41 protein-coding genes are annotated in these 44,327 nt (G+C 54.6%); 17 read left to right on the top strand and 24 right to left on the bottom strand.

Annotated elements, in window-relative coordinates; genetic code table 11:
• Window positions 1-151: 151 nt before the first annotated feature.
• From DBR37_RS13265 to DBR37_RS13190, 16 genes are all read right to left on the bottom strand, one after another.
• Window positions 152-1,345, bottom strand: coding sequence for a fatty acid desaturase (locus tag DBR37_RS13265; protein ID WP_124574958.1), 1,194 nt, complete (start codon window positions 1,343-1,345; stop codon window positions 152-154).
• A gap of 105 nt (window positions 1,346-1,450) precedes the next feature.
• A complete protein-coding gene (locus tag DBR37_RS13260; RefSeq protein ID WP_124574957.1) occupies window positions 1,451-2,815 on the bottom strand; it encodes a mechanosensitive ion channel family protein in 1,365 nt (454 codons plus the stop codon).
• On the bottom strand, window positions 2,816-4,072 hold the full coding sequence (locus tag DBR37_RS13255; protein WP_124574956.1) for an RsmB/NOP family class I SAM-dependent RNA methyltransferase: 1,257 nt from the start codon (window positions 4,070-4,072) through the stop codon (window positions 2,816-2,818).
• 95 nt (window positions 4,073-4,167) lie between these two features.
• Window positions 4,168-4,779: a phosphoribosylglycinamide formyltransferase gene (gene purN, locus DBR37_RS13250; RefSeq protein WP_124574955.1), complete on the bottom strand. Its 612-nt coding sequence runs from the start codon at window positions 4,777-4,779 to the stop codon at window positions 4,168-4,170.
• A gap of 178 nt (window positions 4,780-4,957) precedes the next feature.
• Window positions 4,958-5,356, bottom strand: a complete 399-nt coding sequence (locus DBR37_RS13245) for a barstar family protein (protein WP_124574954.1) — start codon at window positions 5,354-5,356, stop codon at window positions 4,958-4,960.
• A gap of 44 nt (window positions 5,357-5,400) precedes the next feature.
• The gene (locus tag DBR37_RS13240) at window positions 5,401-5,775 is read right to left on the bottom strand and encodes a ribonuclease domain-containing protein (RefSeq protein WP_124574953.1); all 375 of its coding nucleotides are present in this window, start codon (window positions 5,773-5,775) and stop codon (window positions 5,401-5,403) included.
• A 149-nt stretch (window positions 5,776-5,924) separates the two neighbouring features.
• Entirely contained in the window at window positions 5,925-7,127 is a 1,203-nt protein-coding gene (locus DBR37_RS13235) for a patatin-like phospholipase family protein (protein WP_124574952.1), read from the bottom strand.
• Between the two features lie 44 nt (window positions 7,128-7,171).
• Window positions 7,172-8,950, bottom strand: coding sequence for a gamma-glutamyltransferase (ggt, locus tag DBR37_RS13230; protein WP_124574951.1), 1,779 nt, complete (start codon window positions 8,948-8,950; stop codon window positions 7,172-7,174).
• A gap of 199 nt (window positions 8,951-9,149) precedes the next feature.
• On the bottom strand, window positions 9,150-11,297 hold the full coding sequence (locus tag DBR37_RS13225; protein ID WP_124574950.1) for a sodium-translocating pyrophosphatase: 2,148 nt from the start codon (window positions 11,295-11,297) through the stop codon (window positions 9,150-9,152).
• A 262-nt stretch (window positions 11,298-11,559) separates the two neighbouring features.
• Complete coding sequence (gene adk / locus DBR37_RS13220) at window positions 11,560-12,216, bottom strand: adenylate kinase (RefSeq protein WP_124574949.1); 657 nt, start codon at window positions 12,214-12,216, stop codon at window positions 11,560-11,562.
• Between the two features lie 166 nt (window positions 12,217-12,382).
• Window positions 12,383-13,135: a 3-deoxy-manno-octulosonate cytidylyltransferase gene (kdsB, locus tag DBR37_RS13215; protein ID WP_124574948.1), complete on the bottom strand. Its 753-nt coding sequence runs from the start codon at window positions 13,133-13,135 to the stop codon at window positions 12,383-12,385.
• Window positions 13,136-13,144: 9 nt separating this feature from the next.
• Window positions 13,145-13,327, bottom strand: coding sequence for a Trm112 family protein (locus DBR37_RS13210; RefSeq protein WP_124574947.1), 183 nt, complete (start codon window positions 13,325-13,327; stop codon window positions 13,145-13,147).
• Window positions 13,308-14,351: a tetraacyldisaccharide 4'-kinase gene (gene lpxK, locus DBR37_RS13205; protein WP_124574946.1), complete on the bottom strand. Its 1,044-nt coding sequence runs from the start codon at window positions 14,349-14,351 to the stop codon at window positions 13,308-13,310. The genes DBR37_RS13210 and lpxK overlap by 20 nt, the downstream gene beginning before the upstream one ends.
• Before the next feature lie 63 nt (window positions 14,352-14,414).
• Window positions 14,415-14,849, bottom strand: coding sequence for a biopolymer transporter ExbD (locus tag DBR37_RS13200; protein WP_124574945.1), 435 nt, complete (start codon window positions 14,847-14,849; stop codon window positions 14,415-14,417).
• A 21-nt stretch (window positions 14,850-14,870) separates the two neighbouring features.
• Complete coding sequence (locus DBR37_RS13195) at window positions 14,871-15,482, bottom strand: MotA/TolQ/ExbB proton channel family protein (RefSeq protein ID WP_124574944.1); 612 nt, start codon at window positions 15,480-15,482, stop codon at window positions 14,871-14,873.
• Window positions 15,483-15,761: 279 nt separating this feature from the next.
• Window positions 15,762-17,426, bottom strand: coding sequence for a sigma-54-dependent Fis family transcriptional regulator (locus DBR37_RS13190; protein ID WP_233588377.1), 1,665 nt, complete (start codon window positions 17,424-17,426; stop codon window positions 15,762-15,764).
• Window positions 17,427-18,003: 577 nt separating this feature from the next.
• Here DBR37_RS13190 and DBR37_RS13185 point away from each other — a divergent pair.
• The 4 genes from DBR37_RS13185 to DBR37_RS13170 all read left to right on the top strand — a co-directional run bounded on the left by DBR37_RS13185 (window position 18,004) and on the right by DBR37_RS13170 (window position 22,450).
• Window positions 18,004-18,798, top strand: a complete 795-nt coding sequence (locus tag DBR37_RS13185; protein WP_233588382.1) for an ABC transporter ATP-binding protein — start codon at window positions 18,004-18,006, stop codon at window positions 18,796-18,798.
• Window positions 18,795-19,580: an ABC transporter permease gene (locus DBR37_RS13180; RefSeq protein ID WP_124574942.1), complete on the top strand. Its 786-nt coding sequence runs from the start codon at window positions 18,795-18,797 to the stop codon at window positions 19,578-19,580. The genes DBR37_RS13185 and DBR37_RS13180 overlap by 4 nt, the downstream gene beginning before the upstream one ends.
• A gap of 26 nt (window positions 19,581-19,606) precedes the next feature.
• Complete coding sequence (locus DBR37_RS13175) at window positions 19,607-20,590, top strand: ABC transporter substrate-binding protein (RefSeq protein ID WP_124574941.1); 984 nt, start codon at window positions 19,607-19,609, stop codon at window positions 20,588-20,590.
• A 156-nt stretch (window positions 20,591-20,746) separates the two neighbouring features.
• Window positions 20,747-22,450 carry a carbon-nitrogen hydrolase family protein gene (locus DBR37_RS13170; protein WP_124574940.1) on the top strand — a complete coding sequence of 568 codons (1,704 nt, stop codon included), beginning with the start codon at window positions 20,747-20,749 and terminating at the stop codon, window positions 22,448-22,450.
• A 70-nt stretch (window positions 22,451-22,520) separates the two neighbouring features.
• On the opposite strand, the gene DBR37_RS13165 is transcribed toward DBR37_RS13170, so the two are convergent.
• Complete coding sequence (locus DBR37_RS13165) at window positions 22,521-24,146, bottom strand: ATP-binding protein (RefSeq protein WP_124574939.1); 1,626 nt, start codon at window positions 24,144-24,146, stop codon at window positions 22,521-22,523.
• A gap of 505 nt (window positions 24,147-24,651) precedes the next feature.
• On the opposite strand from DBR37_RS13165, the gene rarD reads away from it, so the two are divergent.
• Complete coding sequence (rarD, locus tag DBR37_RS13160; protein ID WP_124574938.1) at window positions 24,652-25,539, top strand: EamA family transporter RarD; 888 nt, start codon at window positions 24,652-24,654, stop codon at window positions 25,537-25,539.
• Window positions 25,540-25,569: 30 nt separating this feature from the next.
• Here the strand turns inward: rarD and DBR37_RS13155 are convergent, their stop codons facing one another.
• Window positions 25,570-27,300, bottom strand: coding sequence for a methyl-accepting chemotaxis protein (locus tag DBR37_RS13155; protein ID WP_124574937.1), 1,731 nt, complete (start codon window positions 27,298-27,300; stop codon window positions 25,570-25,572).
• A 223-nt stretch (window positions 27,301-27,523) separates the two neighbouring features.
• Here DBR37_RS13155 and xseA point away from each other — a divergent pair, with 223 nt between their 5' ends.
• From xseA to DBR37_RS13125, 6 genes are all read left to right on the top strand, one after another.
• Window positions 27,524-28,885 carry an exodeoxyribonuclease VII large subunit gene (gene xseA / locus DBR37_RS13150; protein ID WP_124574936.1) on the top strand — a complete coding sequence of 454 codons (1,362 nt, stop codon included), beginning with the start codon at window positions 27,524-27,526 and terminating at the stop codon, window positions 28,883-28,885.
• 368 nt (window positions 28,886-29,253) lie between these two features.
• Window positions 29,254-29,832, top strand: a complete 579-nt coding sequence (sodB, locus tag DBR37_RS13145) for a superoxide dismutase [Fe] (RefSeq protein WP_124574935.1) — start codon at window positions 29,254-29,256, stop codon at window positions 29,830-29,832.
• A 453-nt stretch (window positions 29,833-30,285) separates the two neighbouring features.
• Complete coding sequence (cysP, locus tag DBR37_RS13140) at window positions 30,286-31,296, top strand: thiosulfate ABC transporter substrate-binding protein CysP (protein WP_124574934.1); 1,011 nt, start codon at window positions 30,286-30,288, stop codon at window positions 31,294-31,296.
• Between the two features lie 169 nt (window positions 31,297-31,465).
• On the top strand, window positions 31,466-32,302 hold the full coding sequence (gene cysT, locus DBR37_RS13135) for a sulfate ABC transporter permease subunit CysT (protein ID WP_124574933.1): 837 nt from the start codon (window positions 31,466-31,468) through the stop codon (window positions 32,300-32,302).
• Between the two features lie 10 nt (window positions 32,303-32,312).
• Window positions 32,313-33,164 carry a sulfate ABC transporter permease subunit CysW gene (cysW, locus tag DBR37_RS13130; RefSeq protein ID WP_199739114.1) on the top strand — a complete coding sequence of 284 codons (852 nt, stop codon included), beginning with the start codon at window positions 32,313-32,315 and terminating at the stop codon, window positions 33,162-33,164.
• Between the two features lie 435 nt (window positions 33,165-33,599).
• On the top strand, window positions 33,600-33,794 hold the full coding sequence (locus DBR37_RS13125) for a hypothetical protein (protein ID WP_124574932.1): 195 nt from the start codon (window positions 33,600-33,602) through the stop codon (window positions 33,792-33,794).
• Window positions 33,795-33,875: 81 nt separating this feature from the next.
• Here the strand turns inward: DBR37_RS13125 and DBR37_RS17165 are convergent, their stop codons facing one another.
• Window positions 33,876-34,040, bottom strand: coding sequence for a hypothetical protein (locus DBR37_RS17165; protein WP_158610251.1), 165 nt, complete (start codon window positions 34,038-34,040; stop codon window positions 33,876-33,878).
• Between DBR37_RS17165 and DBR37_RS13120 the strand changes: the two genes are divergently transcribed.
• Window positions 34,039-35,307 (top strand): FAD-dependent oxidoreductase, encoded by a 1,269-nt coding sequence (locus DBR37_RS13120; RefSeq protein ID WP_124574931.1) that lies wholly within the window; start codon window positions 34,039-34,041, stop codon window positions 35,305-35,307. The genes DBR37_RS17165 and DBR37_RS13120 overlap by 2 nt on opposite strands.
• 6 nt (window positions 35,308-35,313) lie before the next feature.
• On the opposite strand, the gene nhaR is transcribed toward DBR37_RS13120, so the two are convergent.
• Entirely contained in the window at window positions 35,314-36,213 is a 900-nt protein-coding gene (nhaR, locus tag DBR37_RS13115) for a transcriptional activator NhaR (RefSeq protein WP_124574930.1), read from the bottom strand.
• 124 nt (window positions 36,214-36,337) lie between these two features.
• Between nhaR and DBR37_RS13110 the strand changes: the two genes are divergently transcribed.
• Complete coding sequence (locus DBR37_RS13110) at window positions 36,338-36,619, top strand: zf-TFIIB domain-containing protein (protein ID WP_124574929.1); 282 nt, start codon at window positions 36,338-36,340, stop codon at window positions 36,617-36,619.
• Window positions 36,620-36,927: 308 nt separating this feature from the next.
• On the top strand, window positions 36,928-37,566 hold the full coding sequence (locus DBR37_RS13105) for a carbonic anhydrase (RefSeq protein WP_124574928.1): 639 nt from the start codon (window positions 36,928-36,930) through the stop codon (window positions 37,564-37,566).
• Window positions 37,567-37,619: 53 nt separating this feature from the next.
• Here the strand turns inward: DBR37_RS13105 and DBR37_RS13100 are convergent, their stop codons facing one another.
• Complete coding sequence (locus DBR37_RS13100) at window positions 37,620-38,708, bottom strand: lipid A deacylase LpxR family protein (RefSeq protein ID WP_124574927.1); 1,089 nt, start codon at window positions 38,706-38,708, stop codon at window positions 37,620-37,622.
• A gap of 206 nt (window positions 38,709-38,914) precedes the next feature.
• Between DBR37_RS13100 and DBR37_RS13095 the strand changes: the two genes are divergently transcribed.
• Complete coding sequence (locus DBR37_RS13095; protein WP_124574926.1) at window positions 38,915-39,649, top strand: YbaY family lipoprotein; 735 nt, start codon at window positions 38,915-38,917, stop codon at window positions 39,647-39,649.
• A gap of 9 nt (window positions 39,650-39,658) precedes the next feature.
• On the opposite strand, the gene DBR37_RS13090 is transcribed toward DBR37_RS13095, so the two are convergent.
• Both DBR37_RS13090 and DBR37_RS13085 read right to left on the bottom strand, forming a co-directional pair.
• Entirely contained in the window at window positions 39,659-40,252 is a 594-nt protein-coding gene (locus DBR37_RS13090) for a DUF938 domain-containing protein (RefSeq protein ID WP_124574925.1), read from the bottom strand.
• A gap of 19 nt (window positions 40,253-40,271) precedes the next feature.
• Window positions 40,272-40,571, bottom strand: coding sequence for a GIY-YIG nuclease family protein (locus DBR37_RS13085; protein ID WP_124574924.1), 300 nt, complete (start codon window positions 40,569-40,571; stop codon window positions 40,272-40,274).
• A gap of 84 nt (window positions 40,572-40,655) precedes the next feature.
• On the opposite strand from DBR37_RS13085, the gene DBR37_RS13080 reads away from it, so the two are divergent.
• Complete coding sequence (locus tag DBR37_RS13080; protein ID WP_124574923.1) at window positions 40,656-41,471, top strand: cytochrome c family protein; 816 nt, start codon at window positions 40,656-40,658, stop codon at window positions 41,469-41,471.
• A gap of 5 nt (window positions 41,472-41,476) precedes the next feature.
• On the opposite strand, the gene DBR37_RS13075 is transcribed toward DBR37_RS13080, so the two are convergent.
• Entirely contained in the window at window positions 41,477-42,319 is an 843-nt protein-coding gene (locus DBR37_RS13075) for an SAM-dependent methyltransferase (RefSeq protein ID WP_124574922.1), read from the bottom strand.
• Between the two features lie 238 nt (window positions 42,320-42,557).
• Between DBR37_RS13075 and DBR37_RS13070 the strand changes: the two genes are divergently transcribed.
• Window positions 42,558-44,321 (top strand): autotransporter assembly complex family protein, encoded by a 1,764-nt coding sequence (locus tag DBR37_RS13070; RefSeq protein WP_233588375.1) that lies wholly within the window; start codon window positions 42,558-42,560, stop codon window positions 44,319-44,321.
• Window positions 44,322-44,327 lie beyond the last annotated feature (6 nt).

Genomic DNA, 44,327 nt, shown 5'->3' with positions numbered 1-44,327 from the left:
AAGCAAAGAAAGTGAGTGGCCGCCGGGCCACTCCCGGCAACGCACCTCTCCACGAAGAAAGAACAGCATCAACACCCGCAAACTGTAAACCAAACAAACAATAAAAAAGCCCGCATCAGCGGGCTTTTTCAATCAACAAATTCAAACAAACTTAAGCGTAGCTACGCAAACGCAAAGAGAAGTCACGCAAGGCAGTAATACCCGACGCTTCAGCACGTGCACACCAATCCTGCAACTGCTGCAGCAACTGATCACGACTCGCGTGTGAACGCTCCCAGATCGCGCCCAGTTCAACGCGCATTTCATGCATTGTCTTGAGCGGCTTGCTATGTGCGAACAAGGTCGTCAATTGTTCTTTATGCGGTGCTTCCAGTTTGTTAGGTTCACGATGCAAGAGCTTCTTCGCCGAACGCAGGAAGCCGGATTCCAGCTGTGCTTTTTCTTTCAGGTGCTCAACTTCATCGTGCCAGGTTTGCTTCAGCGACTTCGCATATTTTGCAGTCACGTCATAACGGTTAGCGATGACGGATTGCAGCGTATCGAAATCGAGGTGCAGTTTGCTGGTGTCGAATTTAGGCTGCGGTGCGACCTTCTTGACCTTGGCCAGGCCGACCGTTTCCATCATACGGATGTACATCCAGCCGATGTCGAATTCATACCACTTGGCCGACAGCTTGGCCGACGTACCAAAGGTGTGGTGATTGTTGTGCAGCTCTTCACCACCGATCAGGATACCGATAGGGAAGATGTTGGTTGCTGCATCATTGCATTCGTAGTTGCGGTAACCCCAGTAGTGGCCGATACCGTTGATGATGCCGGCAGCGGTGATAGGAATCCATGCCATTTGCAAGGCCCATACCGAAACACCGACCACGCCGAACAAGGCAACGTTGATGAACAACATCAGGACGATACCCATCGCGCTATGACGCGTGTAAACATTGCGTTCGATCCAGTCGTCCGGCGTACCGTAACCGTACTTTTCCATGGTTTCCATGTTTTTCGACTCTGCGCGATACAACTCAGCACCTTCGAAAAACACTTTCTTGATGCCGCGTGTAACCGGGCTGTGCGGATCTTCTTCAGTTTCGCATTTGGCATGGTGCTTGCGATGGATCGCTACCCATTCTTTAGTGACCATACCAGTGGTCAGCCACAGCCAGAAGCGGAAGAAATGACTAGGAATCGGATGCAGGTCCAGGCCACGATGGGTGGCGCTGCGATGCAAATAGATGGTGACCGCCGCAATCGTGATGTGTGTCACGGCGAGCGCGTAGAAAAACACTTCCCAACCGCTGGCGCGGGTCAGGCCGTTCGATAGGAAATCAAGTACTGCGTCGATCATTGTGGCTCCAATATGAATGCCATGGATAATGGTATCCCCTAGATGGTATCGCTAAATCGAATTGCTAGGGTTGCTGGCAAATTTTCGAGACGAATTGTACCCTTTTTAAGGGCCTATATCCGATTTTGCAGGGTTTTTCGCGGTATTTAAACGTTCTTTTACCGGCTGATATTGCTCGTCAATCAATCTTATTTCACGTTGCGGGAACGGAACATTGATCTGATTCGCCTGAAATGAGCGCCATATTGCACGATTGACATCAGACAACACCGTACCGCGTCCATCCAGTTCATTGACCCAAAAACCCAGTTGCAGGTCGATACCATCCGCGCCAAAAGCCACCATGGTAGCCGCTGGTACGCGATCCGGCCCCTTGCGTACTTTATCTACACCAAGTGCGGCCTCTTCCAGCAATCGCAATGCCAAATCGATATCAGTCCGGTAATCGACCGAAACACGTGTTGTCATTTGCATCACAGTATCGCTGAGGGATAAATTCTGTACGGAATTCGCGACGAAGACTTCATTCGGCACGATAGTGTCGCTGCCGTCGCCATTGCGCAACACGGTGTAGCGGGTATTGATCTGCGCCACGCGCCCGGTGAATTTATCTATCGTGACCGTATCGCCTATGGTCATGCTGCGCTCGAGCAGGATGATGAAGCCGGAAACATAGCTGCTGGCAATCTTTTGCAAGCCCAGGCCCAGGCCTACACCCAGCGCACCACCAAATACCGACAGCACGGTCAGGTCGATACCGACCATGGACAGGCTAACCAGCAAGGCAATCAGGATCAGGACGGCACGACTCATGCGTGACAGCACGGCGCGCATCGATGAATGCATGCCGTCGAGTCGCATCAGGCGCTCTTCGATCAGGGCCGATCCCCACAGCGCAAATATAAGCGTCACCCCCACCGAGACGACCGCTTGCAGCATCGTCATGATGGAGACTTTATGTTTGCCTAGGGGGACAAAGGTGTCGTCGAGGAATTCGATGAGTTCCGGCAAGACGCCTGTGATGTGCAGCGCCACCACGATCCAGACCAGTGACGCAAAGCTGCGCTCAAACAGCAGGACGAAAGCACTGACCTTGCCGCCACGTGCGAACACGCGTCGCATTACGTAGAAGGCCAGGCGTATCAGCGCAAACGAGGCGACCAGCGGCATCACGACGCGCAGGACATCCACACCGTCCACACGCTCCCAGCGCTCGAGGATGGTTTTGGCGATCGCCAGCAACAACCAGGTCAGCAATGGCCACAAAACCCGCGTAAAACTCTCCACTCCCAGACGTCGTAAAGCATTTTGCTGTGGCTCTTTCGTCGCCAGCAGGCCGCGCACCACACGTGCGATACCCCAACCCAATGCAAAACACAGTACTACAGCAAAAATTTGCCAGCGCAGACCGGGTATGCCCAGGTCCGTCCACAAATCAGCCCAGAGAGTCGATAGCAGGTTTTGTTTCATTTATTTTTTACGTTCGAGTACCGCCGCGAAAAATCCATCGGTGTGATGCAAGGCTGGCGACAGCTTCAGATAGTCACCCATCTTCAGATCTATCTTTTGTTCGGCCAGCACTTCACTCATCGGAATCAAAACAAAGTCATCGCGTGATGCCAGGAAGCTGGCGACGATGGCTTCGTTTTCTTCATCCAGAATACTGCAGGTTGCATAGACCAGACGACCGCCCGCTTTGACCAGACGCGCCGCGCCCGCCAGGATGGAAGCCTGCTTTTCGTTCAACTCTACCAGCGATTGCGGTGTCTGACGCCACTTCACGTCCGGATTGCGACGCAAGGTGCCGAGGCCGCTGCATGGCGCATCGACCAGCACGCGATCTATCTTGCCTGCCAGGCGTTTTACCTTCGCATCGTTTTCATGTGCGATGAGAACCGGATGCACATTCGACAGTCCGCTACGCGCCAGGCGTGGCTTCAGTTTGGCCAGGCGTTTGTCGGATATATCGAAAGCATACAGACGTCCGGTGTTGCGCATCGCCGCGCCCAGCGACAAAGTCTTGCCGCCTGCACCGGCGCAGAAATCGACCACCATTTCGCCGCGCTTGGCGCCGACGACTTGCGACAGCAATTGGCTACCTTCATCCTGCACTTCGATAGAACCATTCTTGAACAAAGGCAGGTTTTGCAATGCGGGTTTCTTGATGATGCGTATACCTAAAGGTGCATACGGCGTCGGCTCACACAAGATAGGCGCTTCTGCCAGCGACGTGGTCACCTCTTCGCGCGTTGCCTTCAGTGCGTTGACGCGCAAGTCCAGCGGCGCCGGCTGATTCATCGCATGCGCCAGTTCTAGTGCAGTTGCTTCGCCATCACGTGCTACCAATTTCTCAAACAGCCATTCCGGCAGATTCGAACGCAAGAGCGATGGCAACAAGGTGCGATCGATTTGCATCACGTGCTGCAGCCATTCGGTTTCTTCTTCGGTCAGACCACCCAGCGACTCGACGCCGACTGCATCAGCCAGACCGAGCAAAGTCATGCGACGCATGGTCGGGCCATTACCGGATTCGGCAAAGCTGGTGTAGACCGCTTTGTTGCGCAGCAAGCCATACACTGCTTCGGCCACGACACCGCGCTCACGCGAACCGAGCTTCGGATGTTCGCGGAAGTAACGCGATAAGGTACCGTCAGCCGGACCCGTGAAACGCAGGATCTCGCGCAATACTTCTTCGGTGTTATTAATGATCGCGGGAGGCAATCTCATGCATATTCCTTCATAAAATATTCTTGTCTGTCAGTCGCCGGGCAGGCAGGTTCGAGTAGCGAACCGCTGCTTCAGTTTCATCAGGACTCTGGACTTTAAGCTTCTTGACTAATACGTACCATGCCGTCCTGCACGGACAAACGTCCGTCTACGAACCAGCGTATAGCGCGTGGATAAATAATGTGTTCCTGTTCCAGCACACGGGCGGCCAGGGTTGCTTCCGTGTCGTCGGCCTCTACCGGCACAGCTGCCTGCGCCACGATAGGACCATGATCCAGCTCGGCAGTGACAAAATGCACGGTTGCCCCATGTAATTTGACGCCCGCTGCCAAAGCCTGTCTGTGCGTTGCCAAACCAACAAAACTTGGCAATAGCGATGGATGGATATTGAGCATGCGTCCGGCGTAATGTGCGACGAAAGGTGTCGTCAACACACGCATAAAACCCGCCAAAACCACCAAATCCGGCACAAAAGAGTCGATCTTGCTCTGCAAGGCGGCATCGAAGGCTTCCCGGCTCGGATAATCCTTGTTAGCCACAACCAGTGCCGGAATACCGTGCTCTGCTGCGTAAGCCAGACCGGATGCGTCGGCCTTATTACTAATGACAGCCGCAATCTGTGCCGGCCATTCTTCATTTTGCGCAGCGCGGATGATGGCCCGCATATTACTACCGCGCCCGGAAATCAAAATGACGATTCTTCTCATGGCGCGCATTGTACCGTACCGCGGGCCGATCAGCCCGACGGCGACAGGCCGGACAGCAACTATCTATGCAGCACAGAGCACGCAAACAGCAGGCAGCAGCGATGGAAAAACGAGGAAATTGGCCCGAATTCAGGCGAGATAGCGAGCCGCGATACGGCAGCGGCTGCGTCGAAACAACTTACTGGAAGGAGTAAAACACCCGGAATGCGATTTTCTTGTCAGCCCAGAAATCTGCGGCATCGCGGAATACGTCGAGCAGGGTTTCCCGTGCTTCCTTATCGAATTTCGGCGTATTCGGCAATTGCTCCAGCACCACGAGGAAACCGGGTTGTGGACCAGCCTTATGCGCCAGGCTGGTCAGGCAGTCGGACAAGGCATCGAAATTCTTGCCAAAATGCTTAGGGAACTGAAATGCCTCCGCAATTACGGCCAATACCTGCTGCTTGGTAGTCGCATGGGCGCAATGTGCGTACAGGAAGTGTTGCCCAAGATGCGCGGCTTCCGCCTGCAAATCGGCAACACGGAACGCGCGGATCGACTGCACTACATTGAGCGGCACGGTTTTAAACAAACTCATTTCTCCCTCATCTCCAGCTATTTATTATCAACATGACACCCCGTTCACTCTATGACTCTTTTGAAGCTTCTGTAGTGATCGGCGGTGTAATAATATTCGCGCGGCCTGGTTTTCTCGCCGCCGGTAATGATCCGCTTCGCACCGCGATTGCGGGCGCGCGGTGTCTTTACAGTGTATTCGCGGTAATACCCGCGCTTTTGCTGGGGCAAAACCTTTTCATAATTACCAAATACCGAACCATCCTTGTCATAAGGGAAAGGTCCGCCCTGGCGTATTAAGGCGATGGTCTCCTGCGCTTCACGCGGCAATTCATTAACTGAAACAACTCCAAGCGCGCCGGAATCGAAAGCAAAAGCGTTGAACGAAAGTAAAAATGTAGCGAAAAGCAGGAAAAAGCGCGTGATAAATTTAACCTTCACCGAAATCCCTTTTCTTAATAATGGGTGCCACCTATCAACGCACCCTATCAACGCAGCCTATTGAATTAACGAGTCCAATACCCGAGAGTAACGTGTTGTGTTGTCCGAATCAACACTAATTGCTTGACAAGCGAGGGATAGGCTGCTGCTTAGATGTCCGCGTTTTCGGCCACACCGGTGTCCTGTGTGGAGAAAAATGACAGGATTTCATTCTTGTGCGCCAGCGCATCCTTGCGCCCCAGATTGATGAGTTCGCAGGTGTAGCTTTTTTCAAACAACAGGTAGGACGCCAGCGCTGCACCACGCACTTCAGCGGCACCTATGCCCGACAACAACATGCGAACCGGAAGTGGCAGGCTGCTGATATGACGACTTGCAATAGTGTCAAGTCGCTCCGAAGGTGCGATGGTCAGCATTTCTATCGGCCGCAGCGGGGTCTTGCTTCTTTGCTCATCGGTCAGTACCGACAAGGTTTGATTGATGCGATTCAGGCGTTCGATATCGCTGGCGATGCTATCAAGGAAGATACTCGACAAGGCATGACCGGCAATTTGTGCCAGGCTCGGATACTGCGCGTTGACGGACTGGTCGATCGCAGGTTCCATCAACCGCCCCGCTCCTATCACCAGTACCTTGTCCGCCCCCAGATGGATGGCTGGCGAAATCGGCGCCACCTGCCGCATCGAACCATCACCAAAATACTCGCGTCGTCCTTCGCAAAAAATCGGCGTAGCCGGGAAAATCAGCGGAATCGCCGCCGACGCCAGCAAATGCTCAACGCCGATCTGACTGCGTACGGCGATACGCTGGGTCCTGACCCAGGGATCGATGTCGGCTTCGCTTTGATAAAAAGTAATGTGCTTGCCGGCCGTATAGGACGAAGCAGTCACTGCCAGCGCGTGCAACTTGCCGTCTGCCAGCGCAGCATCCAGACGCGGCAGATTCAGCATACGGTTCAGCAGACTGACCAAAGGTGTATTGTCGAGCAGGGAGTTCGGCGGGTTGGTTTTCCAGGTGCGCAGCAGCCAGCCAAACGACAGCAAAGACAGCCACTTCGCACCGGAACGCAACACGCCCAGCGAATCAGCGCGGTAGACCTGTTCAGCGGTGAAGTTTTCCCACACATGCACGATACGTTGCAGACCGGGACAGAAATCATCGACATGACAAGCCAGCGCAGTGGCATTGATCGCACCGGCTGAGGTGCCGCAGATGATGTCGTAAGGATTCTTCTCGGGCGCCCAGCCCGCCTCGCACAGGATGGTCGATACCGCTTCGAGCACGCCGACCTGATACGCCGCGCGCGCTCCGCCTCCTGTCAGCACCAGGCCGATTTTCTTTTTATCTTGCATGGACACCAATTATTCAGGCCTTTCGGATTTCAGACAAGCAGGAATCAATCCCCTTTGGCGATACCTTCACGGCGTGGATCGGCACCGCCAAACCAGACTTCCTCGCCATGGACATTCAAACGCATAATGCCTTGCAAGCCTGATGTCTGCTCGACCACTTGCACGTCGTGTTTGCGTTCCGTCAGCGCCTTGACCAACGCTTGCGGTGTGCGACCGCGCTCCAGCTCAGTCGGGCCGTTACGGCTGCCGACATTCGGCAAGTCTATCGCCTGCTGCACCGTCAATCCCCAGTCCATCATGCCAACCAACACCTTGCCGACGTAATTGATGATGTAAGGACCACCGGGTGAACCGACTGACAGCACCAGCTTTTTTGTGCCCTTCTCAAATACAAAGGTCGGCGCCATCGAACTACGCGGGCGCTTGCCCGGCTGCACGCGGTTCGCGATGAAGCCATTTACGTCACTCGGATCAAATGAAAAATCGGTCAGCTCATTGTTCAGCAAAAAACCATCGACCATTTGCCGCGAACCGAAACCGTTCTCAATGGTAGTGGTCATGGACACCGCATTGCCGCTCGCATCCACAACCGAGATGTGCGAAGTCGAAGGCAACTCAGGTGAGGTGCTGCTGGCCCAGGCCAGGCGTGTATTGAAAGGATCGCCGGGCTGCGCCTTGCCCATGGACTCGTAATCGATCAGCGCTGCACGTCGTGCCAGGTATTTCTTGTCCAGCAAGGGTTGCACACTCCCGCCCGGCAGCGGCGCGAAATCCGGGTCGGCGATATAACGATCACGATCCGCATACGCGAGACGCCCGGCTTCCGCGAACAGATGCACAGCCTGCGCATCCCATGCGCCGTTCACGGGTGGATAGGCCGCGATGTTTTTCTTTTCCAGTATGCCCAGGATTTGCGCTATCGCGACACCACCCGAAGAAGGTGGTGGCATGCCGCACACGGTCCATACCTTGTAATCGCTGCAGACCGGTTCACGCACCTTCGCCTTGTAACTGGCTATATCGTGCAATCCCATTTCGCCGGGATTGGTAGGATGTTGCGCAACCTTGGCTGCAATATCGTGCGCGATCTGGCCGCGGTAAAACGCATTCGCACCATCGCGCGCTATCGCTTTCATGGTTTCAGCCAGCGCGGGGTTTTTCAGGATGTAGCCGACAGGTCTGGGCTTGCCTTGCGCATCGTAAAAGTAGGCGGCGGCGACCGGGTCCTGCTTCAGATAAGTTTCATGCTGCAACAATATGGCGAGGCGCGGACTGACGGCGAAACCTTCAGTCGCCAGTTTGATCGCCGGATTGAATAAGGTCGCCCACGGCAATTTGCCGTTTTGCTTGTGCGCCAGCTCCAGCATGCGCAAGACACCCGGCACACCGACTGCACGACCACCAACTACCGCTTCGTGGAAAGGCATGGCCTTGCCTTCAGCGTTCTGGAACAATTTCCCGGTGACATTGCGCGGTGCTGTTTCGCGGCCATCGTAAGCCAGCACACGCGCCCCATCGAAATGCAACATGAACGCACCGCCACCAAGCCCGGAAGATTGCGGCTCCACCAGACCCAGCACCATTTGCGTCGCGATCGCTGCATCAACTGCAGAACCACCCGCCTTCAACATTTGGTATCCGGCATCGACCGCCAGCGGATTGGCGGCTGCCACCATGAATTTCTTTGCGACCCAACCACTCTTTTCGGTATAACCGCTGCTGCCTTCCGGCTCTATCGGGATGTATGGTTTGACTACCGGCGGGCTGCTGCACCCGGTAAGCAAGGCTGATAATACGGCGACAAAAACAGTCGTTTTAATCATGCAAAATCCCGGAGGTGCGTGAAAAGAGGCAAGGAGAGGACAAAAACTGCGCCCCCAGTGTAAACCGCTTGCGTGCGGCTGTCAGTTTCTTAGGACGCAGTTTTTTCATTTGAGTTCGCGGCATGAACGCGCATGCCGGCAAGCGATAAAAGAAAAGGCAGCCTGCGCTGCCTTTTCTTTTATACATCCATCATCACCTTCAAGGCCGTGTCGGATTGACCGGAGCCGAATCCACCGGCACCACAATGGTCTGTACCGGCGTCACGATAGTGACATTGGTGACGGTATCCACCACTTGCAAACCTGCGGCTGGTAACAAAGGTACGATCAGCAAGGCCACGATGTTGATGATTTTGATCAAGGGATTGACCGCAGGACCAGCGGTGTCCTTGTACGGATCGCCGACCGTATCACCGGTCACCGCCGCTTTATGCGCATCCGAGCCTTTACCGCCGTGATTTCCATCCTCGATGTATTTCTTCGCGTTATCCCAGGCACCACCACCAGTGGTCATCGAAATCGCAACAAAGATACCGGTCACGATCGCTCCCATCAGCAAACCGCCGAGCGCAGCCGGACCAAGAATCAGGCCGACCAGGATAGGAATCACCACCGGCAGCAACGACGGGACGATCATTTCCTTGATGGCGGCAGTGGTCAGCATATCGACCGCCTTGTCATATTCAGGTTTGCCGCTGCCATCCATGATGCCCTTGATCTCGCTGAACTGACGGCGCACTTCGACCACTACTGCACCAGCAGCGCGCCCCACTGCTTCCATCGCCATCGCGCCGAACAGATAAGGAATCAGGCCACCGATAAAGAGGCCGACGATCACCATCGGATTAGACAAGTCGAAGGTCGTGCTCTTGCCGACCGAATCCAGTGCATGCGTGTAATCGGCAAACAACACCAGCGCAGCAAGCCCCGCAGAACCAATTGCATAGCCCTTGGTAACAGCCTTGGTTGTATTGCCGACGGCATCGAGCGGATCGGTAATCGCGCGTACCGACTCCGGCATGCCGGACATTTCGGCAATACCGCCAGCATTGTCGGTAATCGGACCATACGCATCAAGTGCAACGATAATGCCCGCCATCGACAACATCGACGTCGCCGCAATCGCGATGCCGTACAAACCGCCTAACCAATACGAAGCCAGAATAGCGAAACACACGGATACCACTGGCCATGCGGTCGAGCGCATCGAGACACCAAGACCTGCGATGATGTTGGTACCGTGACCAGTAGTCGAGGCCTGCGCCACATGTTGTACCGGTTTGAAATCCGTGCCCGTGTAGTACTCGGTGATGTAGACCATGAGGCCGGTCAAAATGATGCCGACTACCGCAGAGCCCATCATCGCGACGTACAACTCAGGCGGAATGACGAGCCAGGTCACGACCGCAAAACCGATCAGCGACAAACCGGCAGCCCACCACAAACCGGTGTACAACGCCGACATGATTTTCTTGCCCTCTTTCGCTTTGACCATCGAGCAACCGACTATCGAAGCAAGGATAGATACGCCACCCAACAGTAGCGGATAGATTGCCGCCTGCACTTCCAGCCCGCGCATCACGAGAGTACCGAGCAGCATGGTCGCGATCAGGGTCACGACATACGTTTCAAACAAGTCGGCCGCCATACCGGCGCAGTCTCCTACGTTGTCACCGACGTTATCTGCAATCACCGCCGGATTGCGCGGATCATCTTCCGGAATACCCGCTTCCACCTTACCCACCAGGTCAGCGCCGACGTCCGCACCTTTGGTGAAGATGCCGCCGCCGAGTCGGGCAAAAATCGAAATGAGCGATGCACCAAAGGCCAGGCCGATCAGCGGCGTAATAATGTCGTGCAAGGTGACGTGATACACGCCGCCGTCGCGCGCCATGCTGGTCAGGATCAGGAAGAAAATGGCCACGCCGAGCAAACCGAGGCCGACCACCAGCATGCCGGTAATCGCACCGCCCTTGAAGGCCACATCGAGCGCTTCATTCATACCCTTGGTCGCCGCCTGCGCCGTACGCACATTGGCACGCACCGACACATTCATGCCGATGAAGCCGCAAGCGCCCGACAACACTGCACCGGCGAGAAAACCGATCGCAGTCATCAGCCCGAGTCCGGGCACCAATGCAATGATGATGAAGAGGACGACGCCGACGATGGCGATGGTGCGGTACTGGCGCGCCAGATAGGCGGCCGCACCTTGCTGAATCGCCGCAGCAATGTCCTGCATGCGTTCATTACCTGCGTCTTGTTTGAGTATCCAGCTACGTGAGATCAGGCCATAGATGACGGCAACAATGCCGCACGCAATGGCGAACCATAGACTTGATGCCATATCGACTCCTCCTGTTTTTTCACGACTAAGTTGACCACTACGACAATGCAACAGACATAAACATGTTCCGTGCTGACTGCGTACTGCAAAACTTTCTGTCGCCCTTTTTATTCAGGGGCTGGCTGAGTCTGTTACCTAAGTCTGTTGCGGGGTTGCTTCCCCCTGATTCTGTTATGACTGCATCAATACAATACCGATGCTATAGCGATAAGGCAATTTGAGCAAATAAGAAAAAAGCGGACATGGTGTCCGCTTTTTTTGTTTAACCTTCTAACGCGGCAAACGCGCTGTCACGTATCTGATCGACCGGGCCGACGCCCGCGATCTTGCGATACTTGGGTGCACCTGGCTGACCGGATGCTGCCCATTGGTTGTAGTAACCAACCAACACTTCGGTTTGTTCGTGGTACACGGACAAACGCTTCTTGACGGTTTCTTCCTTGTCGTCATCACGCTGGATCAACTCTTCACCAGTCAGGTCATCCTTGCCTGCCACTTTAGGTGGATTGAATTTAACGTGATAAGTGCGGCCCGATGCAGGATGCACACGACGACCGCTCATGCGCTCAACGATCGCTTCGTCAGGCACATCGATTTCCAGGACGTAGTCAATCGCAACGCCCGCTTCTTTCATCGCGTCAGCTTGCGGAATGGTACGTGGGAAACCGTCAAACAAATAACCTTTGGCGCAGTCCGCTTCTTTCAAACGATCCTTGACCAGACCGATGATGATGTCGTCCGACACCAGACCACCTTCGTCCATGATTTTTTTCGCGGCGATACCGAGCGGCGTGCCAGCCTTGACCGCTGCGCGCAACATGTCGCCGGTCGAAATTTGCGGAATATTGAATTTATCTTTGATGAAACCAGCTTGCGTGCCCTTACCGGCACCAGGCGCTCCTAAAAGGATGAGGCGCATGAAATTTTCCTAAAACGAGTTTTTGAATTCTATTACCGAAGGGCGCAAATGCGGCACCGGAGGATAGTCGTGATTTATAGATTTGACCTATGAACTTTGCACGAAACTTACCACAAAATTATAGCAAAGCGCTGTTTTGGCGCAGTTTTGCTCTTGCTGCAGCGCATCAATTAGCAAAGAATTGCCTTACGCGCGCCAGGTCTTCCGGCGTGTCCACGCCTGTTACCGGAGCATGCGGCGTCACGTGCACAGCGATAGGTACGCCATGCCATAACACACGTAACTGCTCCAGCGCTTCGAGCTGCTCCAGCGGCGAAATGCTGAGCTGCGGGTATTCCTGCAGGAAGGCATTACGGTATGCATACAGGCCGATATGGCGCAGCGGCGCATAGGCCGCCGGCATTGCTTCCCGGCTCAGAGCAAAACCATCACGATGCCAGGGTATGGTCGCACGCGAGAAGTACAGCGCACGTCCTGATTTATCCAGCACTACTTTGACTACATTCGGATTGAAGGTTTCTTCGATATCACTAATGGTGTGCGCTGCAGTTGCCATCGGCACATCGCGCGAAATCAGCGTCGCCGTCGCCGCAATCAGAGACGGATCTATCAGCGGCTCATCACCTTGTACGTTCACGACCACCGCATCATCCGGCAGACCGATCAGTGCCGCCACTTCGGCAATGCGATCCGTACCGGACGGATGGTCGGCACGTGTCATCTGCACCGCAACCTTGTGCTGCGCGCAGGCGGCAAAAATATCGGCATGGTCGGTTGCAACGATCACCTGGGCGGCACCGGATTGCATCGCACGTTCAGCGACGCGCACTATCATCGGTTTGCCACCGAGATCAGCCAGTGGTTTATTCGGCAGCCGGGTCGACGCCAGACGGGCAGGAATAATGACGGTAAAAGACATCAGCGATTATCAGTTTGCGCCAGCGTTGACTTGCAGGTCACGTGCCTGGTCAGCCCACATGATAGGAATGCCATCACGTATCGGATAGGCGAGTTTATCGGCCTTGCAAATCAGTTCTTGCGCTTTTTTGTCATGCTCAAGCGGACCTTTACAGATCGGGCAAACCAAAATATCAAGCAATCGAGCGTCCACGGAGTTTCTCCACAATTTTTTCAGCAAGCGCGCCGTCAAGCTGCGCTGTTACAGGCACGACCCACAAACGGGTGTCGTTTCTCAAACCTTCGTTTTGCCGACATTTTACTGCATCCTTCTCGGTAATCAGGATCACATCCGCCTGCACATGTACAAAGGGATTGTCAGCAAAATCATAATGGTCGGGCAAAGCCATCTCTTCGAATTGCAAACCAGCACTACGCAACAAGCCAAAAAACCGTCCCGGATTACCTATTCCGGCGGCCGCCAGGATCACCGGTGCATGCTTGCCATCAGTCGCGGCGAAAGAGCTCAGCGGGCTGTTTTGCGAACGATCATTCAGTTTTTCTGCAGTATTGCCGACCAGCTGCATACGGATCGCATCCGGCGGCAAACCCGGTGCGTGGGCCGCACCATTCAACACGGTGAAATCGCGCTGACGCGACGTCGGCTCACGCAAGGGACCGGCAGGCAAGAGCCAGCCATTACCGGCACCGCGTCCGTCGAACAGGACGATTTCTATATCCCGCTGCATGCGGTAATGCTGCAGACCGTCATCCGACACCAGCACATCGACTTCCGGATGTGCTGCCAGCAAGGCGCTTGCCACCGCGACCCGGTCGCGTCCGACCATCACCGGACACGCGGCACGATACGCAATCAGCAAAGGTTCATCGCCGACCTCTTGCGCCAGCGACTGTGCTGTGACCTCTTGCGGTACGTTGTTGTGCACACCATAACCGCGCGAAATCACGCCAGGTGTATAACCGGCCTGGCGCAAGGCCTGCACCAGCCAGATCGTCAGCGGCGTCTTGCCGGTGCCACCGACAAAGATATTCCCCACCACCACTACCGGTACCGGCAAGCGCTCGCTCTTCGCAAGACCTGCGCTGTAGGCGGCGCGGCGCACGGCCGACAAACCGCCAAACAAGGCCGACACCGGCAGCAGCACGCATGCCGCCAGGCCGCGCTGCGACCAGGTACGCGTCAGGAATTCTTCAAGATTGGAGCGCTGAAGAGCCAAGGGTGGATTCCGTATGAAAGTAGTGGTGCCGACATCGTCGGCACCGCCACATGATAGAACTGCTTATTTCTTGCCGCTGGTTTGCGCAGCAAACGTGACCTTGGAATAACCGGCGATACGGGCCGCTTCCAATACATTGATCACCGTCTGGTGCGTAGCGGTTGCATCAGCTGCAATGATGATAACCGGATCGGCATTCGGCTTGCTCGAAGCCGCCACCGCAGCAGTCAGCTCTGCGGCCAGTGCATCCGGATTCTGCACGGCGACGCGTGCATTATTGATCGAGTAACGACCTTGCGTATCCACGCCGACATTAATTTCAAATGGCCGGTCCATTGCCTTCTCCGCATCAGCGGTCGGCAAGGTAATCTGCAAGGCGGTAAATTTGCTATAGCTGGTCGAAACCATCAGGAAAATCAGGATCACCAGCAATACATCGATGAAGGCAATCAGATTGATTTCCGGATCTTCGCGGCCTTGTCCTTTGCGGAAATTCATCAGGCGTCTCTTTCCGGGCTCTTACTTGCGTGCGCCATGCACGATATCGACAAACTTCACAGCCTGCTGCTCCATATCGATGATGAAGCTATCGACCAGTGCGCGGAAGTGACGGTAAAACACCAGCGATGGCATCGCAATCGCCAGACCGAAACCTGTGTTGTAGAGAGCAATCGAAATACCATGCGCCAGTTGCGCCGGATTCGCGCCGGTACCGGTCGCATTTTGTGAACCAAAAATCTCGATCATGCCGACCACGGTACCAAACAAACCCATTAGCGGTGCCAGCGTGGCGATCGTGCCCAGCGTCGTCAGGAAGCGTTCCAGCGTATGCGCAGTACCGCGCCCGGCTTCTTCGATCGATTCCTTCATGACATCGCGCGGTGCATCCACGTTGCGCAAACCCGCAGCCAATACGCGACCCAAAGGCGAATTCTGTTCCAGCGTCGTCACCACGTTCTCATCGATACGGCCGCTGCGATAAACCCGCACCACCTCTTCCAGCAAGCTGGGCGGCAATATGCGATTGCGCCGCAAGTACATGCTACGTTCGATAATCAGGGTCAGGGCAATAACGGAGGCAATCAGCAACAGCCAGATAGGCCAGCCTGCTGCATGAATAATGGCGAGCAAAATAAGCTCCTTCTGTGGGATTCAATAAGTATGGATGGAGAATGTAACGGTTTGACGCTGCGAGAGCAAGTTTCATTCATAGCCTTGCCCACATTGCGTACAGCCAGATAAGCAGATGCCACCGCCTTTTAACGCGATCATGAGAATGCACACATGGCTTGTGCACATTTTCTGTGGATAACATTGTGCGTAACTGTGTGTAAGCAGTCGAAGCCCTTGATTTCAAAGAACAAATTTCTGGCGCTCAAAAATGAGGCGGTGCATATCTGCTTCTCGACCTCAGCTGTGCAAGGTGATTTGCAGCACCTTGATGCGGTAATTCAATTGCCGCAAGGTCAGCCCCAATATTTGTGCCGCGCGTGATTTATTGCCGCCGCATTCGGTCAGCGCCGACACAATCTGCTCCACCTCATCGCCGCGCACTGCCTGATTGGTCCGTACCGAGCGGGTCACGGTATTGGTCCCGCTAGCGACTGTCATGCTCGACAACACCGCATCCACTGCACGCTCCGACTCCAGCACCCGGCTGACATCCTCGGCTTCGATCTCCGGCTGTTCGGCCAGCAGGACCAGGCGTTCGATAATGTTTTGCAGTTGGCGGATGTTGCCAGGCCAGGGGAAGCGTATCAGTTGCTCCATCGCGCCCGGCATCAGCGTGGCATGACGCTGGAAAGTGTCATTCGCCAGGCCGATGAAATGACGGGCCAGCGCCGGAATATCTTCGGCCCGCGCACGCAGCGCCGGTAGTTTGACCGGTACCACATTTAAACGATAAAACAGGTCGAGGCGGAAACGTCCGCTCGCCACCAGCTGCTGCAAGTCACGGTTGGTCGCTGCGACGATGCGTACATTGACCGGTATCTCCTTGCGCCCGCCGACGCGCTGGATTTGCTGCTCCTGCAAGGCGCGCAGCAATTTGACCTGCAATAACAAAGGCAAGTCTCCGACTTCATCCAGGAAGAGCGTACCGCCATCCGCATCTTCAAAGCGCCCGGGCTTGGCAGCATGCGCGCCGGTGAACGAACCTTTTTCATGGCCGAACAATTCAGACTCAAACAAATTCTCCGGGATGGCACCGCAATTCACTTTGATGAAAGGCGCCTCGCGCCGGTCACTCGCCATATGCAAGGCACGCGCAAACAATTCCTTACCGGTACCTGATTCGCCCAACAGCAACACAGTCGCCACCGTATTCGCCACCTGCGTGATCTGGCGCAGGGCTGCGCGTGACGCCACCGACTCGCCTATGATGCCGCCGTGCTGCGCCTGCTTGCCCAGCGCCTTCTTCAGTTCGCGGTTCTCTACTGTCAACGCCGCAGTACGCCGCTCGACCTGCTCGTTCACCAAATGTTCTATGCGCAGCAATTGCGCAATCTGTGCGGCCACCAGACGCACGGTCACCAGGTCATCGCTCAGCGGACGATGCAAACCACGGAAGCGATTTACTGCCAGCACACCACGCACCGTACCGTTGACGATGATGGGCAGGGCAAACATGGAGATCGTTCCCTTCGGCAGCGTATCGCGATCTACCGTGCGCGCCAGGTAATTGGGTTCGGTATCAATATCCTGGATGATCGCCACTTCGCCCGACTGGAACACCTTGCCGGTAATCCCCTCACCGGGACGGAACACGCCGCGCTTGATCTCGTCTTCATCCAGTCCGTACGAATAGCGGATTACGAGTCGCTGCTTTTGCGCATCGAATAAAAACAAACGGCCGCGATTCAAGCCGAGGAATTCGGATAACAGGTGCAACATATTGCGTATCGCAAAAGCCGGATCCAGGCTCTTGCCTATCAGCTTCGATATCTCCCGCGTCACAAAGAGCTGCGTCTCCGACCAGTCGACTATGCCGTGTACATTCTTCGACAGCTCAGCCTGTGCCGTCGAATGCAAATACGGCCGGATTCCTGTGCTGAATTCCTTGCTCTTCATTTCCATACCCAACCTCTTATCGACATCACGGACATTGTGTAAGCAATGTCCCTGCCAAGTACCAAACTACGTTTTACCGCTCTACCTACTTGCTTTGGAGCAATGTACTTGCGCCATATGCACGTTCTTTGCGCATACGCTCCGGCACAGCGATTCCGTGCGCCAAAGCGAGGCGTAGCAAAAACACAATTCCAGCTACGCTGGTTCAAGTAAAAACGAACAAAGGAAGCGCCATCTTGTTAACAATTTGGTTAACAAGATGGTCGGAAAATTTGCCCTGTCATCTCCGCCCATGCTTCCGTTCTTATCCATTTCAGACTGCGCGAAACCGGGCTTTAAAAGTTCGCCGAAAATCAGTCATTTCTCCTATGAAGACGCACTGTTTAACGGCACCTAAATACCTGCATCCGAGTACCCGCTTTTAGCCGGCGCCACGTGCTGATTTTTCGTGCTGGCACATCAATTGCGTTAAGGAACATAACTCGATGTCATGTTGAGACAAATGTGTACGCAAATCTGCATGCCTGGACTAGCAGCGTTTTATAAGGAAACCAGAAACATGAATTCAGTCGTTGATTTCTCCATGCACAGCTACCGCGACGATGCCGCACAGGAAGCGACTGCACGGCCACACATCACGGTGCGCGGCCTCTGCAAATCATTTGGCGGCGCGCCGGTGTATTCCGATTTCAATCTCGACTTTCCGAAAGGCCGTGTGACCTGCGTCTTCGGCCCCAACGGTTGCGGCAAGTCGACGCTGATCAATATGATCGCCGGCCTGATTCCGTACGACGACGGCGACATCCTGTTTGACGGCAAAACCCTGCAGCAAACCACCATCGGCTATGTATTCCAGAACTACCGCGAAGCGTTGTTTCCGTGGATGCGCGCGATAGACAACATCAAATATCCGCTCGTCATCAAAGGCATGAGCAAAGCCGATTGCGACGCACGGGTCGAAGAACTGATCGCCTCCTTCGACGTGAAGTTTGACTTGAATCGTTATCCGTATGAATTCTCCGGCGGCCAACAGCAATTGATTTCCATCATGCGTGCACTGGCACCGCATCCCGAAGTGCTGTTCCTCGATGAACCATTCTCTGCGCTCGACTATGAAATGACTTTGTTCATACGCGAGAAACTGCAGGAAATTTTCCAGGCCACCGGCGTCACCATGATCGTGGTCTCGCATGATCTGGAAGAAGCGGTCTACCTCGCCGATCACGTCTTGCTGCTGACCAAACGCCCGACCCGTGTTGCCGACACAGTGCGCTTCGATGCGCCGCGTCCGCGTGATATCGCCACCCTTTCCAGCGCAGCCTTTGTACAAACCAAGGCGCGCTGCCTCGACATCTTCCAACGCGAGGTGCGTAAATGAAAAGCACACAATACCCACCCTTCGTGAACAACAGCATGCGCGTAGGACGCAGCCTGATCGGGCCGGTCGCATTAATAGCAGTCTGGTGGATCGCCAATGATTCGGCATGGGTCAGCAACAAGCTGCTGCCGAATCCATTCGCCACTTTCGGCTCCTTGTGGGACAGCCTGGTATCCGGTTCCATGACCAAAGACCTGGCAGCAACGCTCTATCGCACACTGTATGCATTTGGCCTGGCCGCCCTGTTCGGCATCCCGGCCGGGATCGCACTCGGTTCGAATGACCGCATCTATCGCTCCATCGAATCGCTGGTCGATTTCTTCCGCTCGACGCCAGCCACTGCGATGTTCCCGCTCTTCCTGCTGATCTTTGGCATAGGCGATTTCGCCAAGATTGCAGTCGCCGGCTTCTCCGCCTGGCTGGTGGTGCTGTTCAACGTGGCCTATGGCGTCATGAACTCGCGCAAGACACGCATCCTCGCGGCACGCGTGATGGGCGCTTCCAAATGGCGTGTGTTCCGTGACGTGCTGTTCTTTGAATCGCTGCCGCAAACCTTTGTCGGCCTGCGCATGGCGGTTTCGCTGGCACTGGTCGTCATCATCGTGGCCGAGATGTTCATCGGCTCGATGGATGGCATGGGCCATCGCATCATCGATGCACAGCAGGTATTCGATCTGCAGCAAATGTATGCATCCATCCTGATGACCGGCGGTGTCGGCTACGGCTTCAATCTTTTATTCATCGCACTCGAGAAATGGGTAGTGCATTGGGCAGGTCGCTAATTTAATTTTTAATTCTGGAGAATGGTATGAAAAAGTTCGTCTTGGCATCTATCGTCGGAACCCTGCTGCTGAATTCATCGCTCGCACTGGCACAGGAAAAAATGGAAAAGGTCACTGCGTCGTGGCTGCCCATCATGCAAACCATGGCTTACTACGTGGCGCTGGAAGAAAAGCTGTTTGAAAAAGCCGGGATAGAAATCAACTCGGTCAAGTTCCAGAACCCGAACCAGATCATCGATTCACTGGTATCCGGCCAGGCCGACTTCGGGCCACCGGGTGCTGCAGCCGGTATTACGGCGCTGGCTGAATCGCGCTATCCGGGCACGTTCAAAGTCTTTGGCCTGCAAGGTGGTGGCATCAAGGTCAGCATGATCAATGATGGCCTGATCGTCTCGAATGCATCGTCCATTTCCTCGTTCAAGGATCTCAAGGGCAAGAGTATAGGCACCCTGCCCGGCATCCAGTGGAAAACCATCACGCGCTACATCTTGCGTCAAAACGGCCTGGACCCGGACAAGGATGTACGCATCAATGAAATCGCCGTGCCTATGCACATCCCATCCGTGGTTGCCGGTACCGTCGATGCGACGCTGTCACTGGAACCGGTAGGTTCGATCGCCGTCGCCTCGAAAGAAGCGCGACGTGCGATGACCAATCCGGTTGCTACCTTCATCGCTGATCCGTTTTATTCCGGTGTCTCGGTACTCTCTACCAAGTTCATGAAGGAACGTCCGGAAGTCGCAAAGAAAGTGGTCGCCGTGCTGGACCAGGCAACCAGGATGGCGAATGAAAACTTCGACAAATACCGTCCCATCATCGCCAAGTACACCGCGATCCAGCCTGACCAGGTGCAATACGTCGCGCAACCTTATCTGCGCGCCAACAAGGATTTGACTGCGAACGATGTGAAATCGTATCAGGCGCTGGTCAATGTATTTGAAAAAGAAGGTGTGCTGAAAGAACACATGGACATACAAAAAATCATGTTGAAGCCCAGCGACTTTAAATAAACCAGGCTAAGGCAAGCGCCGATCCCGGCGCCGCCTCTTGCCCTTTTCCACCCCTTGCCGCCCCACTTCCGGGGCAAACACCACACGCAACAAGCAGCGATGGCCAGGCCCTCGCCGGGCCGCTGCATTAATTAAATTTTCTGAAGGAGCAACATCATGGCAACAGCACCATTCCGCGCAGCAGTCGTACAAACCCTGGCCGAACTCGGCGATCTCGATATCAACATCGGTCTCTTGCGCCGTTACACCGAAGAAGCAGTGCGCCAGGGCGCACGCCTGGTGGTCTTCCCTGAATGCATGAATACCGGCTACCTGTTCGACTCTGCCGAACACTGTGCCGAGCTGGCAGAAACCGTCGATGGCCGCTTTGTGCAAGCGATGGCTGACCTGTGTCGCGAACACAACATCTTCATCGCCAGCGGCTTTACCGAAATGAATGAAGAGAAAAACAAAATCTTCAATACCGGTTTGCTGCTGAACCCGAAAGGCGACATCATCGTCCACTACCACAAGCAATTCCTCGCCACACATGACCAGAACTGGTTCGAGCTCGGTGAGAACGGCTGCCCGGTGGTCGATACCGAACTGGGCCGCATAGGCCTGCTGATCTGCTTCGATGGTCGCATTCCGGAGATCACACGCAACCTGGCACTGCAAGGTGCAGAAGTCATCGTCGACATGGCCAACTTCTTTGCGATGGACCAGGCCGATATGTGGGTCCCGGCGCGTGCTTATGAAAACGGCGTCTGGTTTGTTGCCGCCACCAAGGCTGGTGTGGAACGCAGCATCTACTATCCGGGCGGCAGCATGATAGTCGCGCCCGGCGGAGAAGTCGTTGCCAAAATCCCGTACGACACACACGGCGTGGTGACAGCTGAAATCGATACCAGCAAGGCGCAGAACAAAGCATGGCACCATGAAGGTGATCGCGTGCTGGATCGTCGCCCTGACCTGTACGGCATCATAGGCAAGCCGGTCAGCGATACCCCACTGGCAGCGATACTCGCACAGCCGCTGGTACCGGAACAAAGTGTGGCGAAGGCGGCAGCGGTACAAATCCACGCCACCAGCGCGGCCGACAGCTTGCACGACGCCTACGAAATGATAGATCACACCGCCAAGCTCGGCGTCAAAGTCATCGTCTTGCCGCAATTCTTCGCTTCGTCCAGCTGGCTGCCCAGCCTGGCCGAAGCACACGTTGCCGCCAGCCAGAGTGAAGCCACTATCCAGCGCGTCGCCGCCATCGCCAAGCAATATGCTTGCGTCATCGTGCTGCCCTTACTGGAAAAACGTCAGGACAAGATTGCATCGACAGCTGTCGTCATCGGGCCGGATGGCGAACTGATAGGTCGCTACCAGCAATGCCATGTCGAACCTGAAATGAAATCATGGTGTGTCGCCGGTAGCGCCTTGCCGGTCTTCGATACCCCGTTTGGCCGACTCGGCGTCATCCTCGGTTATGACGGTATGTTCCCGGAAGCGACTCGGGTACTAACACTGCAAGGTGCAGACATGATCGCCTGGTGCAGCGCATGGCGTCGCCCGCAAGACCGCGCGCTGCTCACGGTTCCCAAGGCGGAAGACAATCGCATCTTCCTGATTGCCGCCAACCGCAGTGATGCGCCGTATCCGGGTGGCTCCTTCATCGTGCCGCCGAATGGATTCCCGCTATGGAATCTGGATGTCGTTGCGCCTGCTACCAATCGCCACGGTGCAGTAATGCCGGGCTTCATGAACCTGGCACTGAGCCGCCAGAAATTCATGATCCCGAAAGTGAATATGCTGCGCAATCGTATCGTCGCCAGCTATAAACCTATTACTGCCAACACCACCGCAGCCGCACAGGAACTGGCAGCCTGAAGCAAGATAAAAATAAAAACGCCCGGCATCTTTAAAGGATGCCGGGCGTTTTTTAATGTCCCTCTTTATTTCACTGAATACCGCGGAATACCGCACATTGTCTGAAGGCTTCTTCAGAGAATGGTATCTGCTTGCTCTTGCAGTACTTGGACGTCAGCTTCAGCAATTCCTTAATATCGCGGCCGCTGCACTTCGCGTAGATATTGCTCAGCGTATCGACCAACTCATCCGACAAGTCGGCATGGAACTGCGTAGACAGCGATTTCCACAAACGCATCGCATCTTCCTTGGGCGGCACTTCGTACTTGATGGTGGCTATGCAACGCGACAGGATTGCGTCATCCACATCACCAACCCGGTTGGTCGTCATGAACAACAAGCCCTTGAAGTATTCCAGCGTACGCAGGAACTCAGCAACGATGGCATTGTGTTGCAAATCATTGTCACGGCAACGGATGTAAACGTCGGCTTCATCCAGCAGCAGGATCGCATCCCAGCGCGCAGCGCGACGCAGGATTTCCGACAGGTTTTGCTCTACCGACGCGGCGGTAATGCCCAACTGGCCGGAATGCACACGGTACAACGGCTTACCCACCACTTCCGAATACACTTCGGCAGTCAGGGTTTTACCCAAACCAGGTGCACCCTTGCACAGGATGGTCGTGCCGCCCGACTTGCCCTCAACGATATCTTCCATCAGGACATTCATGTCGGCGGTCAGGATATCGATCAGCTCACGATGCTGGACCGGCAGGATCAGCTTTTCGCGCAGTTCCGGCTTGTATTCGTAGGAACTCAGGTTTTGTACGTGCACCCAGATATTCTGGTGCAGTTCCAGATGGAACAGATGCACATAGCAATGCAGCGGTATCTTTTCAAAGCCCTGCTCGAAACCATTCTGACGCCAGAATTCCGCGTCGGTCATCATCTCGAAGCGACGGTCCAGGATTTCTTCATCGTTCACGCATTTCGCAGTCGTGCCGGCCTTGAAAGGCAGCATGCCGATGCGGAATTTTTCATCCATCGTGAACGCAGCATTGCGTGCAATGAATTGCTTGCCGAACTGGCGCTGGTATTTCAGGAAGCGCTTGGCTTGCACTTCGTATTCTTGCTTGAATTCCGGGCATTCCTTGAAATAGCCAAGCTCGGTCAGCAGTTCAGGAATCGTGCGATTGGCGATATCGTGCGAGTTGATGACAATCGCATTGGTCATACCGGCACGACGCATGCGCAGGTCGGACGACTCTTCGCGTCCGGCCGCCTGCATGGTGTTGGCGATCAGATCGATCACCACGTATGGTGCGCCCTGGTCCGGCACCACATGGCGCAGGCGATGGATCAGCCATGGCAACAGGACGCCGTCCTTGTTGCGCTTATACAGCCAGCCATCTATCACATCGCGCGAGAAGTACACGGCGAGGCCGGGTACCAGTTTGTCGAGGTCGGGAATCTTGCGTGCCTGCGGCGCGCCCAGGATGTTGTCCAGTGCGAGCATCTGGAACATCAACGCACGGTCGTCCTGCGCCTTGCACAGGCTATACAGCGTGTTCATCGCTTTCGCGTCGAACAGTTTGCTGTTGACTATCATGCGGCCATGGCAGACGCCATGTTCGGAAAGACGCTTGGCCAGCGGAGACTCGGACTCGATCATCTCCAACAGCACATTTACCATCGATTCCGGTATTTCAAAATCCATCACAACTCCCTGCTAATTTCGTGCTCGGCACAGGTAAATGCCCCTAACTTGCGGGCGTAATCAAGGCAGAAAACCAAAAAACAGATATTCAGTGTGCAATGCAACATTACAAAATAAAACGGCTTCCATATCTGGAAGCCTGCTGTATGTGTGATGCTGGGTGCCGGAAACAATATTCAGCAGCCCACCTCTGTCATGTCTTCCCGTCTTCAGTGCGCGGCTGTATGTCTCTGGGAACATATCCTTCCCGCATTGCCTCGCTCATCATAAAGCATTAAGTTGGGCATGTGAAGCCGGGGGCTGGGCGGCACTGGACGACGGATAGGCGATATCCGGCCAAATACCGTGCATATCCGGCCACCAGCCAAAATTGATACTGAATCGCTGCAATTAGGGAAAGGGCTGATAACCCTAACAAAAGAAAGTCTTTATACTAGCCGCGCAATCAAGCAGTCCACTATAGCAAACCATAACAATTTATAAGAACCATCTATCCGGAGTCTCAGTGTCCAAAGGTATTACGTTTTCCGTCACCAGCTCCGTCCTGTTTGCGGTCCTTTATTTTTATTCGACCTTACTGACGCCGCTGAATGGTGAGGAAATTTTCGGCTGGCGTACGCTGCTGACCTTCCCGTTCCTGACGCTTTTCATCTGGTCGCGCCGACAACAAGGCCTGGTCCTGAATCTGTTGCACCGGATGCGACAAAACCCGACCCTGATCATCGGTGCACTGGCGACTTCCGCCTTCCTCGGCGTGCAACTGTGGTTATTCATGTGGGCACCGCTGCATGGCCGTGCGCTGAACGTATCGCTCGGCTACTTCCTGCTGCCGCTGACGATGCTGATGACGGGTCGCATCATTTACAAGGAGCGCTTGTCGCGCCTGCAAAATCTGGCTGCCATGTGTGCTGCCGTCGGTGTCGCCAACGAACTGCTCAATGTCGGCAGCCTGTCATGGGAAACCATGGTGGTCGCACTCGGCTATCCGGTGTACTTCGTGCTGCGTCGCCGGTTGGGTTCCAACAATATCGGCGGACTCTGGTTTGACATGATCTTTCTGCTGCCGGCAGGTTTGTGGTTTGTCTACGCCGGTGATGTCGGCATCGCATCGCTGAGCGATTATCCGCGGCTGTATGCGCTGATCCCGATACTCGGTGTCATCAGTGCGTTCGCCCTGCTGTTTTACATGATCGCCAGCCAGACCCTGAGCCTCAGCCTGTTTGGTCTGCTCGGTTACGTCGAGCCTGTATTGCTGGTTGTGGTTGCACTGCTGCTCGGCGAAACCATCGATGGCCCGCAGTGGCTGACCTATATTCCGATCTGGATTGCAGTCTTGTTATTGATCGTTGAAGGCGTGAAGAATGTTTACACGCGTCATAACCTGAAGATTTAAAAAGGCCGGAAACATCCCGGCCCCTCCCCCTTAAAACTGTTCCCATTCATCGCCGACCACTGCCAGCTCGGCGCGTTTTTCCTGCTTCTCCTGTCTGGCTGGCGCGGCCGCTTTGCTTGCGATTTGTGTCGGCGCCGCCTTCTGCGGCAATACCGATACGCTAGCCTTCGCTGTTACAGGCACCGCTGTGGCTGGCAAAGCGTGCTGAACGTCGCTGTGATGCAGTTTGAATACACCGACCACCTGCGCCAGGCTACCGGCCTGATGCTGCAGAGACGCAGCAGCGGCTGCCGCTTGTTCGACCAATGCGGCATTTTGCTGGGTCACGGAATCCATCTGCATCACAGCCTGATTAATCTGCTCGATACCGGTAGTTTGCTCCTGGCTGGCCGCCGTGATTTCACCCATGATGTCCGTCACACGGCGCACACTGGCGACGACTTCCTGCATCGTGCTACCGGCATCGTCCACCAGGCGTGAACCGGCATTGACCTTTTGCACCGAATCACCAATCAGGTTTTTGATTTCCTTGGCTGCCGCCGCCGAACGCTGCGCCAGATTGCGCACCTCGCCCGCCACCACCGCGAAGCCGCGTCCCTGCTCACCGGCACGTGCTGCTTCGACCGCTGCATTCAGTGCCAGGATATTGGTCTGGAATGCAATGCCGTCGATAACGCCGATGATGTCGGCGATCTTCTTCGCGGAGTCATTGATGGACCCCATGGTATCCACCACCTGCGACACCACGTCGCCGCCCTTGATCGCCACCGATGATGCAGTCAATGCCAGTTGATTAGCCTGCCTTGCATTGTCTGCATTCTGCCGCACGGTCCCGGTCAGTTCTTCCATCGATGAAGCAGTTTCCTCAAGTGAACTGGCTTGCTCTTCGGTACGCGACGACAGATCCATATTGCCGCTGGCAATTTGCGTGGAAGCAATCGCTATCGCTTCCGTGCTATGCCGTACTTCACCGACTATGCGTATCAGGCTGGTATTCATATTTTTCAGCGCCTGCAGCAACTGTCCGGTTTCATCCTTGTATTTGGTTTCGATGACACTGGTCAGATCACCGGCGGCCACGGTCTGCGCGATCTTCACGGCCTCATCCAGTGGCCTGGTAATTGAATGCGTGATCCAGTAAGCGAGTGCAATACCACCGACGGCAGCCAGCGCTCCCAGCACCATCATCATCTGGATTGCAGCGTCGATATGACCAGTGGCAACAGCACCGCGTTCTTCCACCATTTTCTTTTGCACCGCGCTCAGGCGCGCCACGATGCCTTGTACGACATCCAGCGCAGGCAAGGTTTCGGCCAGCATCATTTGCCGGGCTTCTTCCTTACGGTTATCCGCCACCAGTTTCCCGACCGTGCCGAAGGACGCCACATACTTGCCGCGCGCCTGCTTGAATTCCTGCATCAGCGCCTTGCCCTGCTCGGTATACACCAGCTTATCCAGCACCACTACCGCTTCATCAATGGTCTTCTTGTTCTTCGCTATCTCAGCATACAGCGCAGCCACCTTGGCCGCATCCGTCTCCACCAGCAACTCCATATTGCGACGAGCATTGGCGCGTGTAGTGCTATCGATAGTCGCCGCTGCCTCGGCCTTGACCCAGTCGCTATCAACCAGTTGATGATTAATTTCGCCTATGCTGTTAAATCGCAGCAAGGCCAATACGATCAGCGTTGCCATCAGGATGAATATCGTTCCAAAGCCCAGCGCCAGGCGAGCACCAATTTTTACATTCAAGATATTCATTTTTATTTTCCCTGTACTAGTCACTAGTCATGACGACATCTATTTCTGGATGCCGCCGTATTTCAATAGCCAAATTCCATTACCATCTGCATTTGTTACCCACGAATCGCTGGCAATTGCCCGCGGCGCTGCACGCTAAAGTTGCCCAAATGCACTATTTCTGTGCGTGAACTGGCAGCCCAGCGCCAGAATTGCCCATGCTTTGCCCCACGCACGCACATTTATGAATTCCGATCGCTACTCCGCCCCGCCACCTGCCGCGCCTGCCGTACTCAGCGTCTCCGCGCTGAACCAGGCTGTATCGCGCATGCTGGAGCGCAATTTCCCGCTGTCCTGGGTGTCCGGCGAAATTTCCAACTTCACTTGTGCCGCCTCCGGCCACTGGTACTTCACGCTCAAGGACAGTGCAGCCCAGGTGCGTGCCGTGATGTTCCGTGGCCGTGCTCAATATGCAGATTTCATGCCACGCGAAGGTGACAAAGTGGAAGTGCGCGCGCTGGTCACGCTGTACGCGCCGCGCGGTGATTACCAATTAAGTGTGGAAGCGATACGCCGTGCGGGCGTCGGTAATTTGTATGAAGCCTTCCTGCAATTGAAAGAAAAACTGAATGCGGAAGGCTTGTTCGATCCGGCGCGCAAACGCGCGATTCCGGCATTCGCACGCACTATAGGCATAGTCACCAGCCCGCAGGCAGCGGCCTTGCGCGACATCCTCACCACCTTGCAACGTCGCGCACCGCACGTGCGCGTCATCCTCTATCCGACCCCGGTACAGGGCGAAGGCTCGGCCAATAAGATTGCGCAAGCGATAGCGACCGCTTCTGCACGCGCCGAATGCGATGTACTGCTGGTGTGTCGTGGTGGCGGCAGCATCGAAGACCTGTGGTCGTTCAACCATGAACTGGTGGCGCGCACCATCGTCGGTTGCGACATTCCCGTCATCGTCGGTGTTGGCCATGAAACCGATTTCACGATTGCCGACTTCGCCGCCGACCTGCGCGCACCGACGCCGACTGCAGCTGCAGAGCTGGCTGCGACACCACGTGCCGACTGGCTGGCGCGACTGGAAGCACAAGCGGATGACATGCGTTACGTATTAAAGCGTCAGCTATCGGATACGGCGCAAACCCTGGACTGGCTGTCACGTCGCCTGATCAGTCCGGCCGCGTACATCGCGCATGAAAGAATGAAGTTGCAAAACCTGCAGGCACGCCTCGGTCATGCAACCCGCATCCCGCTCAGCAAAGCGCAATTCGCCCTGGCGCAATTACGTAATCGCTGGTTATCGCAATTGCCGGATACGCAAGCGCAGCGTTTAAACGTCATCAATCATGCACGTCGCATGAGCAATCAGATCAGCAACAACATCGCCACGCAAAGACAAAGCCTCGCGGCACTATCTGCGCAATTGGAAATGCTGAATCCGCAACGCACGCTGGAACGTGGTTACGCGATGATTACCGATGACAAGGGCAAAATAGTGCGCGCACCGAAAGAGTTAAACGCACGTCACAGCGTTACCGTGCGACTGGCGGATGGTACGGCTCAGGTAGGTATCGCCAGCGTGCAGGAAACCCTGGAATAGAAAATATCTGCTGCTGCGCTCGAACTGAGTTTTCAAAAAATTCGAACGCGATCATGCTCTGCGCTATCGTCGCGCACAAACGTAAAACGTAAAAATCACACACAACACGGCACAAATAATAACGAGAATCATTCTCAATTTAAGAGCAAAAAAATGTTGTGCTGTAAATCGTACAAAACCTTATGCCCATTGGCTTTGCGCGACATCACAGAAAATTTTTACAGCGAATTTTTCATCGATTTTCATGCGTGATTTTTCACGTTGTCGGAAATTGATCTGCGTCGTGTGCAAGCAAGGCCTAACCGCTTTACAATGAGTGCCTTTCAAAAAGAACATCCTCATTTTCAACCCCATATAGAAGGACGACCATGGAACATACCCTGCCGGCACTGCCCTATGCGTTGGATGCACTTGCTCCACACATCTCGAAAGAGACGCTCGAATTCCATTACGGTAAACATCACCAAACTTACGTAACGAATTTGAACAACCTGATCAAAGGTACCGAATTCGAAAACGCAACCCTCGAAGAAATCATCAAAAAATCTTCCGGCGGCGTTTTCAACAATGCAGCACAAGTATGGAACCACACCTTCTACTGGAACGGCCTGAAGCCAAACGGCGGCGGCGCTCCAACTGGTGCAGTTGCTGATGCTATCAACGCAAAATGGGGTTCCTTCGACAAGTTCAAAGAAGAATTCACCAAATCCTGCGTCACCAACTTCGGCTCCGGCTGGACATGGCTGGTGAAAAAAGCTGACGGCTCGCTCGACCTGGCTAACACCTCGAACGCTGGCTGCCCGCTGACCGGCGCTGACAAACCATTGTTGACCTGCGACGTTTGGGAACACGCTTACTACATCGACTACCGCAATGCGCGTCCTAAGTATGTTGAATCGTTCTGGGCATTGGTTAACTGGGATTTTGTTGCTAAAAACCTGGCTTAATTAATGTTTTAAGGTGTTGGCTTATTGAGCTGATACTTAGGACTGATACAGAAAACGCCTCGAGAGATCGGGGCGTTTTTTATTGTTTGTTTGGCTTGCTTGTTGATGCCGCTAATTCGCTTCTCTCTCCGTGGAGAAGTGCGTTGCCGGGGGTGGCCCGGCAAACCAAGGCTGATCGAAGAAAAAGCAACATTGAGACCGGCAATACAGCGTTCAGACCAAAACCACAGCAAGCCGCAAACCCCGAACTCATAACAAAACCTCTCCCTTATTCGTTTTTAGCATGAAGACATGCAAAAACTATAGTTTGAACGAATAAGCAAATTTGTTATATTCATTTCCGTTCGGTAAGTTACTCGATTGCACAGATGGAATCAGGCTATATCCGTTCCGTATGCCGACTCGTCGGCAATCCTGCTACCACCCCTTTTTATCAAAATATGGAGAATGTTCATGTTTAAGAAAGTTGTTTTACTGACAGCGGCTACCGCCACTTTGCTGTCCGGCGCCGTTCAGGCCCAGGAAAAACCTTTGCTGAACGCGTCGTATGACGTTGCACGTGAAGTGTTTGCTGCGATCAATCCTAAGTTCCTGGCTAAATGGAAAGCTGAAAACGGCCAGGACCTGAAGATCGACCAGTCGTTCGCAGGTACCTCGCGCCAGGCACAGGACATCATCCAGGGTAAAAAAGTAGATACCGTTACTTTTAACCAGGTCACCGACATCGACATCCTGGCGCAACGTGGCCTAGTTCGTAAAGACTGGCAAAAAGCCTTCCCTAACAATAGCTCGCCTTACTACAGCACCATCGCTTTCCTGGTACGCAAAGGCAACCCAAAGAACATCAAAACCTGGGATGACCTGGTACGTGATGACGTGAAAGTTGTTTTCCCTAACCCGAAAACATCCGGTAACGCACGCTACACCTACCTCGGCGCATGGCTGTACGCAAACGAGAAGTTTAAGGGCGACGAAGCCAAAACCAAACAATTCGTCGGCAAACTGCTGCATAACGTTGTGAACTTCCCTACCGGTGGCCGTGGCGCGACCGTAGCATTTGCGCAAAATAATCAAGGCGATGCATTGCTGACCTTTGAATCGGAAGTGATCAACATTGCGAAGAGCGATGAGTTTAAATCCGGCGCGTATGAAATCGTGGTACCACCAGTCTCCGTACTGGCTGAGTTCCCGGTTGCAGTCGTCGACAAGGTTGTTGATGAAAAAGGTACACGTAAAGTCGCAACGGCTTACCTGAACTACCAATACTCGCGTGAAATCCAGCTCTTGCTGACCACTTTCAACTACCGCGTTCATCACCCTGATATCGCTAAAGTTGTCGCAGACCGCTACTCGAAAGTCCGCCTGATCGACCCGACCAAAGTACTGGGTTCGTGGGATGACATCCAGGCCAAGCATTTCGCTGGTGGCGCTGTACTCGACCAGTTGCTGTCGCAACGTCGTTGATAAAGGGCCGGCGACGTGAATTTAACGCTGCGCCGGCATCATCTTTGTCATACAGGATGAGGGTGGTTTACAATGCCGCCATCCACACGACCATCCGTTACTGGATGGTCGTTTGTTTTTACAGTTACCGTTTTGCAGTGACGCCGCACTGCCCTGACCCGCACATATCGTGAATCTGTCTCTTCGCTTCTTCCGTAGTACGCCTATCCTGCCGGGCTTTTCGATGAGCTTCGGCTTTTCGACGCTGTATATCAGCCTGGTGATCCTGTTGCCGATTTCGGCGCTGTTGCTGTACGTCAGCGGCATGAGCTGGGATCAATACTGGTTTGCGATCACCGACGCACGCGTGCTGCAAAGCTACAAGATCACGATACAAGGCGCGTTTTACTCCACCATCATCGTTACCTTTATCGGTTTCCTGCTGGCGTGGATCGTTACCCGCTACAATTTCCCCGGCCGTCGCCTGATCGATTCACTGGTCGACCTGCCGTTTGCACTGCCGACTTCGGTCGCAGGCATTACATTGTCCGCGTTGTTCATTCCATCCGGCTGGCTCGGACAATGGTTTGAACTATTCGGCATCAAAATTTCCTATGCCTTCCCCGGCATCGTGGTTGCAATGATCTTCACCAGCCTGCCTTTCATCGTGCGCTCGGTGCAACCGGTGCTGGAAGATATGGAAAAGGAACTGGAAGAAGCCGCGCTGATGCTGGGTGCCAATAAATGGCAAATTTTCTGGCGCGTGATTTTGCCGACCCTGATCCCGGCGCTGATTACCGGTTCGTCGCAAGCCTTCATCCGCAGCCTCGGCGAATTCGGCGCCGTCATCATGATCGCCGGTAATATTCCGTTCGAAACCGAAGTCACATCGCTGATGCTGTTCGTGCGCCTGCAGGAGTACAACTACCCTGCCGCTGCCGCCATCGCTTCGGTCGTGTTGCTGGCCTCCCTCATCCTCTTGTTCCTGCTGCAAATTGTGCAGGGACGATTCTTCAAGAAAGCGTAAGGGGATAACCATGGCTAAAGCAATTAAACACCCGCGCGAAACACATCAATGGCTGCTGATCGGTCTCGGTATCATCATGACGATACTGTTGCTGGTACTGCCGCTGGTGCTGATTTTTACACAAGCCTTCAGTGGCGGCCTGGAACTCCTGTGGGCCAATCTGAATGAAGACTACATGAAGCATGCGCTCGGCCTGACCATACTGGCCGCCTTGCTGACGGTGCCTATCAATCTGGTATTCGGCATCCTGCTCGCATGGTGCGTCACGCATTACGATTTCTTTGGTCGTCGCCTGCTGGTGACGCTGGTCGAAATCCCGTATGCAACCTCACCTGTGGTAGCCGGCTTCTGCTATCTGGTGGTGTATGGACTGGAAGGCACCATCGGTAAATGGCTGTATGCGAAGGACGTGCAATTGATGTTTGCATGGCCCGGCATCATCATGGTCACGGTCTTTGTCACCGCACCGTATATCGCACGTATCCTGATGCCGCTGATGCAAAAGCAAGGCACCGAGGAAGAGATCGCTGCGCTGTCGCTGGGTGCGACCGGCTGGCAAATTTTCTGGCGCGTTACTTTGCCTAATATTAAATGGGCGTTGCTGTACGGCGCGGTCATTACCAATGCTCGTGCAGTCGGTGAGTTCGGTGCGGTCGCTGTCGTGTCCGGCACGATCATGAATCAGACGCTGACCCTGCCTTTGCTGGTTGAACAATTAAATAACGATTACAAAACTGCTGCCGCCTTCACCGCTGCTGCCTTGCTCGCATGTATGGCATTGCTGACACTGGTATTGAAAACGGCAATGGAATGGCGTCAGGAAAGACGCGAAGCAGAACCGGAAGAAGTCCATATGGGTTAACGCTGGAGAGTTAATCCGGCAAGCAAGATCCCGCAGCGTGGTGATGGGAAAACAGAAGCAACTTGGCAACTATTTTCACCATCCCCCGCCCCGCTGCAAAATCAACTATCATTACGCCGCTGCAGCCCATCTGCTCGCAGCAACTATTCCCGTCATAACGGGATGCCAAGCAAGCATCATTCGCCGGCACAGTATTTTGTGCCACTCGTTTTCACCCATAGTCGGCAACATGGCAAACATGCCATTTGCACAATCAAGTCAGCGCCTTCCTACAAAACTTTAGGATGATCTCTGATCGCCATCTCCGGACGGCTCCTTTATTCTCGCAACTCGGGTCGTGCCACAGATTTTAAACGGCACGGGCAGTGCGACATGCCATCACAACAATCAGCAGCTTTCGAAATTTGATCGCTGTGATCAATAAGGATATCGACCATGTACAAAAACTACGATAACGCCCACCATACGGCTAAACCTATCCACGCTGGCAAGCATATCTCCGACAAGGAACATAAGCAGATCAGTGAAGAACAGGACAACGATACTGGCTCGATCGAGCAAGATAAGTCCGAAGGCTCCACTACCATCGTCGTACCGTTCAACACCACGCAAACTGGTTCCTTCCAGTAAGCCCCTATCCTGCCCGATCAGATTCGCCTCAGCGCGGCTGATCGCTCTGCAAAACAGTAAGTTACTTCTTGCTTGTATAAGCTACACGCCTTGCCCGCGATAAATCGTCGGCAGGCGCGTAGTCATGTCTACGCATAAGTGAAGGTCATTGCGACCATGAATCTCTTTGCCTGTTGTCACAACTATCGCCATAATCAATTCGGGTAATTGCACTGGTGATGCGTTGACTGCAAGGAGTGTTTCCATGCCGGATGAGATCCATACACGTTGTTGCATCGCCGGAGGTGGTCCGGCCGGCATGATGCTGGGCTTGCTGCTGGCACGTGCCGGAGTCGACGTTCTCGTGCTGGAAAAACATGGTGATTTCCTGCGCGACTTTCGCGGCGATACCGTGCATCCGTCCACGCTGGAACTCATGCATGAACTCGGCTTGCTGACCGCCTTCCTGCAACGGCCGCATGACGAAGCGCGCGACCTGAGCATCAATGTAGGCGGCCGCGTATTGAAGGTCGCTGATTTCTCACGGCTGAGTACGCAATGCAAATTCATCGCACTGATGCCGCAATGGGACTTTCTCGATTTCCTGCGCGATGAAGCGGTGCGTTATCCCAACTTTCGCTTGATCCAGAATGCCCGGGTAGATAGTTTGCTGGAAGACAGCGAACGCGTCACCGGCGTACAGGTCACGACTAAGGACGGTCCCTTGCAAGTCCATGCCGACCTGGTAATAGGTGCCGATGGCCGCCACTCCACCGTGCGAGAAGCGGCCCGACTACAAGTACGCAATCTGGGCGCACCTATCGATGTCTTGTGGTTACGCCTGCCAACAGCGCCAGGTGACCCGACCAGTACCGGGGCCCGTCTCGATGCCGGGCAATTCTTTGTCATGCTACATAGAGGTACCTACTGGCAATGTGCATATGTCATTGCGAAAGGCGGTATCGAAGAAATTCATGCGCGTGGCTTGCCTGCTTTCCACGCCGAACTTAGTCGCATCGCACCGATGTTTGCTGAGCGTGTCGCCAGCCTGCAAAGCTGGGACGATATTAAATTACTGAGCGTGTCGGTCGACAGACTGGAGCAATGGTGGAAGCCTGGCTTGTTATGCATAGGCGATGCCGCGCACGCGATGTCTCCGGTCGGCGGCATCGGCATCAATCTGGCGATACAGGATGCTGTGGCAACAGCAAACATCCTCGCACTGTCGCTGGCCAATCCGGAGATTGCACCGCTGGCGCTGACGCCCTTCCTCGCCAAGGTTCAAACCCGTCGCCTCTTCCCTGCCCGCGTCACGCAGGCGGCGCAGGTCGCGATCCAGAATCGCATCCTGGCACCGGTCGTGAACCGTGCGCAGGATAAGCCGCTCAGCGTGCCGTGGGCGATGCGCCTGCTTAACCTGATCCCGGCACTACGCGTGATACCGGCTTATGCGGTCGGCATAGGCGTGCGACCGGAACACATCTACTCGCCGGCCACAGCACGGCAGCAAGACAGCCCCGAGATGGATTACTGAAGCGGATTAACGGATCAGGCTTTCACGCGCAGCCGAACTGATGGCCACCACCGCAGGGTGGGACAATTGCCGTTCCACCGAAATCGCGTAGAACTGTTCGGACACCGCATTGGTACGACCTATCTCGGTCACACCATATTGCTTCTTAATTTGCTCGGCGACGGCGGAAGGCGCGGCGAAGATGCCTTTACCTGCCTCACCGAAAGCCTGCAGCAAGGCGCCATCGTCAAACTCACCGACAATACGCGGCCGGACTTTTTCTTTTTCAAACCAGCGGATCAGGCGCGGACGCACGGCTGCATCCTCACCCGGCATCAGGAAAGGAGCGCCGTCCAGGCTCTTGGGGAAATCCTTTTGATATTTTTTGGCCAGCTCATCGGTTGCGAAGAAAGTCATACCGCACTCACCCAGCAAATGGTTGTAGCCGCGCACATCAATATTGGCCGGCATCGGACTGTCGGCAATCACGATATCCAGCCTATGCACGGCCAGGTCAGCCAGCAGGTTGGTCAGCTTGCCTTCGCGGCAGACGATGCGCAGCGATTCGGGTAACTCCATCGCTGGCTCCAGCAGCAGATAGGCAATCGCCTTCGGCACTGCGTCCGCGACACCGACCCGGAACTGCAGAGGCCAGCCGCCCGGGCGGAAGCGCAGCACCTCCTGCAACTCCTCGCCGAGCGTGAAGATTTCATCCGCATAGCCGAGCACCACGCGTCCGGCGTCATTCAATTCCAGTCGCCGCCCGACCCTGTTGAATAATTTATAACCAAGCACATCCTCAAACTGGCTGATCTGGCCGCTAATGGTTTGCGGCGTCAAATGCAGGCGCTCACTGGCGCGTCCGATGCCACCAGACTTGGCGACCACCCAGAAATAGTGCAAATGCTTGTAATTTATTCCACTCATGCAAGATCTCTCTTCTGTTTTTTCGAATGAAAAAGTGATTATATTCGAATTTTCAAACAGTTAAAGAGCGCCTAGAGTGCAGCTTATCGTCCGTAATGGGCGACTTAACGACGAGGATATCAAGATGAAATGTCCGGCCTGCAATGAAATGCATTTGATCACTTCTGATCGCCACGGAATTGAAATTGATTACTGCCCAAACTGCCGCGGCGTCTGGCTGGACAGGGGCGAACTCGACAAACTGATCGATCGTTCCGCCAACGCCCTGCCGCCTGAAGCACCACCGCTGCCGCGTTATCGCGGTGAGCGCAGCAGCCCTGTGCGCGCCATGCAACATGGCTACAACAAGGAAGGCTATGGGCAAAAACAGAAAAAAGACCTGATCGGCGAATTATTCGATTTTTAAATACCGGGTATGGATAGCTTGCAATCCGGCTATCCACCATGCTGCGCCGCACCAACATCTGCACACTTCACTACGCTTCTTCTCTTAAAACAATCCAAGATCTGTTATTTATCGTCGTTCTCACCTGAACGACATGATAGCCCGCACTCCTCTGATCTGAAAAATTTCCACAGCAAGCCGCCTGAGAATGCTTTAAAGTAGCGAACGCCTGCCTTTGCACACGATAGCGCCAGCGCGCGCCTTCATGCTTCCCCACGCAAATGCACCCCTCCCGCAGGCACCAGACAGCTATCGAAAGAAAGAACTTAATGGAAACAGCAAAAGCCGCACTAAAGCGTCTGCGCGACGGTAACCGCCGTTTTGTCGCAGATGTCCGTAACCCCGACAATGCCTCCTCCCATGCCCGTCGCAGCGAAATCGCCGCTGGCCAGGAACCGTTCGCCATTATTCTTGGCTGCTCCGACTCGCGCGTACCGGCAGAACTGGTATTCGATCAGGGTCTGGGTGATTTATTCGTGATCCGCGTCGCGGGCAACATCGTTGCACCATCGCAGGTCGGCAGCGTGGAATTTGCAGCGGCCCGCTATCGCACCAAGCTGGTTGTGGTACTGGGCCACTCGCAATGCGGCGCGATCCTGGCGACGCTGGACGAGCTCAAGCGCCCAAGCGAAAACCAGTCACGCAATCTGAAGTCCATCGTTGATCGCATTCGTCCTTCGATCGAAACCCTGATGGACACCGACCTGAAGCACGACCATGACGCACTGGTGCATCAATCGGTACGCGCCAACATCCGTGCTTCCGTCAATCACTTGCGCCACGGTTCGGAAATACTGGAAAGCCTGAGTCAAAACGAAGGTTTGCTGGTGGTCGGTGCCGAATACTCGCTGGAAACCGGTGAAGTCGAATTCTTCGACGGCCTGCCGGCTGACTTCAGCTTCGATTAATATCGCTATACGTCATGCACAGCATGCCTGTGCATGACGCCCCATTCTGATTATCAGTATTCAAGGCTGAGCGTAATCGAGCCATAGCTTTGCGCTTTGTCCTGACCGCGGAATTCCTTGCTGCGCAAATACTGCGCATACGTGATCTTGCCGCCCACCCATTGCCAGGCCACACCGGCTGCCACGTCGCCAACGAAATAGCGTTTCGAAATACTGTGGCTGTCGGAGAAGGTATTCCCGTCCAGGAAGATATTGCGTGCAACTGCACGGCCATCGACCGAGGCAAAGAAATGCACACCACCATCGCCCATGCGACGCGACGCATTGGCCGGTAGCGGCGCATTGCTGTCACTGGCCGGACGAATAGGCGCAGTACCAAAATCGTTAGGCAGGAAACTACCTATACGCACTTCCAGCCCGCCATTCAAATACGTATTCACATTGCCCAGCGCAAAACCGTAATGGCTGATCGCATCCATCTTGGGCCAGCCCGAACGTGACCAGTTGAATACCTTGGTCTTTCTTTCCTTCACAAACTGTATGCCCAGTTCATTATTGAGCTGGTTATCCCAGCCGTTGAAGCGGTCTATGCCGCGTATGCGATGGATAAAGTTTTGCGACTGGCGCGCCAGCGAGGCTGGCCCCACCATACCGATATCAATCTCAGTCACTTCCATATCGGTATCGTTACGTGCGTTGTAGGCCAGGCCGAGATAGAGCCAGCCTGCATACGGCCGGTCATTGGTAATCAGGTCGCGTCGCGTTTTATCGGTCGGCGTGTACATCTCCTGCCCAAGACTGATCACCATATTGCGTGAATCGAAAACGCCCGGCTGCACCCACTCTGAAATACGGTTCAGTTGCCGCACCCACTTCGGCAGACAAGGATCGTTGATGTAATCCTCAAGGTTGGCCGAGACCCAGGAAAATTTGGCGCCACTGGTGTAGTTGTTATCCGTACCGGCAAACAAATCGTTTTCGTAATAGAAGTTGTACACATCAGGATAATTTTTCAATGCCCTGACGCCGGGCTTCGAGCCACACACTTCATCGTCAGCCCACACCGCGCCGGAAAAAAAAGCGAATAGTGTAGCGACCAGCAAATGAGGGAGACGCGGACGGGAATGACGAGCTGTATGCATTAATTTAATAGCGGAAGAGATGTTTTACGCGCACTGGCGGGAACGCAGATTGAATAATGCTGTCCATCATCACCTGCCTGACAGGAAAGCAAAGACTACTTGTCGTCTTTGCATGCGTCAAGCTGTCAGGCGGGCGTAAGCAACACTGGACTTTGCGATGGCAAACGCTACACTTTCTCATCGCATGCCATTTTCAGGAAATCAACATGAAGAAATTACACACCTTGCGCACCATTCTTACCCTGGTAGCGCTGACCGTGGCCGCAAGCGGTTGCGCCAAATGGTACAAAACAGAAAGCAAACCCAATTTATCCGGACGCGTCAGCGGCTCTGTCATCTACCGCGAACGTATTGCCCTGCCGCCTGATGCAAAGATAGTCGTCAGCCTGGAAGATGTCAGCCGCGCCGATGCCAGCGCCATCTTCATTGCACAACAAACGCTGCGTGCTAGCGGACAGGTTCCTATCCAGTTTGATTTGCGCTACATTCCGTCCGCCATCGACTTGCGCCATCGCTACAACGTACGTGCGGTGATCCTCGACAATCGGGATGAACTGATGTGGACCTCGACCGAAGCTTATCCGGTCAATTTCAATGAGCCTGAGAAGCCGATCAACATTATGCTGCAACGTGTCGGCAACCCGGTCGCGGCAAATGCAGCTAAGAGCAATGTCGCGGCATTCAAATGTGACGATCTGGAATTCATCGCCAAATTCACCAACAACGACAAGGTAGAAATCATGCTGGCCGGTCGCACCATCACCCTGCCGCATGTGATTTCGGGTTCCGGCGCACGCTACTCTGACGGCTCCACCACCTTCTGGAATAAGGGTAATGAAGCACTGTTTGAAATAAACGGCGTCAGCTACAAAGGCTGCAAAACAGATCCGCTGCCACCACCACCTGCCTCTGCTCCTGCCCCGCAAGCCCAGGGTAAATAAGTTACCTCGTCAAACGCGCTGCCAGACCAGTAAATGATTATTGGCTGGCATCGCATGATCTGCATGCAGTTGTAAACCTTGCTCCTGCGCTAAAGCGTTCACCGCTTCACTATCGCGTATGCCCATGTGCGCCGCCTGTGCCCTGAGTGATGCATCGAATTGTGCATTCCCGGCACTGGTAAATTTTCCGTCGTAATTGAATGGCCCGTACACACAGAACTTACCCCCCGGGTTCAGGCGCTGTCCGACGCCCCTGAACATATTCTGTACCTGATGCCATGCCATGATGTGACATGTGTTAGCAGTGAACGCGGCATCATAAGTCTGCGTCGGCCAGCCCGGTTGTTCCATATCCAGCACCAGCGGTGACAACACATTCGGCAAATCCGCTTCCTGCATCCACGCGGTGATGCTGGGATGGTTCTGCGGCAAGTCACTTGTTTGCCAAATCAAATGCGGTATATGTGCGGCAAAGAAAACCGCATGCTGGCCAGTACCGCTGCCTATCTCCAGCACTGTCTTGCTGGTCGCGAGCTCTGTACTTAAAACCGCCAGTATCGGCTCACGATTGCGTTCACTGGCACTGGAAAATTGTTTGCTCATCGCGTTCTTCTTGTATAAATCAATCAGTGGATAGTCGGGCGATATGCTCTGCCAGCGAGACGCTCCATAGTGCGTCGCGCTGCAGGCACAAGCCCCGTTTCTGGGCTGCGCTCAGGCGCTTCATTGCATATTCAGCCTTGGACGCGGCCGAACGATCCGGATACTCCAGCACCGCCAGCAAACGTCGCGGCGGATTGGAGCGCGTATAGCGCGCACCCTTGCCGCTCACATGCGCGTTGTAACGGGCGTGTACATCGACCGCAATACCGGTATAAATACTGCCGTTCCTGCATTCAAGGAGATAAAGAAACCATGTCATGCGCGCTAGTATAAAGAGCTTTCACCCTTTTCACTCTGAGTAGCGATTCGTATCACGCCGTGACTTGGTTATACTGCCATCATCATGTCAGCCCCTGCCATCTTCCGCTCCGTCCTCATCAGCCTGGTGCTGCTCTGCACCCAACTGCTACCCGCTTATGCACAGGATGCGAAACTACAGCTACGCGTCGGCAGCCAGCAGCAAACCCTGGCTCTCACTGATTTACTAAAACACCCGGCGCTGCGCACCATCAGGATCCCCGCCGACGTCAGCTACAAACGTACAATGGAATATCGCGCGCTGCCCTTGCTGGCGATACTGCGCGACATCAGCAAGGTCGATACGCTGCAATTCAAAGCCACCGATGGCTTCGTCGCGAACATCCCGGCTTCACTATTCCTCGGTGAGTCCGAAGCCTGGCTGGCGATAGAAGTACCGCAAGTACCGTGGCCCGCCTTAAAGGCAGGTGGCCCCAGTGCCGGTCCTTTCTATCTGGTGTGGCTGACACCGGAGAAGAACCACATCACGCAAGAGCAATGGCCGTATCAGATCGCCAGCATCAGCGATGTCACACCACTGCACAGTCGTTACCCGCAAATCAAACCACATACTCCACCTGACAGCGCTGCCTATCACGGCATGCAAGTCTATGCAACGCAATGCGCCAGCTGTCACCAGGTCAATGGCGGCGGCGACGCAGCGGTCGGACCGGATCTGAACCGTCCGGCCAATCCGACTGAATACTTTAACGAAACCTACTTAAGAAAATACCTGCGTGATCCGGCAGCAGTACGCAGCTGGCCGGGCATGACGATGCCGGGCTTTGCCGACAGCGTCATGAGTGAATCACAGATGGATGATTTGCTGGCCTATTTGCGCCAGATGGCACTGCAGAAATGAAGTAATTAAGTGACAGGTGTTTCGTCGGTAAAGAAACGCGGCTGCATCTCTTCCAGTCCCAGCGTTTGCAATACTTCCTGCAAGCGCTCGGTCGGACGCCGACGTGGCAAATCCTTGTAGCTGGCGATGATCAATTCATTCTTCATCGAATGCTCCCAACCCACCAGCTCGGTCACATTGACCTGATAGCCGTGTGCTTCCAGCTGCAAACAACGCAGCACATTGGTGACCTGGCTGCCGAATTCACGTGTGTGTAAAGGATGACGCCAGATTTCGGTTAAGGCGCTTTTCGCCAGCGTCTTGCCCTTGTTCTTCTTCAGTACTGAAGCGACTTCCGCCTGGCAGCACGGCACCAGCACGATGAACTTGGCCTGCTTCTTCAATGCGAAATGGATTGCGTCATCGGTTGCCGTATTGCAGGCATGCAGCGCTGTAACGACATCTATCTTTTCCGGCAACAAATCCGAAGTAATGGATTCCGCTACTGACAGATTAAGGAAAGACATGCCGGGAAATTCCAGCTTCTTGGCCAGCGCTTCCGACTTCTGCACCAGCTCATCGCGTGTTTCTATGCCGTAGATGCGCGAGTTGTCCTTGCGTTCCTTGAAGAACAAATCGTAGAGAATGAAGCCCAGGTAGGATTTACCGGCACCGTGATCAGCCAGCGTAATATCCGGATGATCGTTCTGGATTTCTTGCAGTAGCGGCTCAATAAACTGATATAAATGGTAGACCTGCTTGAGCTTGCGACGGCTATCCTGGTTCAGCTTGCCGTCACGTGTCAGGATATGCAGCTCTTTCAATAGCTCTATCGACTGACCGGGGCGTATTTCGTGGGTGTTGCTCATCTGGCATATTTCCGTGATCTTGGGGTGCGCCCACTATAGGGATTTTGCCCCGGGGCGGCAAGCTAAGAGCAACAGCATGCACGTGATCCTGGCCGTTTACACTATCAAAACGACCATACGCCGGGCAAATACTGATAATACTGATAAGATTAGTCCACTCGTGGCTATCAGCGAATTTGCAAAATCGACATGCTTGCCTTGTCATGCCGCTTTTCCAATTACCTTCAATACCAACAACGTGCCAAGAGTTACCATTTACAAACATTCAGCATGGCGCTTCCTGCTTTGTTCCTTACTGATTGCGCTGTGTCTGCCTTTCACGAGCGAAGCCGCCACCTCCTACACCGTCTCCATCAGCGGTGCGGATAGTTATACCTCACTGCTTAATGAGCATCTGGACGTCGTCAAGCGCAGCAAGTCCGACGACATCAGCGCAGAAGAAGTACAAAGACTGGTTGCCGTTGCACCGACCCAGGTGCGCTCACTGCTGGCAACCGAAGGCTACTTCACCCCTGTCGTGAACGCCACGCTGGACCAGGAAAGCACACCGTGGATCGCGCGTCTCAATATAGAACTGGGTGCATCTACCAAAATCGAATCGGTCAACATAAGCTTCAGCGGTGACATCGAACAAAAAAATCCGCGCCGCATCGAGCAGCTGCGCGAAAACTGGAGCCTGAAAAGCGGCACCACCTTTCGCCAAAGTGCATGGGACAGTGCCAAGGGCGACTTGCTCAAGGCCATGCTCAATCGTGACTACCCTGCCGCCGCCATCGCCCACAGCGAAGCCCGCATAGACCCGGCGACGAATACTGCGGCACTCGTGGTGCAGGTCAACTCAGGCCCGGCCTTTACCTTTGGTGAACTCGAAATCGTCGGCCTGAACCGTTACTCACGCACGATGGTGGAGAAACTCAATCCGATCAAACCCGGCGACCGCTATTCACAGGAAAAACTCAACGAACTGCAGGCACGCATACAAGATACCGGCTATTTCCGCTCGGCCTTTGCCACCATCGCAGTCGATCCGGCCCATCCGCATAACGTGCCGATCAAGCTCGACCTGACAGAGAACGAACGTCGTCGCCTGTCGCTGGGTCTGGGCTTCTCCACAGACAACGGTGCACGTGCACAAATGAAATGGACGGATAGGCACTTCCTCGGCAAAGACTGGCGTCTCGAATCACAGCTGCGCGCTGATCGTGACAACCGTCTGCTGGGTGGTGATGTCTACCTGCCGACCCTGGACAATGACTGGCGTCCGAGCGTAGGTGCCAACTATGAATACACCAACAGCTCAGGCGAAGCGACCGATAAATTCCGTACCGGTGCGCGCCTGATCAGTCCGGACAAACGTAATGAAAGCATAGTCGGCGTCGCCTTCCTCGCGGATCGTCAGCGCATAGGCAACGTCTTCAGCAATAACCGTGAAGCGCTGATCGCTTCGTACACCTACACCGTGCGTCGCGTGAACAATCTGATTTCACCGACACGTGGTTACTACGCTTCGCTCGAAATCGGCGTCGGCCCGGGCGGAGTGGTCAACAAAAAAGGACTGGTACGCACCGTCGGCCGTGCCACCTGGCTCTCGCCTAGCTATGGTCGCTTCCAGGCAGTACTACGTGGCCAGGTCGGACAGGTATTCGGGGCCAATTCCGACACCGTGCCGAGTGACTTGCTGTTCCGCACCGGTGGTGACCAGACTGTCCGCGGCTATGGCTACAACAAGCTGGGCGTCGCGCAAGACGGCGCGATTGTCGGCGGTACTGTCAGTGCGGTGCTGAGTGCAGAAGTGATTTACAGCGTCACGCCGGAATGGGGTGCCGCCGTGTTTACCGATGCCGGCAATGCCGCCGACTCATGGAAAGGTTTCCGCCTCGCGCAAGGTAGTGGCGTTGGTGCGCGCTGGCGCAGCCCTATCGGCCCGGTCAATCTGGATCTCGCTTACGGTCACGACACGAAAGACCTGCGTCTACACTTCTCTATCGGTTATGGCTTCTGACGATCA

Origin of the sequence: Herminiimonas sp. KBW02, assembly GCF_003852535.1 — a bacterium.
Lineage (GTDB): Bacteria > Pseudomonadota > Gammaproteobacteria > Burkholderiales > Burkholderiaceae_D > Oxalicibacterium.
The sequence above is the reverse complement of the archived record's forward strand: the minus strand, read 5'-3'. Positions and strand labels throughout refer to the sequence as shown.

What these genes read in the sequence shown, in the direction of transcription:
- DBR37_RS13265 (WP_124574958.1), bottom strand. Translation starts at nt 1,345, where the DNA reads ATGATCGACGCAGTACTTGATTTCCTATCGAACGGCCTGACCCGCGCC.
- DBR37_RS13260 (WP_124574957.1), bottom strand. Translation starts at nt 2,815, where the DNA reads ATGAAACAAAACCTGCTATCGACTCTCTGGGCTGATTTGTGGACGGAC.
- DBR37_RS13255 (WP_124574956.1), bottom strand. Translation starts at nt 4,072, where the DNA reads ATGAGATTGCCTCCCGCGATCATTAATAACACCGAAGAAGTATTGCGC.
- purN (WP_124574955.1), bottom strand. Translation starts at nt 4,779, where the DNA reads ATGAGAAGAATCGTCATTTTGATTTCCGGGCGCGGTAGTAATATGCGG.
- DBR37_RS13245 (WP_124574954.1), bottom strand. Translation starts at nt 5,356, where the DNA reads ATGAGTTTGTTTAAAACCGTGCCGCTCAATGTAGTGCAGTCGATCCGC.
- DBR37_RS13235 (WP_124574952.1), bottom strand. Translation starts at nt 7,127, where the DNA reads ATGCAAGATAAAAAGAAAATCGGCCTGGTGCTGACAGGAGGCGGAGCG.
- ggt (WP_124574951.1), bottom strand. Translation starts at nt 8,950, where the DNA reads ATGATTAAAACGACTGTTTTTGTCGCCGTATTATCAGCCTTGCTTACC.
- DBR37_RS13225 (WP_124574950.1), bottom strand. Translation starts at nt 11,297, where the DNA reads ATGGCATCAAGTCTATGGTTCGCCATTGCGTGCGGCATTGTTGCCGTC.
- adk (WP_124574949.1), bottom strand. Translation starts at nt 12,216, where the DNA reads ATGCGCCTCATCCTTTTAGGAGCGCCTGGTGCCGGTAAGGGCACGCAA.
- kdsB (WP_124574948.1), bottom strand. Translation starts at nt 13,135, where the DNA reads ATGTCTTTTACCGTCATTATTCCTGCCCGTCTGGCGTCGACCCGGCTG.
- DBR37_RS13200 (WP_124574945.1), bottom strand. Translation starts at nt 14,849, where the DNA reads ATGAATTTCCGCAAAGGACAAGGCCGCGAAGATCCGGAAATCAATCTG.
- DBR37_RS13190 (WP_233588377.1), bottom strand. Translation starts at nt 17,426, where the DNA reads ATGGAAATGAAGAGCAAGGAATTCAGCACAGGAATCCGGCCGTATTTG.
- DBR37_RS13185 (WP_233588382.1), top strand. Translation starts at nt 18,004, where the DNA reads ATGCACAGCTACCGCGACGATGCCGCACAGGAAGCGACTGCACGGCCA.
- DBR37_RS13180 (WP_124574942.1), top strand. Translation starts at nt 18,795, where the DNA reads ATGAAAAGCACACAATACCCACCCTTCGTGAACAACAGCATGCGCGTA.
- DBR37_RS13175 (WP_124574941.1), top strand. Translation starts at nt 19,607, where the DNA reads ATGAAAAAGTTCGTCTTGGCATCTATCGTCGGAACCCTGCTGCTGAAT.
- DBR37_RS13170 (WP_124574940.1), top strand. Translation starts at nt 20,747, where the DNA reads ATGGCAACAGCACCATTCCGCGCAGCAGTCGTACAAACCCTGGCCGAA.
- DBR37_RS13165 (WP_124574939.1), bottom strand. Translation starts at nt 24,146, where the DNA reads ATGGATTTTGAAATACCGGAATCGATGGTAAATGTGCTGTTGGAGATG.
- DBR37_RS13155 (WP_124574937.1), bottom strand. Translation starts at nt 27,300, where the DNA reads ATGAATATCTTGAATGTAAAAATTGGTGCTCGCCTGGCGCTGGGCTTT.
- xseA (WP_124574936.1), top strand. Translation starts at nt 27,524, where the DNA reads ATGAATTCCGATCGCTACTCCGCCCCGCCACCTGCCGCGCCTGCCGTA.
- sodB (WP_124574935.1), top strand. Translation starts at nt 29,254, where the DNA reads ATGGAACATACCCTGCCGGCACTGCCCTATGCGTTGGATGCACTTGCT.
- cysP (WP_124574934.1), top strand. Translation starts at nt 30,286, where the DNA reads ATGTTTAAGAAAGTTGTTTTACTGACAGCGGCTACCGCCACTTTGCTG.
- cysW (WP_199739114.1), top strand. Translation starts at nt 32,313, where the DNA reads ATGGCTAAAGCAATTAAACACCCGCGCGAAACACATCAATGGCTGCTG.
- DBR37_RS13125 (WP_124574932.1), top strand. Translation starts at nt 33,600, where the DNA reads ATGTACAAAAACTACGATAACGCCCACCATACGGCTAAACCTATCCAC.
- DBR37_RS13120 (WP_124574931.1), top strand. Translation starts at nt 34,039, where the DNA reads ATGCCGGATGAGATCCATACACGTTGTTGCATCGCCGGAGGTGGTCCG.
- DBR37_RS17165 (WP_158610251.1), bottom strand. Translation starts at nt 34,040, where the DNA reads ATGGAAACACTCCTTGCAGTCAACGCATCACCAGTGCAATTACCCGAA.
- nhaR (WP_124574930.1), bottom strand. Translation starts at nt 36,213, where the DNA reads ATGAGTGGAATAAATTACAAGCATTTGCACTATTTCTGGGTGGTCGCC.
- DBR37_RS13110 (WP_124574929.1), top strand. Translation starts at nt 36,338, where the DNA reads ATGAAATGTCCGGCCTGCAATGAAATGCATTTGATCACTTCTGATCGC.
- DBR37_RS13105 (WP_124574928.1), top strand. Translation starts at nt 36,928, where the DNA reads ATGGAAACAGCAAAAGCCGCACTAAAGCGTCTGCGCGACGGTAACCGC.
- DBR37_RS13100 (WP_124574927.1), bottom strand. Translation starts at nt 38,708, where the DNA reads ATGCATACAGCTCGTCATTCCCGTCCGCGTCTCCCTCATTTGCTGGTC.
- DBR37_RS13095 (WP_124574926.1), top strand. Translation starts at nt 38,915, where the DNA reads ATGAAGAAATTACACACCTTGCGCACCATTCTTACCCTGGTAGCGCTG.
- DBR37_RS13090 (WP_124574925.1), bottom strand. Translation starts at nt 40,252, where the DNA reads ATGAGCAAACAATTTTCCAGTGCCAGTGAACGCAATCGTGAGCCGATA.
- DBR37_RS13085 (WP_124574924.1), bottom strand. Translation starts at nt 40,571, where the DNA reads ATGACATGGTTTCTTTATCTCCTTGAATGCAGGAACGGCAGTATTTAT.
- DBR37_RS13080 (WP_124574923.1), top strand. Translation starts at nt 40,656, where the DNA reads ATGTCAGCCCCTGCCATCTTCCGCTCCGTCCTCATCAGCCTGGTGCTG.
- DBR37_RS13075 (WP_124574922.1), bottom strand. Translation starts at nt 42,319, where the DNA reads ATGAGCAACACCCACGAAATACGCCCCGGTCAGTCGATAGAGCTATTG.